A 56,376-nucleotide genomic window follows, 5' to 3' on the forward strand; every position below is an offset into this window, starting at 1 on the left:
ACTTCTCGATCGCGTCGATGAGCCCGAACACGCCCGAGGACACGAAGTCGGCCTGCTCCACGTTGGGCGGCAGACCGACGCTCACGCGTCCCGCAACGTACTTCACCAGCGGCGAGTAGTGAAGGATGAGCTGTTCCCGCAGTCTGTCGTCCCCCGTCGCCTTGTACGACCGCCACAGCTCGTCGAGCGTCGAGGGAGCGGGCGGCCGCACGTTGCCACCGTCGCGGGCGGCTGGGGGGATCGCCGCCCGGTCGGACCCGGAGGTGTGCTGGGGCATTCGTCGCCTTGTGCCGTTCTGCCGTGGGATGCGGCTTTCTGGGTGAGCTGTCGGTCTGGGTTCGGTATCGGGTGTCCTCGTCGAAACCACGTGAGCGTAGCGTGACTGGAGTGTCGCGGTGCGCGAACGGCGGGGCGCGGGGCGTGCGCAGATACGTTCCGCAAGGCGCTCCGCCGGGCCGTCCGCGTCACCCTGGGTGACAGGGGGAACGCTCAACTGCGGGAATTTACGCAGGCGTCGGCGTTCCCCCGGACGGCCGAACACGCTCGGTCAGCACTCGTCCGGATCAGCTCTGCCCGAGATCATCGCCTGGCGTGTCAACTTCCATCCGTCGCCATGTCGTTCGACGTAACCGAGGGCGCGCAGTTCGTACAGTCTCGCGACCGCGTCGTCCGGTGTCGTCCGGGCGTCGCGGGCGATGTCCGCCGCGGACGGCGCGCCGCGGGCGGGGAGCGCGGCCAGGATCTGCCGGGCCTCCGGTTCCAGCAGGTCGCGCGGGAGGACGGGGCCGCGCCGGTCGGGGGCGAGCTCGCCGATGTCACCGACCAGCTCGACGACCTCCGCGGCGTCGGTGACGAGCGTGGCGCCGTCGCGCAGCAGTTCGTGGACGCCTGCCGAGCGGGCACTGGTGGCCGGCCCCGGGACGCCCATGGTGTGCCGGCCCAGGCGCTGCGCGGCCCGCGCGGTGACGAGGGAGCCGCTGCGCAGGGCGGCCTCCACGACCACGGTGCCGCGGGTGAGGGCGGCGATGACCCGGTTGCGGACGATGAACCTGCTCGGCGTGGGGTGGTCGCCGGGCGGCAGCTCGCCGATCACCAGGCCCTGGTGGGCGATCCTGGTGATCAGCCCGGTGTGGCCGCGGGGGTAGGGCCGGTCGACGCCGCAGGCCAGCACGGCGACGGTGGCGCCCCCGCCGGCGAGCGTGCCCCGGTGGGCGGCGCCGTCGACTCCGTAGGCGCCGCCGGAGACCACCACCCAGCCGCGCTCGGCCAGCCCTGCGGCCAGGGTGGCGGCCATGTGGGCGCCGTACTCGGTGCAGGCCCGGGCGCCGACCAGGGACACCGACCGCAGGGCCCACATGCGCAGGCTGGGCCGGCCGCGCACCCACAGGCCGGTGGGCCGGGCGTCCGCCAGGTCGTCGAGCTGGGCGGGCCACTCGGTGCCGCCGGGGCACACGAACCGCACCCCGGCCTCGCGTGCGGCGGCGAGATCCCGCTCGGGGTCGGCCCGTGCCGCACGCGCGCACAGGCCCGCCCAGCGTCTGTCCGACACGCCGGGCAGCGGGGGCGTGCCTTCCCGCAGCCGCCGGGCGGTGTCCACCGCGCCCAGTTCCCGCACCCACCGGCCGCCGGTCACGTCCCCGGGCTCCAGGACCCGGCTGAGGAAGACCCGCGCCAGCACGTCGGGGCCGGGGAGGCCGGGAGCGGCGTCGGGAGGATCCGCGGTGTGGTCGTCACGCCCGCGGTCGGGGCCGGGGAGGCCGCCCGGGTCCGGGGGGCGCGGGGCGGCGCTCATGCCGGCACCCCGAGGGCCATGGGTACGCCGCGTGGCACTCCGGTGCGCAGTTGCAGGGCGAGGGCGACGTCGGTCGCGTCGGGCCGGTCGTGGCCGACGAGGTCCGCGACGGTCCAGGCCACGCGCAGCACCCGGTCGAGTCCTCGGGCCGTGAGGGCACCGCGTTCCAGGCTGCGCTCGGCCTCGTCCATGGCACCGGCGGCGGCGTGCCAGCGGCTGCGCAGCTCGCGTCCGGGGATCTCGCTGTTGGTCCGCCAGGGCGTCCCCGCGAGCCGGGCCGCCGCGCGCTCCCGGGCGGCCCGCACCCGGCAGGCCACCGTGCGCGTGGACTCCCCGGCGGCGTCGCGCCGGGCCAGTTCGGCGCGGGTGACCGGGTCCACCTCGATCCGCAGGTCGACCCGGTCCAGCAGCGGCCCGGAGAGCCGGGCCTGGTAGCGGCGGATCGCCGAGGGCGAGCAGTCGCACTGGGTGTCGCGCTGCGAGAACCGTCCGCAGGGGCAGGGGTTGGCCGCGAGGACCATGAGGAACTTCGCCGGGAACCGCACCACACCCGCGCTGCGGGCGATCACCACGTGCCCCGCCTCCAGGGGCTGGCGCAGGGCGTCGAGGGCGTGACTGCTGAACTCGGGGGTCTCGTCGAGGAAGAGCACGCCCCGGTGGGCGAGGGAGACGGCTCCGGGGCGGGCGACGCCCTGGCCGCCGCCGACGAGTGCCTGCATGGTGGCCGAGTGGTGCGGGGCGCAGTAGGGGGCGAGGTCGATCAGCGGTTTGCCCGGCGGCAGGAGCCCGGCCACCGAGTGGACCGCGGTGACCTCCAGGGACTCCTGGCGGCCGAGCGGGGGCAGGACCGCGGGGAGCCGTTCGGCGAGCATGGTCTTGCCCGCTCCCGGTGGGCCTTCGAGGAACAGGTGGTGTCCGCCGGCCGCGGCGACCTCCAGCGCGGTGCGCGCGGAGCGCTGGCCGACGACGTCGGCGAGGTCGTGTCCCTGGTCGTGCTGGGCGGCTCCCATGCTGTGCATGCCGGTCGCGGCCGCCGTGCCCGGCACGCGCAGGCCGGCCAGGAGCGGGTCGGGGCGGCCCGGCTCGTCCCGGTCCTCCTCCGGTACGGGTTCGTCCGTCAGGACGGCGATCAGCTGCCGCAGGCTGCGGATGCCGAGCACCGAGACCCCGGGCACCAGGGACGCCTCGGCGGCGGCGCACTCCGGTACGACCACTTGTTCGTATCCGGCGTCGGCGGCGGCCAGGACGGCCGGGAGGATGCCCCGTACGGGGCGCACCCGGCCGTCCAGGCCCAGCTCGCCGATCATCACGATGTCGGCGAGCACGCGGGGGTCGATCCGTTCCGCGGCGCCGAGCACCGCGCAGGCCACGGCGAGGTCGAAGCCGCTGCCGCCCTTGGGCACCGAGGCGGGGCTGAGGCCCACGGTGAGCTTCTTCTGCGGCCATTCGGCACCGGAGTTGACCACGGCCGCCCGTACCCGGTCGCGGCTCTCGGTCAGGCTCTTGTCGGGCAGTCCGACCAGGGTGAAGGCGGCGACGCCCGGTTCGAGGTCCGCCTGGACCTCGACGACGACGCCCTCGACCCCGACCAGGGCCACTGAGCAGGTCCTTGCGAATCCCATCACGCCACCCCTCGCACGTGCTCGACGAGGGGCGCGCCGCGCCGGGGCAGCAGGACGCCCACCAGGTCGATGCGGACGCCGCCGGGCGGTGCTCCGCCGTGGGACTGGATCCAGCGTTCGGCGAGGCCGCGCAGCCGCTCGGCCTTCTCGGGCGTGACCGCGGCCATCGGGTGCTGGAAGGCTCCGGTCCTGCGGCTCTTCACCTCGCAGACGACCAGGACGTCACCGTCGCGGGCCACGATGTCGATCTCGCCGGTCCTGCCGCAGCGCCAGTTGCGCTCCAGGACGGTCATGCCCGCCTCGGCCAGCCGGCGCGCGGCCAGGCCCTCTCCGTACCTGCCGAGGGCACTGCGTGCTTGATGCGTGGTCATGTCGGCACCACCTCCGGCGCCCACCGTCACGCATCCGGACCCATCGAGTGGATCTTGGTGGGCTACTCACCGGTTGTGGACAACCACGTCACCCGCACGAGTGGTCTTCCGGTACGCGGGCGGTCTGCCGGGCGCCGCCCGGTCCCTCGGCTCACCCGCCGGGCAGCTCCAGGTCGCTCTTGTTCAGCTCCTCGATGTTCACGTCCTTGAACGTCAACACGCGCACCTGCTTCACGAACCGGGCCGGCCGGTACATGTCCCACACCCATGCGTCGGCCATCGTCACTTCGAAGAAGACCTCGCCCTGAACGGAGTGCACCTGCATCTCGTAGTCGTTCGTGAGGTAGAAGCGCCGCTCGGTCTCGATCACGTATTTGAACAGACCGACGACATCGCGGTACTCCCGGTAGAGCTTCAGCTCCATCTCGGTCTCGTACTTCTCGAGGTCCTCGGCGCTCATGGCATGTTCCCCTTCAGCCGTACGGTCCCCCCATTGTGCGCCAGTCCCGTGAACCCCTAGACGATTTCGGTGTCCAGGGTCACGGGCGCGGCGGGGGGACCTTCGTCGAGCAGTGTGCGCAGTAGCCCGGCGAGTCTGGTGGGATACACGGTCTCATGCGTGCGGGCCAGTTCCCGACACGTCCACCAGCGCGCTCCGGACACGCTGCGCCGCTCCAGCTCGGTCAGCCCGGTGGCCGCCGTCGCCGTCCGGGTCGTCCGCGCCAGGAAGTACCACTCGTCCTGGTCCCAGCGGCGGCCCGCGAACGGGAAGGAGCAGCGGCGGCGCCAGAGCACCGGGCCGAGGTCCACCTCGGTGATGCCGGTCTCCTCCGCGAGTTCCCGCAGGGCGGCCTCCTCACGGGTCTCGTCGCCCTCCAGGCCGCCGCCGGGCGTGAACCACCAGTCGTCGGCCGGATCGTCCGGCTCGTGGCCGTGCAGGAGCAGGATGCGGTCGGCCGGGTCGAGCAGGACGACCCGCGCCACCTTGCGCGGCTCGCCGCCGGACCCGTTCACGTCGTGGCCCGCGTCGGCGGTCTCAGCGGGCACGGGCCGGTTCCGTGCGTCCGCGGGCGCGGGAGCCGCCCAGCAGCTTGGCGAGCGGCCCGTACGCGCCGCCGGCGAACACCAGGACCACGCCCGCGATGATCAGGAAGAAGATCGTGCGCAGCGGACCCGGCGGGGACAGGGCGCCCAGCGCCTGGAATCCGGTCGGCCGCTCCAGCATGCCCTTCGCCGGCCAGATCACGGAGTCGACGCGGGCCGTGACGTCGGCGCGGGAGACGGTGCCCCGGGCCGCGTCGGTGAGGTGGGCGGTGGAGTCCAGCGAGCCGCGGCGCTCGTCGCCGAGCAGGAACAGGCGCCCTTCGGGCACCTTGACGGTGGGGAAGCCGGCGAGCTCGGCGGGGCCGCCCTTCAGGTACGGCTCGTCGATCTGCTTGCCGTTGACGGTGAGCTTGCCGTTCGTGCAGCACGCGACCGTGTCCCCGCCGACGGCCACCACCCGCTTGACGACGGGCGCGTTCGCCACCCAGTTCTTGTCGTGGAAGACGACGACGTCACCGCGGCGCACCTCGTCGCCGTCGACGCGCTGGGCCAGCACGCGGTCGCCGACGCCGATCGTCGGTGTCATGGAGCTGGTGGGCACGGTGTAGGGCCGGTACACGACCGCCGCCCAGGCGAATCCGCCGAGGAACAGCACCAGGCCGAGCGCCACGGCGAGCCCGGACAGCCGCTGCCCCGTCCTGCCACCCGCGGGCTTCCTGTCTGTGCCGCCGCCGCGCGGGGCCGTACGTGTCGTGCTCTCGCCACCCATGGATCCGCACCCTACCCGGCGGTACCGGGCCCGGGGAGCCCCTTCTGCGGCCGGAGCCACAGCTCCACGGGGGGTTCACAGGGAGGTACGCCACCGGCGGGGGTGCGGCGGCGGACGCCGGCCCCGGGCCGAGGCGAGCGGTCGCCGCCGTCGGCGTACCGGTGCGGTTCAGCGGCTCCCGGCCGCCGTGGTCGGGGTGCCGGTGCCGGTCTGCGGCTTCAGGGTCCGCTTGCGCCGCCAGACGACGAGCGGCACCGCGGCGGTGAGCGCCACCCCGCCGGGGGCCACCGTCAGCGCGCCGGCCGCCGAGGGCTGCTGTCCGATGCCCTGCTGGTCGAAGGTGTCCGGGACGGGGAGGGTGCCCCAGCGGTTGACCGGCCAGGCGCGCACGATGGCACGGCCCACGACCTCCTTGACCGGGACCATGCCGTGGTTCTTGTCGGCCTGGTTGTAGCGCGAGTCCCGGGAGTTCTGCCGGTGGTCGCCCATGACCCAGATGAAGCCCTCGGGCACCTTGACCTTGAACTGGCCGCCCTGGTCGTCCTGGCTGCACGGGGTGTTGCCCGGGTAGACGTAAGGCTCGTTCAGCGCCTTGCCGTTGACCTTCAGGGGGCCCGTGCCGTTGCACTCGACGGTGTCGCCGCCGACCCCGATGACCCGCTTGATCAGGTCCTTCTCCTCCGCGGACGGCATCAGGCCGATCCAGCTGAGCACGGTCTGCAGCGCGTTGGGCTTGGCCGTCGGCTCGCCGGCCAGCCAGTCGTCCGGGTCGTGGAAGACGACGACCTCGCCGCGGTCTGGTTCGGAACCGAACCACGGGGTCAGCTTGTCGACCAGGACCCGGTCACCGCGCTGGAGGGTGTTCTGCATCGAGTCGGACGGGATGGAGAACGCCTGGACCAGGAACGTCTTGATCAGGAGCGCCAGCACCAGGGCGATGACGATCAGGATCGGCAGTTCCTTCCAGAAGGACCGCGGCTTCCTCGCCTCCGGGGCGCCTGTGCCGGGGGCCTGCTCATCACTGTGGTTGTGCTCCGTCACCGTGCCGTCCTCGGCTGTCGTGCTCTCGTTCCCGGAGGTCACGGCGTTGTCCGGGGCAGGGGCCGCCGCGTCCACGGGGTGTCCGCGGTGCTCCTCGCCGTCGCTGCCGGACCGTGCGCCAACCGCCACATCCCCCACGCCAACTCCTCACTCCGCGCCACCGCCTGCCCCGTCCACGGCGCAGGCCCACCACTCCCATAACGAGCGGGAGTTCCGCAGGGCTCGGGAGTTGAACCGATCTGTTGGGATCGTAGGGGGCAACCCTATGCGACGGCGGCCCGGCGGCGTCCGACCCGGCCGCCGAGTCGGAGACCGCGGCGAAGGTCTGCGGCTCCCGCAGCGTGGCCCAGTGGCCGAAGGGCCAGCCGATCACCAGGGCCCGTCCCACCACGGACTTCTCCGAGACCGTGCCGCCGTACGCGGTGTCGCGGTGGGCGCGGGAGTCGGCGGAGTTGCCCCGGTGGTCGCCCATCACCCACAGCCGGCCCTCGGGGACCGTGATGTCGAAGGGGGTGTCGGAGGGGGCGTTGTCCGGATAGAGGTAGTCCCCCTCGTTCAGGGGAACGCCGTTGACGGTCACCCGCCCCTGCTTGTCGCAGCACTTGACGTGGTCGCCGCCGACCCCGATGACCCGCTTGATCAGGTCCTTCTCGTCGTCGGAGGGCAGCAGGCCGATGAAGGTGAGGGCCTCCTTTACCTGCTTGACCACGATCGGGTCGTTCTTCTTCGCGGTCTCCTCGCCGGCCAGCCAGCCGCCCGGATCCCGGAAGACGACGACGTCCCCGCGTTTCGGCTCGGCGCCGAACCAGGGGGTGAGCTTGTCGACGAGGACCCGGTCCCCGATGCGGATCGTCTGCTCCATGGAGCCCGACGGGATCACGAACGCCTGCACGAGGAAGGTCTTCAGCACCAGCGCTATGAGGACGGCCACGCCGACCAGGAGCGGGATCTCCCGTACGGCGGAGCGCCGGCGCTTGCGCTTGACCTTGCGCTGCAGCTTGCGCCGCTCCGCCCGGGTGCGCCCGCCGGCCGGGCTCGCCGGCCGCCGGACCCCGGTGGGCAGCGGGTCGTCGGCGGGGCCGGGCTGCGCGCCGCGCGGTCTGCCGCGGTTACCCATGGCCACCGCCCCCCGGGGCGGGAGCGGGCACGCGCGCGTAGGCACCGGGCCGGGTGAGACGGGTCCAGTGACCGAGGGGCCAGGCGATCCAGTCGGCCCGGCCTATCACGTCCCCCACCGGGACCATGCCGCCGCCCGGGGAGCCCAGGTGGTCGCGCGAGTCGCTGGAGTCGCCGCGGTGGTCGCCGAGGACGAACAGCGTGCCCTGCGGCACCACGACGTCGAAGGGCACCGCGGAGGGACTGTCACCCGGATGAAGGAACGCCGTCTCGTCGACCGGCTCTCCGTTCACCTCGATCCTGCCCTTCTCGTCGCAGCAGACCACGTGGTCTCCCCCCACACCCACCACGCGTTTGACGTAGTCGGCGTCCCCGAAGTACCCGGTGCCGTCGAACACGACGACGTCACCGCGCCGCGGTCCGGCACCGAAACGGTAGGCCACCTTGTCGACGAGGATCCGGTCCCCGATCCTCAGTCCCGGCTCCATGGACCCGCTGGGGATCTGGAACGGCTGCACCACGAACGCGTTGAGGAGCAGCAGGAGGACCAGGCCGGTCAGCGCGGACAGGGTGATCCACCCGCCGGGGACGCGGCCGGTGAGCCGCGCCGCCAACGACGAACGCGACCGGTCCTCCGGTCCCTGCGTGTCCGGAGTCCGTTCGGATCCGGCAGCGAAAGGGCGGGAGGAGCGGTCGCGCTCGGTCGGCTGTGCTTCGGTGTCCATCGGGGCGGAATGCTATCCCGCCCCGATGTGAACCCCCGAAAGCGCTCAGTTGTCGCGCTTCTCCTTGATCTTCGCGGCCTTGCCGCGCAGCTCACGGAGGTAGTACAGCTTGGCGCGGCGCACGTCACCACGGGTGACCAGCTCGATCTTCTCGACGATCGGGGTGTGCACCGGGAAGGTGCGCTCGACGCCGACGGAGAACGAGACCTTGCGGACCGTGAAGGTCTCGCGCACGCCGGAACCCTGGCGACGGATCACCACGCCCTTGAACTGCTGCACACGGGAGCGGTTGCCCTCGATGACGCGGACGTGCACGTTGACGGTGTCACCCGGGCGGAAGGCCGGGATGTCGTCGCGGATCGACGCGGCGTCGACGGTGTCGAGCAGGTGAGACATGTCTCTGCTTTCTTCGCTGATGCCACAGGTCATCAACGGCAACTAGGATTTTCCAGAAGGTCTGCCGGGCGGTCGGGGCGGTCGTCGTGTCCCCCTGTGGCAGGGGCGCCCGCCGGACAGCACACAGCAGCGGCTTATTCTTCCACGTCGCCGGTCCTGCGCCAAAATCGGCCGTACGGCTCCCCCGCCGGGTCGGGCGACCAGCCCAGGATGGACAGCATCTCGCGGTCCTTCTTGTCGAAGGCCGCGGGGGCGCAGCGCTCGATGAGGTCGGGCCGGTTGGCCGTGGTGCGCCGCAGCGCCTCGTCGCGGCGCCAGCGGGCGATCTTCCCGTGGTGGCCGCTGAGCAGCACGTCGGGGATGTCCCGGCCGCGCCACAGGGGCGGCTTGGTGTAGACGGGGCCCTCCAGGAGGCTCGCCATGGCCCCGGGCGCGAAGGAGTCGTCCCGGTGCGACTCGGCGTTGCCGAGGACGCCGGGCAGCAGACGGGCCACGGCCTCGGTGACGACCAGGACGGCCGCCTCCCCGCCGGCGAGGACGTAGTCGCCGATGGACACCTCGTAGACGGGTATCCGGGTGGCGTACTCGTCCATGACGCGGCGGTCGATGCCCTCGTAGCGGGCCGGGGTGAAGATCAGCCAGGGGCGCTCGGACAGCTCGACGGCGAGTTCCTGGCTGAAGGGGCGGCCGCTGGGGGTCGGGACGATCAGCGCGGGCGCGCGGGAGCCCGTCTCGTAGCCGTCGGCCAGGACGCTGTCCAGGGCGTCGCCCCACGGTTCGGTCTTCATGACCATGCCGGGGCCGCCGCCGTAGGGCGTGTCGTCGACCGTGTTGTGGCGGTCGTGCGTCCAGCCGCGCAGATCGTGCACGTGCACGTCCAGCTGTCCGCGCGCGCGTGCCTTGCCGACGAGGGAGACGTTCAGCGGTTCGAGGTACTCGGGGAAGATCGTGACGACGTCGAGGCGCATCAGGAGGCTTCTCCCGAGCCGCCGTCGGCGGAGGCGCCGCCGGAACCGCCGGATCCGGCGTCGGAGCCCTCCTCGCCCCGGGCGGAGGCGATCTCGGCGCGGTCGTCGATCAGGCCCGGCGGCGGGGCGATGACGGCCCGCTGCTCCTCCAGGTCGATCTCGGTGACGATCTCCTGCACGAACGGGATCATCACCTCGCTGCCGTCGGCGCGCTCGACGATGAACAGGTCCTGGGAGGGCAGGTGCGAGATCTCGGTGATCCGGCCGACCTCCGTGCCGTCCTCGGTGACCACGTCGAGGTCGATCAGCTGGTGGTCGTAGTACTCGTCCTCCTCCTCGGGCAGCTCGTCCGGGTCGACGTCCGCGATGAGGAGGGTGTTGCGCAGCGCCTCGGCGGCGGTGCGGTCGGCGACGCCCTCGAACCGCAGCAGGAGGCGTCCGCTGTGGACGCGGCCCGTCTCGATGGTGAGCGGTCCCGCCGAGGCGGGATCGGTGGCGAGTACGGCGCCGGGCGCGAGCCTGAGTTCCGGCTCGTCGGTACGTACCTCGACGGTGACCTCGCCCTTGATGCCGTGGGCGCGGCCGATCCGTGCGACTACCAGCTGCACGTGTCCAGATCTCCTGTCGTACGACTACGGGCCGGGGAAGGCCCTTGACGGCCCTCCCCGGCCCGAGCCGGTTGCGATGCGATGAAGCGTCAGCGGACGTCGTCCACATCGACGAGGTCGACGCGGACGCCCCGGCCGCCGATGGCGCCCACGACGGTGCGCAGGGCGCGTGCGGTGCGACCGTTGCGGCCGATCACCTTGCCGAGGTCGTCGGGGTGGACCCGCACCTCGAGCACACGTCCGCGACGCAGGTCGCGCGAGGCGACCTGCACATCGTCAGGGTTGTCGACGATGCCCTTCACGAGGTGCTCAAGCGCCTCTTCGAGCATGCTGCTCAGGCCTCGGTGGACTCGGACTCGGCAGCGGCCTCGTCCTTCTTCTCAGCCTTCTTCTTCTGGGTGATGGCCTCACCCTTGCCCTCGTCCTCGCCGCCGAGCGACTCGAACGACGGACGGGCGGCCTTCTCCTGCGGCTGCAGCAGGGGCGCCGGGGCGGGCTCGCCCTTGAACTTCTGCCAGTCGCCGGTCTTCTTCAGGATGGCGAGCACGGGCTCGGTCGGCTGGGCGCCGACGCCGAGCCAGTACGCCACGCGCTCGGCGTCGACCTCGATGCGCGAGGGGTTCTGCACCGGGTGGTACAGACCGATCTCCTCGATGGCCCGGCCGTCACGGCGGGTACGGGAGTCGGCGACGACGATGCGGTAGTGAGGCGAACGGATCTTGCCCAGACGCTTCAGCTTGATCTTGACTGCCACGGGAGTGGGTTCTCCTGGATTGACGTGGTGGGGCACGGCGGGACGCCGCGTGGGGTTGCGGTACCCGAATGCCCGATGGACGCGTCAGCCGGAGGAGAGAGGGGTCCTGTGCGGCTGTCGAGTACAGCTAGCCATTGTGCCATACCCGGCGGCACCCTCCCGGCGCAGGGTAGGGCGCCGCCGGGGCACGCCACAGGGGCACCCGGCGGCCGGGTGCCGTCGTGCCCGGGCCGGCGGCCTGCGGCCGGAGCGCGGCTGCCACGAGCAGCCGCGCTCTCAGCCCGCCGCGCCCACGACCTCCGGGATCCGGAACGGCTTGCCGCACCCGCCGCACACGATCGGGGCCTGGGCCAGGACCGAGGGGACGACGCGTACGTTGCGCCCGCAGTCGCAGACGGCCTTGACCCGGACCCCGCCGCCGGAGGAGCCGTGGCGGGCGGCCGGGCCGCGGAAGCTGCGGCCGGTGTCGGCGGTGGTGGCCGCCGTGTGCGCCTTCAGGGCGCGCTGGAGGCGCTCGATCGTCGGGCGGTAGCGGCGCTTGGCCTCGGGGCTGAGCGTGACCAGGGAGAAGCCGCTGCTGGGGTGCGGCTCGTCCGGGTGGTCGAGGCCCAGCTCCTCGGCGATGGCCAGGAACCGGCGGTTGTGGTAGCGGCCGGCGCGGGAGGTGTCGCGCACCCCGCGGGCGGCGGCGATGCCATGGACTGCCTCGTGGAGCAGTCGCTCGAAGGAGAGCTCGTGCCCGCACGCGGACGACGACTCCCCGATCAGGGACTCGGGGGCGGCGAGATCGGGCAGCTCGGGGTGGTACCGCTGAATGTCGGCCCACGCCTGCGCCAGCTCCGCTGCGAGAACAGGTGGTGTCTGTGTCGTGCTCACGTAATGACAACGAGCGGGAGTGCCACTGTGTTCCTATTCCGGGGCATCCCAAATAATTTGCACGTACCCGTCAGTTGCCGCTGATGCGTCCTGACGAGGGCGGGTGCGCTGATCTGCGGAGAAGCCTCACAGCTGATACCAAGGTGGTGCGTAGCCCCGCATACGCACCGGCGCGTAGAACGTGACGCACGCCGGTGCACAGGTACGCGCGCGGTGTACAAGAGACGTTTCGGCCGCTTCCCCGGCGGAAGGCTGTACGCGGTGAGCGTGCGCGGCGACGGTGACGTTACCGGGCGCGCCCCAGGTGTCCCGCACCACCCCACCCCCGGCCGTCCGCGACGTGACGGCAAGGCCCGGGTTTCCGGGATGTGAAATCTCCGGGCGAGAGGCCCGGAACGGACGAAGAGGCCCTCACGACCCCTGGACGCCATGCGGAGCGGGGAGTTACCTGACATACGGAAGTGCGCGCGCACTGCACGGGGGCCACGGAATCGGCACAGCGGCAATTCTCGGCGGATTGGGGCGCTTATCCATGACACCTACGCTCGTGCGTCAGCACCTGCCTCACGCGGGCCCCGCGCCCGGGGTGGACCTGCGTGCACGCGCGCGTGACTGGTCGGAGATCCAGGAGCGGGTGCTGGTGCCGCTCTACGAGGCCGTCTACGAGCGGCTGGAGGTGGGCACCGGCACGCGGCTGCTGGCCCTCGGCTGCGGGTCCGGGCTCGCCCTGCTCATGGCGTCCGCCAGAGGGGCGGCGGTCACCGGCGTCGACTCCTGCCCCGAGCGGCTGGCCCTGGCACGGCAGCGGCTGCTGCCCGAGGCCCCCGGAGCGTCGGGCACGCACGCGCGTGCGGACGCCCGGATCGTCCAGGGGCCGGTCCCGGACGTCATCGGCGGTGCACCGTCCGGCGCGGACCGCGACGGGACCCGCGGCACCGCCGGGACCCACGGTGTCCCTGGCAACCCCGGCAACCCCGGCGCCGCCGGTGTCCACGACGGCTACGCCACCCACAGCCCCCTCGGTGCGGACGTGGCGGCTGGCCCGGCACCGGGCGCCGCGCCCTACACCCTCGTCACCGCCTTCGAGCCCCTCGGGTGCCTCGCGGGCGACGCCCAGGACCCTGCCGGGCCGCTCGCGGCGGCGGTCCCGCTCGCCGAGCACGGAGCGCCGGTGGTGCTGGCGGGCTGGGGGCCGCCGGAGCGGTGCGCGGCGTCGGCCGTGCTGCGCGCGGCCACCCGGGCCACCGACCCGCCCCCCGTCGCGCGCGACGGCCTGGAGGACGTGGCCCGCCGCGCCGGACTGCGCCCGGACGGCTCCGGACGCGTCGCATGCCCGTTCGGCTACGCCGACCTGGACAGCGCGGTGCGCGGCATGCTCTCCACGGGCCTGTTCGACGCGGCCGTCGAGGCCGCCGGACCCGACCAGGTCGGCAAGGAGCTGACCGAGGCCCTGCACGCCCACCAGCGGCGCGACGGGACGGTGTGGCTGCCCAACGTCTTCCGCTACCTGATCGCGCGGACGCCGTAGCCCCGCCTCACTCCGCCTCCGCCTCCAGGTCCTTCTTCAGGCGGGTGATGCCGGCGACCCGGTAGGCGTCGGCCTCCTCCAGCGTCTCGTTCTCCAGCAGGGCCTCGGCCAGCGCGTCCAGTTGCGGCCGGTGCTCGCGCAGTTTGCGGCACGCCTCGTCGTAGCACTCGTCGACGATGCGCCGCATCTCGGTGTCGATGGCGTCCAGGGTCTGCGGCGCGGCGGAGAGCCCGTAGGCCTGCTGGGCGTCGTTGGGCAGGGCGGACAGCCGGCCCAGGTGCTCGCTCATCCCCCAGCGGGCCACCATCCCGCGCGCGATGTTGGTGACCTGTTCCAGGTCGCTCTCCGAACCGGTCGTGATGACGTCGTAGACGACGTGCTCGGCCGCCATGCCGCCGAGCGCGCCGATGATCCGGCCGCGCAGGTACTCCTCCGTGTACGCGTACTTGTCCGACTCCGGTGTGGACAGGGTCACGCCGAGCGCCCTGCCGCGCGGGACGATGGTGATCTTGCGGACCGGGTCGGCGCCGGGCTGGAGCATGCCGAGCAGGGCGTGGCCGCTCTCGTGGTAGGCGGTGCGCCGGCGTTCCTCCTCGGGCATCACCAGGGCGCGTTCGGCGCCGAGCTGCACCTTCTCCAGCGCCTCGGAGAAGTCGGCCTGCGTCACCTCGCGCTGGCGCCGCTTGACCGCGAGCAGGGCGGCCTCGTTGGCGAGATTGGCCAGTTCCGCACCGGTCATGCCCGGGGTCGTACGGGCCACCCGGACCAGGTCCACGCCCGGCGCGAGGGGGATCTCACGGGTGTGGATGCGCAAGATGGCCTCGCGGCCGCCGCGGTCGGGGGGCGCGACGCTCACCACCCGGTCGAACCGGCCGGGCCGGGTGAGCGCGGGGTCCAGGACGTCGGCGCGGTTGGTCGCTGCCAGCACGATCACGCCCTCGGAGCCGGAGAAGCCGTCCATCTCGGTCAGGATCTGGTTCAGGGTCTGTTCGCGCTCGTCGTGCCCGCCCATCGACGCGCCGCCGCCGCGCGCCCGGCCGATGGTGTCGATCTCGTCGATGAAGACGATCGAGGGCGCCACCTTGCGTGCCTCCGCGAACAGTTCGCGTACCCGCGAGGCCCCGACGCCGACGATCATCTCGATGAACTCGGACGCGGACGCGGAGAAGAACGGCACGCCCGCCTCACCGGCGACGGCCCGCGCCAGCAGCGTCTTGCCGGTGCCGGGCGGCCCGGTGAGCAGCACACCGCGGGGCATCTTGGCGCCCATGCGGCGGTAGTCGTCGGGGTGCTTGAGGAAGTCGACGACGTCGTCCAGTTCGCCCTTGACCTCGTCGATGCCGGCCACGTCGGCGAACGTGGTGCGCTGGGTGCCGGGCTGCAGTTCGACCGGCCGCGGCGGTGTCTTGCGGCCCAGCAGGCCGCCGGGTCCGCCGAGGCCGGAGCCGATCCGCCGGGCGAAGAAGATCCACAGCGCGGCGATGACGACGATCGGGGCCAGCGACAGCAGCAGGTTGGACAGGAAGCTGCGCTCCTGGACGACGGGCTGCGCGGTCACCGTCACGTGGTGGCCGCTCAGGCTCTGCCAGAGCCGGTCGTCGGCGAAGGCGGGGCGCTGGGTCCTGAACTTGGTGTACGTGCCGTGGCCGCTCGGCCTGTCCCGGGCGCTCTTGAGCTGCCCCTGGATGGCGTCGCCCTTGGAGTAGATCTTGCTGACGTTGCCCGCGTCGACCTGCCTGCTGAACTCGGTGTACGAGATGGTCGGCTCGTTGCCGGTGCTGTAGTAGCTCAGCCCGCCGTAGGCCAGCAGGAAGACGATCACCGCGGTGACGAGCAGGCCCCACCACCGGCCGCGCATCCGTCTGCCGCCGGGCCGCCGGGGCGGCTCGTCCGGGGTGCCCTCGGTGCGCCACGGCTGGTCAGGGGCCTTGCGTGGTGGCGCGGCATTGCTCATATCTGGACGTTACGGCACTTGGCGGGCCCTGGCACGCGCTGAGGGCGCCCCCCGGGAGACAGGGGGGCGCCCTCAGTGTCCTGCGACGGCCGCGGCGGGCCGCGGTGGCCGTCAGCCCATGAACTTCTTGAACTCGTCGGGCAGCTCGAAGTCCTGGGCGCCCTGCTGCGGCAGGCCGAGGGCGCCGCCCTGGGCGGCCGCGGCGCGGCGCGCGGCCTCCTCCTGCTCCTGCTGCTTGCGCTTCATCGGGTTGCCCGAGCGCTGCTTGCCCTTGGCCTTCTTCGGCTGCTTCTTGCTGCGGCCGGGGCCGCCGCCCATGCCCGGGATCCCCGGCATGCCGGGCATGCCACCGCCCTGGGCCATGCGGGACATCATCTTGCGGGCCTCGAAGAACCGCTCCACCAGGTTCTTCACGGCGCTGACCTCGACACCGGAACCCTTGGCGATACGGGCGCGGCGCGAGCCGTTGATGATCGTCGGGTCCTGGCGCTCGCCGGGGGTCATGGACTTGATGATCGCGGCGGTGCGGTCGACGTCCCGCTCGTCGAGGTTGTTGATCTGGTCCTTGATCTGCCCCATGCCGGGCAGCATCCCGAGCAGCTTGCTGATGCTGCCCATCTTCCTGACCTGCTCCATCTGGGACAGGAAGTCGTCCAGGGTGAAGTCCTGGCCCTTCTTGGACGCCAGCTTGGAGGCCATCTTCTCGGCCTCTTCCTGACTGAACGTCTTCTCCGCCTGCTCGATCAGGGTGAGCAGGTCACCCATGTCGAGGATGCGGGAGGCCATCCGGTCCGGGTGGAAGGCGTCGAAGTCGTCGAGCTTCTCCCCGTTGGACGCGAACATGATCGGCTTGCCGGTGATCTGCCGGATCGACAGGGCGGCACCGCCGCGGGCGTCGCCGTCGAGCTTGGAGAGCACCACACCGTCGAAGCCGACGCCGTCGCGGAAGGCCTCCGCGGTGTTCACCGCGTCCTGGCCGATCATCGCGTCGACGACGAAGAGGATCTCGTCGGGCCGGACCGCGTCGCGGATGTCCGCGGCCTGCTGCATCATCTCCTGGTCGATGCCCAGGCGGCCGGCGGTGTCCACGACGACGATGTCGTGGACCTTGGACTTCGCGAAGTCGATGGAGTCCTCGGCGACCTTGACCGGGTCGCCCACGCCGTTGCCCGGCTCCGGCGCGTAGACCGCGACGCCGGCGCGTTCGGCGACGACGCTGAGCTGGTTGACGGCGTTCGGCCGCTGGAGGTCACAGGCGACCAGCAGCGGCGAGTGCCCCTGCTCCTTGAGCCACTTGCCGAGCTTTCCGGCCAGGGTGGTCTTACCAGCACCCTGCAGACCGGCCAGCATGATCACCGTGGGCGGCTGCTTGGCGAAGCGGAGGCGGCGGGTCTCGCCGCCGAGGATCGTGACCAGCTCGTCGTTGACGATCTTCAGGACCTGCTGGGCCGGGTTCAGGGCCCGGGAGACCTCGGCGCCCAGGGCGCGCTCCTTGACGTTCTTGATGAACGTCCGGACGACCGGGAGGGCCACGTCCGCTTCGAGGAGGGCGATGCGGATCTCGCGCGCGGTGGCGTCGATGTCCGCCTCGGAGAGCCGTCCCTTGCCGCGCAGGTTCTTGAAAGTCGCTGACAGGCGATCGGAGAGAGTGTCGAACACGGCGCTCGCGGTCCTCGGGGTCGGGGATGGCTTAAGGAATCGCCCTCCAGGGTATCCCGGCCGGGCAGAACCGGGTCACGGTCGGGCCCGCAGCGTCTCCTCCAGCCGCCGCGCCACGGAGAGCGCCTCCTCCTGCGGCAGCGGCTCGCCCGCCGGGCCCGTGGCGTAGAAGGCGTCCACCGCGTTGGCGCCGAGCGTGCTGACGTGGGCGCTGCGCACCCGTACCTTCGCCTCCTCCAGGGCGCGGCCGATGCGGAACAGCAGGCCCGGCGCGTCCTGGGCGCGGACCTCGATCACGGTGGCGTGCCGGGAGGCGGCCGGGGCGAGGGTCACGCGCGGCGGGGGCGCCACCACGCCCCGGCGGCGCGGGTGGGCGGCGTCGCGTTCGGCGAGCCGGGAGGCGATGTCCAGGGAGCCGTCCAGCGCCCGGACGAGGTCGGCGCGCAGCCGGGCGGCCTGGGGCAGCGAGCCGTACTCGGCGGCGACCCGCCAGTTCAGCAGCAGGACGGTGCGTTCGCCGAAGCCGTCGGGCAGGTCCACGGTCCGCAGTTCGGCGGTGCGGACGGTGAGGCGGTGCACGGCGAGCACCCCGGCGACGGCGGGCAGCACGCCGGGCTGGTCGGGGACGGCGATGAGAAGTTCCACGCCCAGTGGTTCGGCCGGGCCGGAGGGCTCCTCGGCGGGCGGGCTCCCCTGCGTGCGCAGGGCCAGGACCGGGCCGTCCGTGCGGTGCGCCTCGACGGCGAGGCGTTCCTGCTCGGCGGTGGGTTCGGCGGCGGGTCCGGAGCCGTCGGGCAGGTCCCCGGCGAGGACCGCGGCGACCCGGCGGACCAGGTCGGCGACGAGGGAGCCCCGCCAGGAGGACCAGGCGGCCGGGCCGGTGGCCAGCGCGTCCGCCTCGGTCAGCGCGTGCAGCAGCTCCAGGGTGCCGCGGGTGCCCACCGCGTCGGCGACCGCGCGGACGGTGGCCGGGTCGTCGAGGTCGCGCCGGGTGGCGGTCTCGACGAGCAGCAGGTGGTGGCGTACGAGGGTGGCGAGGACGGCGGCGTCGGCGGGGCCGAAGCCGATGCGCGCGGCGACGTCCGCGGCGATGGTCGCGCCGACGGCCGAGTGGTCGCCGGGCCAGCCCTTGCCGATGTCGTGCAGCAGCGCGGCGACCAGGAGCAGGTCGGGGCGGCCGACGCGGCGGGTGAGCGCGGAGGCGCGGACGGCCGTCTCGATGAGGTGGCGGTCGACGGTCCAGACGTGGACGGCGTTGCGCTGCGGGCGGCAGCGCACCCGTTCCCAGTCGGGCAGCAGCCGGGTGACCAGCCCTTCCGCCTCCAGGGCCTCCCAGACCTGCACGGCGGGCCGGCCGGAGCCGAGGAGGGTGACGAGTTGTTCGCGGGCCTCGGCGGGCCAGGGTGCGGGCAGGGGGCGCGTGGTGGCGGCGAGGTGGCGCACGGCGTGCAGGGAGAGCGGGAGACCGGCCTGTGCGGCGGCGGCCGCGGCGCGCAGGGGGAGGACGGGGTCGCGTTCGGGGCGCGCGGCGCGGGCGAGCACCGCTTCGCCCTCCTGTTCCACCACCCCTTCGGCGAGCGGGGTCCGCTCGGCGCCCTGCCTGCCACCGCCCAGCAGGGCGCGCAGCCGGGGCCGCACGGCGCGGGCCTTGAGTACGCGCCCCACTTCGCGCCAGGTGACGTCGCTCGCGTACGAGATGACGCGCGCCGCCTCGTACACCTGGCGCAGCAGGGTGTCGGCGTCGAGCAGGCCCAGCTCGGCGGCGACCTGGTCCTGCTCCTGCAGCGCGAGCCGGTCGCCGGCGCGGCCGGTGGCCAGGTGCAGGGCGTCGCGTACGTCGAGCAGCCGGCGGCGCGCGTCGGCGAGGCCTTCGCGGGGGGCGTCGGCCAGCCAGGAGGCGGCCACGGCGCGCAGGGCGGTGGCGTCGCGCAGGCCGCCGCGGGCCTCCTTGAGGTCGGGTTCCAGCAGGTACTGGAGTTCGCCCTGGCGTTCGGCGCGCTCGACGCACAGTTCCCGCAGTTCGGGGAGGCGGCGGGCGGCCTGGTTGCGCCAGTCGGTGAGGACCGCAGTGCGGAGGCCGGCGGTGAGGGCGGGGTCGCCGGCCAGGTGCCGGGCGTCGAGCAGGCCGAGCTGGACTCTGAGGTCGCCGCCGGCCGTTGCGCGTGCCTGGGCCGGTGTGCGTACCGAGTGGTCGAGATCGAGGCCGAGGTCCCACACGGGGTACCAGAGGCGGTCGGCCAGGGCGGCGACGGCGGACGGGTCGCCGTCGCCGTGCAGCAGGAGCAGGTCGAGGTCGCTGCGCGGGGACAGCTCGCCGCGGCCGTAGCCGCCGACGGCGACGAGGGAGACGCCGGTCAGGCCCTCGGCGTCGGCGGCGGCGGTGAACAGCCGCGCGAGCCAGTCGTCGGTGAGCTGTGCGAGGGCCGCGCGGCGCGGCGGCCCGGACCGCGCGTCCTCGGTGAGGAGGCGCAGCCGGGCCGCCGCGTAGCCGGCGGGTCGCGACGGGCCCGTCCCGTCCGTCCGGCCGGTCCGGCCGGTCAGATCGCTCTCGCTCTTGCCCGTCACCCGGTGACTCCTGTCCTCGATTCCTCGCCGAAGCCGTCAGAGCGCGTCGGGGCCGCGCTCGCCGGTGCGGACCCGGACCGCCGTGTCGACGGGCAGGGACCAGACCTTCCCGTCGCCGATCTTGCCCGTGCGGGCCGCCTTGACGACGACCTCGATCAGCTCTTCGGCGTCGTCGTCCTCGGCCAGCACCTCGATGCGGATCTTGGGCACCAGGTCGACGGTGTACTCGGCACCGCGGTAGACCTCGGTGTGTCCGCGCTGGCGGCCGTAGCCGCTGGCCTCGGTGACGGTGAGCCCGTGGACGCCGAAGGCCTGCAGGGCCTCCTTGATCTCGTCGAGCCGGTGGGGCTTGACGACGGCGGTGATGATCTTCATGCGTCCACCTTCTTGCTCGGCGTGCTCTGCTGGTCCGGCTTGCCCGGTGTGCTCTGCGGGTCCGGCCGGCTCTGCCGGCCCGCCGCGGCGGCGGCCAGGGCGGAGACGGTGCCCGCGACACCGCCGCCCGCGCCGCTGAAGTCGTAGGCCGTCTCGGCGTGCTCGGCCTGGTCGATGCCGGACACCTCCTCGTCCTCGGTGACCCGCATCCCGATCGTCCTGTCGATGAGGAAGGCGAGGACGGCGGAGGCGACCAGGGAGTAGGCGAGGACGGCGAAGACCCCGGCGCACTGCTTCCAGAACTGGTCCAGGCCGCCGCCGTAGAAGAGGCCCTTGACGTCGGACTGGCCGGTGCCGCTGGCGAAGAGGCCGACCAGGAGGGAGCCGATGATGCCGCCGACCATGTGGACGCCGACGACGTCGAGGGAGTCGTCGTAGCCGAACCGGTACTTCAGGCCGACCGCCATGGCGCACAGGACACCGGCGACGGCGCCGACCGCGATGGCGCCGAGCGGCGAGACCGCGCCGCCGGACGGGGTGATGGCGACCAGGCCGGCGACGGCGCCGGAGGCGGCGCCCAGCGTGGTGCACGCGCCGTGCCGGATCTTCTCGTAGCCGAGCCAGGCGAGCATGGCGGCGGCGGTGGCGATCTGGGTGTTGACGAACATCAGCGGGCCGACGCCGTCGTCGTTGCCGAGCCAGGAGCCGGCGTTGAAGCCGAACCAGCCGAACCACAGCAGTCCCGCGCCGAGCATCACCAGGGGGAGGCTGTGCGGGCGCATCGGGTCCTTCTTGAAACCGGACCGCCTGCCGATGACGAGGATCACGCCGAGCGCCGCCGCACCGGCGTTGATGTGCACCGCGGTGCCGCCGGCGAAGTCGATCACGCCGAGGTCGAAGGCCCAGCCGCCGCTGCCCCAGACCCAGTGGGCGACCGGGAAGTACACGATCGTCGCCCACAGCACCACGAACAGCGACCAGGCGGTGAACTTCACCCGGTCCGCCAGCGCACCGCTGATCAGTGCCGGGGTGATGACCGCGAACATCAGCTGGAAGACGGCGAAGACGAAGACCGGGATGGTGTAGCCGGGCCACAGGTCGGCCTTGCCGATCCCGGAAAAGCCGACGAAGCCGGAGGTCCAGCCGACGAGGGAGCCCTTGTCGGTGCCGAAGGCGATCGAGAAGCCGTAGAGCACCCACAGGAGGGTGATGATCCCGAGGCTGATGAAGCTCATCATCAGCATGTTCAGGGTGCTCTTGACGCGGACCATGCCTCCGTAGAAGAAGGCCAGGCCCGGGGTCATGAGCATCACCAGGGCGGAACAGATCAGCATGAAGCCTGTGTTGGCGGACGACAGCTTCGGTGCGTCCGCCGCAAGCATGATGGCTGGTGCCATCGGCGTCTCCTCGTCGGTTGGTACGGCCCCGTGCGGGCGAAGCCTGGCGGCCCCGGCAGCGATGCCGGGGGATGAGGGGTGGGCCGGTTCTGCGCGACGAGATTCGCGCAGCGCGGTTTCCGTGGACGCCCCTCGTTGTTTCGCCGGGGTGACGAAGACGCCTGGTGTGTTACGCGTCGGTGAATTGCGGGCGGACGGCGAACCGGCCGCGACGGCCTTCCGGTGACCTGGCACGGGGGAGCCGGGTCGGGCGGTTCGGGAGGGCCGGCCGCGGCCGGGGTTCTGGGGCCTGCCCGCAGGCCCGGTCAGACCGCCTGGGCGGTCTCGGGGAGTTCGGCGGCGAGCTGCTCGGTCAGGTCGATGACCTCACCGAGGTCGCCGTAGTCGCGTACGGCGTTGTCGACGGTCTTGCGGATACGGGTGTTCACGCGCTCGGAACGGACCTTCTTGGCCACCTCCATCGCGTGCGCGGCATAGCGCGTGCTCTGCTCGGGCTCGCGCTGCAGGAGGTGGACGGTGGCCATGCCGATCAGGTTCAGCGCGTAGGAGCGCTGGTGTTCGGCGTCCTCGGCGAAGAGCTGCACGGCCTTCTCCATCAGCGGCTCGGCCAGCGACGCGTAGGTGGGGCTGCGGCCCGCGACGTAGGCGAGGTCGCGGAAGGAGTGGGAGTTCTCGCCGTACAGCTCGGCCTCGGAGAAGAAGCGGATCCAGTCGGGGTCGGGCTCGTCCCAGTCGTCCACGTCGGTGAAGGCGTCCTCGGCCATCCGCACCGCCCGCTTGCACTTGCCGGGCTGGCCCATGTTGGCGTAGGCGCGGGCCTCCATCGCATACAGCATGGACTGCGTGCGCGGACTGGCGCAGTCGCGGCTGCCGTACTGCGCGAGGTGGATCAGCTCCAGGGCGTCGTCGGGGCGGCCCAGGTGGATCATCTGGCGGCTCATGCTGGACAGCACGTAGGAGCCGAGCGGCTTGTCGCCGGCCTCCTTGGCGGCGTGCAGGGCGAGCACGAAGTACTTCTGGGCGGTGGGCTGGAGCCCGACGTCGTAACTCATCCAGCCGGCCAGTTCGGCCAGTTCCGCGGCGACCTTGAACAGGCGCCGGGTGGTGCCCTCCGACTGGGGCTCCTGGAGGAGGTCGGTCACCTCGTGCAGCTGGCCGACGACGGCCTTGCGGCGCAGTCCGCCGCCGCACTGGGCGTCCCACTTGCGGAACATCACCGTGGTGCTCTCCAGCAGCTCCAGCTCGGGGCGGGAGAGGCGGCCGGGGCGGCGGGCCGCGGCGGCCGGCTCGGGGGGCGCCGGCGGGGCCGGGGGCGAGGGGACCAGCCAGCGCTGGAGCGGTTCGATGAGGGAGGGGCCGGCGGACAGCACCAGGGAGCTGCCGAGGAAGCCGCGCCGGGCCAGCATCAGGTCGCTGCGGGAGAACTCGCTGAGCAGGGCGACGGTCTGGGGGCCCGTCCAGGGCAGGTCGACACCGGTCGCGGAGGGCGTCTGGCGGGCCGTGCGCAGCCCGAGGTCCTCCACGGAGACGACGCAGCCGAAGCGCTCGGAGAACAGCTCGGACAGGATCCGCGGGATCGGCTCGCGCGGGTTCTCCCCGTCCAGCCAGCGGCGCACGCGCGAGGTGTCGGTGGAGATGTGGTTCGCTCCCAGCTGGCGGGCCCGGCGGTTGACCTGGCGGGCCAGTTCCCCCTTGGACCAGCCGCTGCGCACGAACCACGAGGCGAGCAGCTCGTTCTGGCGCTTGTCCGCACTCGCTGCGTTCGTCCCGCCACCGCCGTTGCCGCTCACTGGAACGCCCCCACTCCTGAACCACTTGTCGCCGAGTGCGCCAAGCCCTATCAGAATGCCGGTCGGCACCGCCTTCCGTCCGGCGGTCGCCACCCTTCGAACGGACTGCCGACTTGCCTCCGGCATACCCACGAGCGCATGTGCCCCCAGGACTCGCACACTCACCGTAATCCTACGATCACGGGCCCAGCCATGGCGATTTCAGAAACGCCACCATTCGCCACCCCAACGAATGAACTCTCGGTGGCGTTGGCGCGATTCACTTGACATAGGACAACCGCGACGGGGCGGAGCGGTGCACCACCAGGCGCGTGCCGTCCCGCGCACCACCCGGGTCACTTCCGGGCGCCGCCCGCACCGGACGGCGACGGGACGCCGCGGGGACAGAGCGTCACGTTCCGCATCCGCCTCGTAACCATCGGGGGGACGGATCCGTTGGAGGGGGCATGGGGTTCACGATCGGCGGCATTCGCGAGATCCGCTCCGGCGCGCGGCGGCGCGGCCGGTCGTACCGCTCGTCGGAGTGCACCGCGGTGGCCGAGTACACGGGACTGTGGGGCTGGGACGTGGTGCGCGGCGCGCGGGCCGTGGGCGGCGCGTGTTCCTGCGGGCGCACGGACTGCCCGGCCCCGGGGGCGCACCCGCTGGAGTTCGCACCCCGCATCCCGGCCGGGGCCACGCTGGACGAGGTGAGCCGGGCGTGGGCCAAGCTGCCGGGGGCCTCGGTGATGCTGGCGGTCGGGCGCGCGTTCGACGCGATCGAGGTCGCCGAGCCCGCCGGACGCAGCGCCCTGGCCCGGATGGAGCGCATGGGGCTGCCCCTCGGCCCGGTGACGGCGACCCCGGACGGCCGCGTCCACTTCTTCGTCGCCCCCGGCGCCGCCGCCGAGCTGCCCGCACTCCTCTACCGCATGGGCTGGGACGACCCCGCCTCCCTCGACCTGCGCGGCCTCGGCCCGGGAACGTACCTCACGGCGCCGCCCTCCGACCGGGGCGGCCGGGGCCCCGCCCGCTGGCTCCGCTCCCCCGCGCTCGACACGGCCGACCCCCCGGAGGCCCGCCTGCTGCTGGGCACGCTGGCGTATGTGGCGCACCGGTCCCGGGGGTAGGGCTGCCGGGGGCCGGTGCGGTCCGTCGGTGAGGGCTCCCGGGACCGGTGCGGTCCGTTCCGCCCGGCCCGGAGGGTGCCCGCGCAGGACGGTTCCTCCGGTCGGGTGACGGGGCGGCCCCGTACGATCGCCGGATGACGATCACCTACGAGTGGCGGGGCGAGGTCGAGGACGCCGCGCTGGACGCGCTGCACGCCGGGGGTTTCGGGTATCCGGCCGGCCGGGGCGAGTGGCGGGAGCGGCTGCTGCGGCACAGCCTCGGCTGGGTCTGCGCCCGCCGGGACGGCCGCCTGATCGGCTTCGTCAACGTCGCCTGGGACGGCGGGGTCCACGCCTTCCTGCTGGACACGGTGGTGGCCCCGGACCACCGGTCGCACGGGGTCGGGGCCGAGCTGGTCGCGACGGCGGCCCGGCAGGCGCGCGCCGCCGGGTGCGCGTGGCTGCACGTCGACTACGAGGCCGGCCTGCGCCCCTTCTACATCGACGCGTGCGGCTTCCGGGAGACGGCGGCCGGGCTGCTCGCCCTGTGAGGCGGCGGCGGCCGGACTGCCCGCCCTGCGAGGGCGCGGCGGCCGGTCTCACCACGCCGCGAATGAAGAACCGGGCGGCGGCCGGTCTCACCGCGCCGCGAAAGAAGAAGAACCGGGCGGCATCCGGCGCACACGGCAGCGGCGCCCGTCCCCACCGGATTCCGGGGGCGGGCGCCGCTGTCGGTGCGGGCGCGGGCCGGCGGGCGGCCCGCGGTCGTGCCGGCCGTCAGTCGCCGATCAGGGCGTCGACGAACGCCTCCGGCTCGAAGGGCGCCAGGTCGTCCGCGCCCTCGCCGAGGCCGATCAGCTTGACCGGGACGCCCAGCTCACGCTGGACCGCGACCACGATGCCGCCCTTGGCGGTGCCGTCGAGCTTGGTCAGCACGATGCCGCTGATGTCCACGACCTCGGCGAAGACCCGGGCCTGGACCAGGCCGTTCTGCCCCGTGGTGGCGTCGAGCACCAGCAGGATCTCGTCCAGCGGGGCCTGCTTCTCGACGACGCGCTTGACCTTGCCCAGCTCGTCCATGAGCCCGGTCTTGGTGTGCAGCCGGCCGGCGGTGTCGATGAGCACCACGTCGGAGCCCATCTCCTTGCCCTCCTTCACCGCGTCGAAGGCGACGGAGGCGGGGTCGCCGCCCTCCGGACCGCGCACGGTGTAGGCACCGACCCGCTCGCCCCAGGTCTGGAGCTGGTCCGCGGCGGCGGCACGGAAGGTGTCGGCGGCGCCGAGGACGACGCTGCGGCCGTCCGCGACCAGGACCCGGGCGAGCTTGCCGGTGGTGGTGGTCTTGCCGGTGCCGTTGACGCCGACGACCATCACGATGCCGGGCTTGCCGGTGGCGGGCTCGGTCTTCACCGTACGGTCCAGGTCGGGGCCGACCAGGGTGAGCAGCTCCTCGCGCAGCAGGGCGCGCAGTTCCTCGGGGGTGCGGGTGCCGAGCACGCGGACGCGTTCGCGCAGCCGGTCGACCAGCTCCTGGGTGGGCTGCACGCCGACGTCGGCGGTCAGCAGGGTGTCCTCGATCTCCTCCCAGGTGTCCTCGTCGAGGTGCTCGCGGGACAACAGGGTGAGCAGGCCCTTGCCCAGGGCGTTCTGCGACCGGGAGAGACGGGCGCGCAGCCGGACCAGGCGGCCGGCGGTGGGCTCGGGAACCTCGATCTCGGGGCCCGGGAGTTCCTCGACGACGGGCGGCTCCTCCACGGCGGTGGGGGCCGAGCCGCCCGGAAGGTCCACCTCCTCGATCGTCCGCCGCGGCTCCTCGCGCGGCGTCTCGGCCTCGTCGCCGACGTGCGGTTCGGCCGGAGGGGCGGCGGTGATGTCGGGCGGGCTGGGCGGTGGCGGGGGCAGCGGCTTCCTCCGCCGGCTGCCGACGACGAGCCCGCCGAGCGCGCCGAGCACCACCACGGCGATGACTACAGCAAGGATGATGGTTTCCATAACGCGTCCAGTATCAGCCATGGCCCCCGGCCCGAGGCGGCTTGTGGCTTCATCCGAGAGACAAACGCCACCTAAAGACGCGAATAGTATCAAAGTACGATGGTGGTGGGCGGGTCAACACGCGTAGAGTCCCGACATCGCCGCCCCCGACGGCGCCCGCCGCTCCCCCCGCGAGCCGCACCCCACCCCCACGAACGAGGCACGGACCCTTCTTCATGAGCAAGACCGCCGAGGGCGAAGGCGCCCTGGAGACCCGCGGCATCGAACAGGTGCCCGACCATGAGCGCACCGCACGGACCCGCGAACTGTTCCCGACCTGGGTCGGCGCCAACATCAGCGTGCTGCTGCTCACCATGGGCGCGAGCCTCGTCGTGGCGTACCACCTCAACTTCTGGCAGGCGCTCGTCTGCGCCGCCGCCGCGCCCGTGGTGTCGTACGGCCTGGTGGGGCTCATCGGAATCGCGGGCAAGCGCGGCGGCGCGCCCGGCATGGCGCTGTCCCGCGCGGTCTTCGGCCAGCGCGGCAACCTGCTGCCCGGTTCGCTGATCTGGGTCGCCCGCTGGGGCTGGGAAACGATCAACGCGGTGACCGGCGCCTACGCGATGCTCAGCGTGCTGGACATCGTCTTCGGGCTGAAGGCGAACAGCGTGCTCGACCTGGTGATGCTGCTGATCTTCGTCGTCGCCACGTTCGCGATCTCCGGCCTCGGCATCAACGCCGTCCAGAAGTGCAACAAGTACGCGACCTACCTCTTCGGCCTCTTCTCCGTCCTGGTGCTGGTCTACCTGATCGTCGACACCGACTGGTCGAAGGTGTTCGCGCACTCCGCGGGCTCCACGGCCGCGGTGATCACCGGCATCGGCATGATCGCGGCGGGCGGCGTCAGCTGGATCCCGACCGCTCCGGACTTCACCCGCTACCTGCCGCGCACCGCCTCGTCCAGGGCGATCGTGGGCACCTCGGTGGGCGGCGCCGGCATCGTCGTCCTGCCGATGGTGCTGATGGGCGCCGTGATGGCGGTCTCCACGCCCGACCTGGCCTCGGCCTCCGACCCGGTCTCCTTCCTCGGCGAGATCCTGCCGACCTGGATCGCGGTGCCGTACCTGCTGATCGCGCTGATCGGCATGCTGCTGATCAACTCGATGTCGATGTACTCGGCGGGCTTCACCGCGCAGACCCTCGGCTTCAAGGTGCCGCGGCACTGGGCGGTCTCGGTCAACGCGGTGATCTCGCTGGCCTTCGGCGGGGTGCTGATGCTGGTGGCGACCAGCTTCATGGGGTCGTTCATCGCCTTCCTGTCGCTGCTCGCGGTGGCCTTCTCCGCCTGGGTCGGCGTCTTCGGCGCGGACATGCTGCGGCGCACCGAGTACGACGGCGCCGCCATGGCCGACACGACGCGGACCAGCGCCTACTGGTACAAGGGCGGCTTCTCGCCCGCCGCGGTGGCCGCCTGGGCGATCGGCCTGGCCGCCGGTCTGATGTTCACCACGTCCGACTGGTTCACCGGCCCGCTCGCCCACAACAACGTCATCGGCGAGTACGGCCTCGGCTGGGTCGCCACGATCGTGATCTCCGGTCTGCTGTACCTGGTGCTGCCCAAGCCGGCGGTGGTGAATCCGGGCGCCGCGGACGCACGGTCCGCCGAGCGGCAGGAGTCGCTCGCCCTCTGACCCGAGCCGCGCCGCTCGCCGGCCGGCCCGCTCCCCCACCCCCTCCGCTGCCCGGCAGCGGAGGGGGTTTCGTCCTGCCCTCCCGCGCCGGCGTGGCCGCAGGACCACACCGCGGAGGACCACGACGACCCGGCCGGTCCGCCGTCCTGGCCTCCGGCGGCGGTGCGGGGCCGCGCACCGTACGGCCCCTGCGGCGCGTGTCCTGTCCCAGGCGCGCGGCGGCAAACGGACGCGGGTGGGAGGCCGGGGCGCCGGCCGAGTTCCTGGACGAAGGTCGCGTCGCCGCGGACGGGGGCGCCGCGCAGGGCCGTAAGGCTGCGGGCGAGGCGGCTGCGCGCTCCCGCTCGGACGTGACGGCCGCCGCCGGCCGAGTTCCTGTACGGAGGTCGCGTCGCCCCGGACCGGGGCGCCGCGCAGGGCCGTAGGACTGCGGCCGGGGCGGCTACGCGCTCCCACCCGGACGGGATGGCCCCCGGCTGCGGAGTTCCTGGACGGAGGTCGCGTCGCCGCGCTCCCGCACGGACGTGACCGTCGCCGCCGTCGCAGGCCCTCGGACGGCCGGGAAGCGCGCGGCCCGAATCCCGGCCCGCGACGGGACGGGCGGGACGGGACGGCATCGAGGCGGCGGCCCGGGAACCGGCCGGGGGTGATGGGTGCCCTCGTCCGGTGACGTGCGGAAAAACCGCCGCCCCCGCTCGGCGGTGACCGAGTGGGGGCGGCGGACGGTTCGAGGAGAGGGGCAGCGGGGACTTTGGCCCTTCTCCTCGGGCTCGGGGACCTCTTCCGAGGCTCAGCCCATCTCCTCCAGTGCCTTGCCCTTCGTCTCCTTGACGAACTTCAGGACGAACGGGATGGAGAGGGCGGCGAAGACCGTGTAGATCACGTAGGTACCGGACAGGTTCCAGTCGGCCAGCGACGGGAAGCTCGCCGTGATGGCCCAGTTGGCGATCCACTGCGCGGAGGCGGCCACACCCAGGGCGGCGGCACGGATCCGGTTCGGGAACATCTCGCCGAGGAAGACCCACACGACCACGCCCCAGGACAGGGCGAAGAAGAGGACGAACACGTGGGCGGCGACCAGGGCGACCCAGCCCTGGGTGGCGGGCAGCTTGCCGTCGACCAGGTGGTACGAGAACGCCCACGCCTCCAGGGCGAGACCGACGACCATGCCGACCGAGCCGATGAGGGCGAGCGGCTTGCGGCCGATGCGGTCGACGAAGATCATCGCGATCACGGTGCCGATGATGTTGATGATCGACGTCGTGAAGGAGTAGAAGAACGACTGCGTCGGGTCGACACCGACCGACTGCCACAGCGTCGAGGAGTAGTAGAACGCGACGTTGATGCCGACGAACTGCTGGAAGACCGACAGGCCGATACCGATCCAGACGATCGGCTTGAAGAAGAAGCCGCCACCGAGCAGGTCCTTGAAGGTGGACTTGTGCTCGCGCCGCATGGCGTTCTCGATCTCGGTCACCCGGGCGTCGAGGTCGGTCTTCTCGCCCTCGACCTCGGCGAGGATCGCACGGGCCTTGTCGCGGCGGCCGACGGAGAGCAGGAAGCGCGGGGACTCGGGGATGGCGAAGGAGAGCAGGCCGTACAGGACGGCCGGGACGACCATCACGCCGAGCATGACCTGCCAGGCCTCCAGGCCCATCAGCTTGCCGCGCTGGTCGCCGCCGGCGGCGTTGAGCAGGCCCCAGTTGACCAGCTGCGAGATGGCGATACCGACGACGATCGCGGCCTGCTGGAAGGAGCCGAGCCGGCCCCGGTAGGCGGGCGGGGCGACCTCGGCGATGTAGGCGGGGCCGATCACGGAGGCCATGCCGATGGCGAAGCCGCCGATGATGCGCCACAGCGCCAGGTCCCACAGGGCGAACGGCAGGGCCGAGCCGACGGCGCTGATGGTGAACAGGACGGCGGCGATCTGCATGCAGCGGATGCGGCCGATCCGGTCGGCGATGCGGCCCGCGGTGGCGGCGCCGACGGCGCAGCCGATCAGCGCGATGGCGATGACCTGGGCCAGCGCGGCGGGGCCGATGTCGTAGCGGTCCCGGATGGCCTCGACGGCGCCGTTGATCACGGAGCTGTCGTAGCCGAAGAGGAACCCGCCCATGGCGGCCGCCGCCGCGATGAAGATGACATGCCCGAGATGATCGGGATGAGCCGTACCGGCTCCTGGCTTCGGCGCCTGCGCTGTGCTGGTCACGTGTACTCCTCGGGCACTCCGGCAGCGCTGCCGGGGTGGGGTCAGCCCTCCCGGGTCTTGAGACCCTGAAGGTGAAAGCAACGTTGCAGAGACTATGCCTTCAAGTTTCGAAGTCAATACTTCTTCTGCTGTGAGTTTGACCCGCCCGCGTGGCGGGCTTGCATTCAAGTGTTGAAATCAAGTAGCGGGACATGCTCCGACTACCCCGAAGCCGCGCGGACACGCGAAGGAGCGCGAGGCGCACGCGCGCGCGGGAACGCGGGGCCGGGGCCCGGTCGGCGTGCACGTTCACGCCGGCGCCGGCGTGAACGCGGTCGCCCCGGACTCGATCGCTGCGGACGTGCCTGTTCAGCGGAGCCGCTGGCTGATGACCTTCGACACACCGTCGCCCTGCATGGAGACGCCGTACAGGGCGTCGGCCACTTCCATGGTGCGCTTCTGGTGCGTGATCACGATGAGCTGCGAGGCCTCCTGCAGCTCCTGCATGATGCGGATGAGCCGCTGGAGGTTGGTGTCGTCGAGGGCCGCCTCGACCTCGTCCATGACGTAGAACGGGCTCGGGCGGGCCTTGAAGATCGACACGAGCAGCGCGACGGCGGTCAGCGAGCGCTCGCCGCCGGAGAGCAGGGAGAGCCGCTTGACCTTCTTGCCCGGCGGGCGCGCCTCGACGTCGACGCCCGTGGTCAGCATGTTGTCCGGGTCGGTCAGCACGAGACGGCCCTCGCCGCCCGGGAAGAGCCGGCCGAAGACGCCTTCGAACTCCCGTGCGGTGTCCCGGTAGGCCTCGGTGAAGACCTGCTCGACGCGCTCGTCGACCTCCTTGACCACCTGCAGCAGGTCGGCGCGGGTCTTCTTCAGGTCCTCCAGCTGCTCGCTGAGGAACTTGTGGCGCTCCTCCAGGGCGGCGAACTCCTCCAGGGCCAGCGGGTTGACCTTGCCGAGCTGCTGGTAGGCCCGCTCGGCGGCCTTCAGCCGCTTCTCCTGCTCGGCGCGGACGAAGGGGCGGGGCCGGTTGCGGGGGTGCTCCGGGTCCTCCGGCAGCTCCTCCCCCTCGGCCGGCAGCGAGGGCGGTACGGGCTGGTGCGGCCCGTACTCCGCCACCAGGCCCGCCGGTTCGACGCCCAGCTCCTCCAGCGCCCGGGCCTCCAGTTGCTCGATGCGCAGCCGCTTCTCCGCGCCGAGCACCTCGCCCCGATGGACGGAGTCGGTCAGCTTGTCGAGTTCGGCCTTCAGGTCGCGCCCTTCGGCGCGGGCAGCGGTCAGCTCCTGTTCCCGGTGCGCCTTGGCGGTCTCGGCGGCGGCCCGCTCCTGCTCCGCGCGGGCCAGGGAGACCTCGACGTGCGCCAGCAGTTGCCGCGCCCCGGCGCCGACGGCCTCGGCGACGGCCGCCTCGTGGCGCAGCCGGGCGTGCCGCTGTTCGGCACGCGCGCGTGCCTCGCGTTCGGCGCGGGCGGCCCGGTCCAGGGAGTCGGCCCGGCCGGCCAGGCCCCTGACCCGTTCCTCGTGCGTACGGACCTGGAGACGGGCCTCCATCTCGGTCTGCCGGGCGTTGGCGCCGTCGGCGGCCAGCCGGTCCCGTACGTAGGTGTCGGGCTCCTCCTCGACCGGTGTCTCCTCGGCGACGGCGAGCCGTTCGGCGAGTTCCTCCACCTCCTGCCGGGCCCGGTCCAGGGCCTCCTGGGCGCGGGCAGCGGCGGCCGTCGACCGCTCGGCCTCCCCGGCGGCGCCGCGCGCCTGACCGGCGAGCCGCCCGAGCTGCTGTGCCACCGCCGACTTCTCCCGGTCGGCCGCGCGCCGGCGCTCGCCCAGTTCCTCGACGAGCGCGGCGCACTCCCCGCGCCGCCCGGCGGCCCGCTGCTGGGCTTCGGCCGACTCGGTGCAGCGCAGGGCGAGGTCCGCCAGCTCGGCCGCCGCCTCGTCGACGGACGCCTGCACTTCGAGGAGGCTGGGCGCCCCGGCCGAACCGCCCTGCGCGAAGTGCGCCCCGAGCAGGTCGCCCTCGGCGGTGACCGCGGTGAGCGCGGGGTGCGCGTAGACCAGGTCCTCGGCGTCCTCCAGGGTGCCGACCACGACGATGCCGTGCAGCAGCCGGCGTACGGCGGGCATGAGGTCGGCGGGCCCGCGCACGAGATCGGCGGCGAACCGGTGCCCGGCGGGCGGCCCGTCCCCGCCGGTCCGGGGGCCGGCCGCGAGGGGGCCGCGGCGAGCGTCGTCACCCGGACCGGTCCCGGCGGGAGCGCCGGAGGCCTCGGTCGAGCCGGTCACGGTGGGAGCGCCGGAGGCCGCCGCCGGGCCGGCCGCGCCAGTGGTGGCCCCTGCGCCGGGCGCGCCGGGCGGGTTCAGGTCGTCGCCGGGGCCGGGAGCGGGCTGGCGCGAGGGCTCCGGGGCTCCGGTGAGCAGCAGGGCCGCGCGGCCCGCGTCCTGTTTGCGCAGCAGGCGGATGGCGTCGGCCGCCGCGGCGGGGGTGGAGACCGCCAGGGCGTCGGCGGCGGCGCCGAGTGCTGCCGCCAGCGGGGTCTCGTAGCCCGGCGTGATCGTCAGGACCTCCGCCGCCGGGCCCAGCAGGCCCGTGAGCCGGTCGGTGGCGTCGAGCAGGGCGCCCGTGCCGTCCTTGCGGCGCAGCCCGAGGGCCAGGGCGTCGTGGCGGGCCTGGGTCGCCGCGCGCCGGCGTTCGGTGGCGGTGGCGGCCTCGCGGGCGGCGGTGAGGGCGGCGTCCGCCTCGGCCAGGGCGGCCTTCGCCGCGTCGTGCCGTTCGGCGAGGTCGTGGTCCTCGGCGTCGAGGCCGTCGACCTCGGCCTTGAGCGCCTCGTACTCCTCCTGGGCGCGTACGGCGCGTTCCTGGGCCTCGTCCCGGGCGGCGGCCAGGCGGTCGATCTCGGCCTGGGCGGAGGCGGCGCGGGAACGGGCCGCGTTCACCTGGCCGCTGAGCCGCGCCAGGCCCTCTCGGCGGTCGGCGATGGCGCGGGCGGCGTCCTTCAGGCGGCGTTCCTCGGCGGCGAGTTCGCGTTCCAGTTCGGCGCGGTGGGTGACGGTGTCCTCGAGCGCCCGCTGCGCCGCCTCCAGGGCAGCCTCCAGCTCGGCCTCCTGTTCGCGGACGCGGGCGGCCTCGCGCTCCAGGTCCTCCGGGTCGCGTCCGCGCCGTTCCTCGACGGGGGCCGAGGTCGCGCTCTTCACCCGGGCGTCGGCGAGCGAGACGGTGCCGCGGACGCGTTCGGCGAGCTGGGACAGCTCGTACCAGGTCTGCTGGGCGCGGGTCAGGCGCGGGGCGAGCCGGCGCACCTCGTCCTCCAGGAGCGCCTCCCGCTGGAGTGCCTTGCGCAGTTCGCGCTCGGCGCTCTCCTTGCGTTCCTTCAGCGCGGCCTCGTCGGCGACTTCGGCGCGCAGGGCCTCCTGGAGGCGTACGAGGTCGTCGGCGAGCAGGCGCAGGCGGGCGTCGCGCAGGTCGGCCTGGATGACGGCGGCCCGGCGGGCGACGGCCGCCTGGCGGCCCAGCGGCTTGAGCTGGCGGCGCAGTTCGTCGGTGAGGTCCTGGACGCGGGCGAGGTTCGCCTGCATCGCGTCCAGTTTCCTGAGCGCCTTCTCCTTGCGCTTGCGGTGCTTGAGGACGCCGGCGGCCTCCTCGATGAAGGCGCGGCGGCCCATCGGGTCGGCGTGCAGGACGGAGTCGAGCTGCCCCTGGCCGACGATGACGTGCATCTCGCGGCCGATGCCGGAGTCGGAGAGCAGTTCCTGGATGTCCAGCAGGCGGCAGGTGTCGCCGTTGATCTGGTACTCGCTGCCGCCGTTGCGGAACATGATCCGCGTGATGGTGACCTCGGCGTACTCGATGGGCAGGGCCCCGTCGGAGTTGTCGATGGTCAGCGACACCTCGGCGCGGCCCAGCGGCGGGCGGCCGGTGGTGCCGGCGAAGATGACGTCCTCCATCTTGCCGCCGCGCAGCGACTTGGCGCCCTGCTCGCCCATGACCCAGCTGAGCGCGTCCACGACGTTGGACTTGCCCGAGCCGTTCGGGCCGACGACGCACGTGATCCCCGGTTCGAACCGGAGCGTGGTCGCCGAGGCGAACGACTTGAACCCTCTCAGGGTCAGGGCTTTGAGGTGCACGCCGTCGGACTTTACCCGCCGCCGCTACCGCACTTCATGAACCCTCGCAACCGCGCGGTTTCACCCATGTACACGCAGGGCACACCAGACGTTGAAGAGACTGAAAGGATGCAGGGGGCAAGCAAGACCGGGCGCGGGCCGGGACCGGGCGAGCCGGACAGGGCCGAGGGGACCCAGGGGGAAGAGCGGGGGCAAGAAAGAAGGGACGCCGAAGCGTCCCTTGCAACTCTGACAACTGAGCGGTTGATACGGGCAGCCCAACCACTGTGTCGCTGTGCCGATGCAGTGATCAGGTGAGCGCAGGCTCCGCCTGGTGTGCGTCGACGCGCTCCATGATCCTGTCGTGAGAAGCGGCAGCCGCCAGCGCGTCGTTCTCCGCCTGGATTCGTACCAGCTCGGATTCCAGGTCCTGGACACGCTGCTGCAGCCTTCGCATCTCGGCGAGGAGTCGAGGGTCGGAGCCGCCGACGTAACCGAGAAGCGCCTTTGCCATGATGGATGGTCCTCCACAATGAGTGACCGACCGAAGCGGTTTGGGTCGTGAGGGATTCGCACCCGTGGTGCTTGGCACTGTTCAGTTTTTCGTGCCGTTCTTCCATGCCAAACAGCTGAGGTGCGCGGGCTTTCAGCGTCTCACCAAAAAGTTTGACGGTCAACACGATCACGCCCCGTACCGATGGGCGTCCCGGGGGCGCGCGACCGGAAATCGGTGGCGCTGCGGCTCCTGCGGGCCCCGGGGGGCGTGGCGATCATCCTGCCGTGCGGAGCGTGCCGCGGCAAGTGCCTCTCCGCAATCACCTGCCGTTTTCCCTTCGGGCCCATGCCGGTGGCAGGTGCGGTCCGCCGCTTCCCCGGCAGGCGGCGAGGCGGGCTCAGCGGATGGCGAAGCCGTCGTAGCCGCCGCGTGGTGTGTCCCAGATCTCGGTGACGCCGTCGACCCTGCCGGGCGTGTCGCTGCCCTCCAGCCAGGCCAGAAGGCGCTGGCAGGCCGTGCGGGACCCCTCGGCGACGACCTGGACGCGACCGTCGGCCAGATTGAGAGCAAAGCCGCTCAGGCCGCCGATCTCCAGGGCCGTGGCCCGCGTGAACCAGCGGAAACCCACGCCCTGGACTTGGCCGCGCACCCAGGCGACCAGTCGAACATCCTCGCTCATGACTGCAACCTAACCGGGCGGTGCCGTGCGGGGCACATCCGCCCCTGGCCCCGTGAGGTAGCACCCCGAGCGGAGACATCTCATATGAAACTCACTCGATCGAGTGACGCCGGTTGACCGGGCCGGCCCAGCGCCCGTGTCAGCCGCACCGCCGCACCAGCGGAGCGGGCCCCCGAGGAGGTCCCCGCGCGGGCCTCGGACGGGGCCGAGGTGGCCAGCCCGGTCAGCCTCTCCACCGCCCTGCCGGCACTGGCGAAGAGTTAGCGCGATCTGCCGGTTCGCGCTGTGTTCGCGTACGCTCAAGGGATGAGCATCATGCCGGAGCCCGTCGCGGAGCAGGACCTCCCGTACAACGTGTTCGCCAAGGCCTGCCCCTCGCGCGGCACGCTGGAGCACGTCACGGGACGCTGGGGGGCACTCACCCTCGGCGCCCTGTACCAGGGGTCCCTGCGCTTCAACGAACTGCGCCGCCGCGTCGACGGGGTGAGCGAGAAGATGCTCTCGCAGACGCTGCACGCGCTGGAACGGGACGGTCTGGTGCACCGCGAGGCCCAGCCGACGAACCCGCCCCGCGTGGACTACGAACTGACCTCCCTCGGCCGCGAGGTCGCCGAGCGGCTGCTGGCCCTCATCCACTGCGTGGAGGGCCGGATGGACGAGGTCCTCACCGCCCGCGAGACCTACGACGCCCGCCGGGCCTGACGCTCAGCCCCGGCCGGGCGTCCCGGGCCCGGCGGCACGCGTGCGCGGTGCGGGCTGGCACTTCGGGCAGTAGTAGCTGGAACGGTTCATCCAGGGACGGCGGCGCATCGGCGTGGCGCAGCGGCGGCAGGGCAGGCCCTCGCGGCCGTAGGCGTCCAGGGAGCGTTCGAAGTAGCCGGATTCGCCGTTGACGTTGACGTACAGGCTGTCGAAGCTGGTGCCGCCGACGGCGAGGGCCGCGTTCATCACGTCCCTGATGTGACCGAGGAGTCCGGCCGAGCGCGGGCGGGTGAAACCTGTGGTGGGGCGCTCGTAGTGCAGGCGCGCCCGCCACAGCGCCTCGTCGGCGTAGATGTTGCCGACGCCGCTGATCAGCGACTGGTCGAGCAGGGCCCGTTTGATCGTGGTGCGCTTGCGGCGCAGTGCCTGGTGGAACGCCTCGTCGTCGAACAGCGGATCGAGGGGGTCACGGGCGATGTGCGCGATGACGTCGGGCAGGCCGTCCGGGGTGTTGTCGTGCAGGGAGAGACCGCCGAAGGTGCGCTGGTCCACGAAACGCAGCTCGGTGCCGAGGGAGTCGGCGAACCGGACGCGGATGCGCAGGTGCTTCTCGTCGGGCGCCTCGTGCGGCTGGACCAGCAGCTGGCCGCTCATGCCGAGGTGGGCGAGGACGGACTGGTTGGTCTCCTCCAGCGGCAGCCACAGGTACTTGCCGCGCCGGGCGGCGGCGGCGATGTGGTGGCCCTTGAGGCGGTGCGCGAAGTCGTCGGCGCCCGCGACGTGCCGGCGTACGGCGCGCGGGTGCAGCACCTCGACGTCGGCGACGGTGCGGTGGGAGACCCACCGCTCCAGGCCGCGCCGGACGACCTCGACCTCGGGCAACTCGGGCATCGGGACCCCCGTCAGGACCGTGACCCCACGGTCCGCTGGACGAATCCGAGCGCCCGCCCCGAGCAATGGGCTCGGGGCGGGCGCTCGGTCAAGCTGTACTGCTCGTACCGGTCAGGCGGAGGCGGACGACGGGTCGCCGTCCTGGGCGGCGGCCTGCCCGGCCGCCTCGGCGCGCTCGTCCGCGGCGGCCTTGATGGCCCGCCAGGCGGACTCGGCGGCCTGCTGCTCCGCCTCCTTCTTGCTGCGGCCGGTGCCGGTGCCGTACGAGACGCCTCCGACGCGGGCGGCAGCAGTGAAGGTCTTCTCGTGGTCGGGGCCGGTCTCCGTGACCAGGTACTCGGGTACTCCGAGCCCTTCGGTCGCGGTGAGTTCCTGGAGGCTGGTCTTCCAGTCCAGGCCGGCTCCGAGGTTCGAGGACTTCTCGATCAGCGGGTCGAACAGGCGGTGCACCAGTTCGGAGGCCGCGTCGAGGCCCTGGTCGAGATAGACCGCACCGATCACCGCTTCGAGGGTGTCGGCGAGGATGGAGGCCTTGTCCCGGCCGCCCGTGCCCTCTTCACCCCGGCCGAGCCGGATGAAGGAACCCAGGTCGAGTCCGCGGCCCACTTCCGCCAGCGCACGCGAGTTGACCACCGCGGCCCGCAGCTTGGCCAGCTGGCCCTCGGGCAGGTCGGGGTGGGTGCGGTACAGCGTGTCCGTGACGACGAGGCCGAGGACGGAGTCACCGAGGAACTCCAGCCGCTCGTTCGTCGGCAGGCCGCCGTTCTCGTACGCGTAGGAACGGTGGGTCAGCGCGCGCACCAGAAGGGCGGACTCGAGCTGGTAGCCGAGCCGCCCTTCCAGAAGCGTGTGGGACGAGGCCGTGTTGTCCGACGGAACACTCCCGCGTCGGCGGGAACTGCTGGCGTCGGCGTCAGCCGCCTTCTTGGCAGTGGACACGGTGCCTCTCACCAGCCGCTCAGACCTCGAGGACCTGGCGCTTGTTGTAGGTGCCGCAAGACGGGCACGCGATGTGCTGCAGCTTGGGCTCGTGGCAGCGCTCGCACGCAACCAGGGTGGGGACCGCAGCCTTCCACTGCGACCGGCGGTGGCGCGTGTTGCTGCGCGACATCTTCCGCTTCGGAACAGCCACGGCTACTTCTCCTGCTTCTCGTCGACGCCCGCTTCGGCGCCGCTCATCTCGTCCTTCTCGCCGTCCGACGTGGTGCCGGCGAGTCCCTGCAAAGCCGCCCAACGGATGTCGACGGCGTCGTGGTGGTGGTCCGGGTCGTCCGCGAGCCGCACTCCGCACTGGGAGCACAGGCCCGGGCAGTCTTCCTGGCACACCGGCTGCATCGGCAGTGCGAGCACCACCGCATCGCGCAGCAGAGGTTCGAGGTCGAAGAGTCCGTCCTCGAGAAGGAGCCTGTCCTCGTCGTCCTCGGCGTCGTCGCCCGGTTCCGCGATCACGCGGCCCCGGTCGTCGGCGTCAGGGTACGAGAACATCTCCTGGAAGTCCGCTTCGAGCGCAAGCCCGACCGGCTCCAGACACCTTACGCACTCCCCCTCGGCCTGTGCACGGGCGGTGCCTGTGACGAGCACACCTTCCATGACCGACTCGAGCCGGAGTTCGAGTTCCACCGGGGCGCCTTCCGGCACTCCGATCACTCCGTGGATACCGAGGTCCCGGGGGGCCGGGACCTCGCGGGTCAGGCGCTGCAGCGCGCCGGGCCGCCGCCCCAGCTCATGTGTGTCGAACACGAGAGGGTTGCGGTGGTCGAGGCGGGAGCTGTGAGCCATTCCTGCTTTCGGTTTCCGAACTCGGAGGGACGCCGCCTCGGAGGTGCACCCGGGCAGCGCTGACCGCGCACTTACGCGCGACCGAAGAGCCAGGATACTTGACCTTTCGCTCTCGGCCCAATCCGGTCTCCGGGGCCGGAGCGCGGCGGCCCGGAGCTACAGGCCGCGCCCCTGTTCGTAGGCCCGCAGCTGCTCGGCGCTGATCATGCCGGTGTCGAAGAGGCTGGTCTCGTCGAGGGCATACCCCTGGTGGGCCGGGCTCTGCTGCGGCTGCTGCGCCTGGTGGCCCTGGTGCGCCTGCTGGACGTCGTGGGCCTGCTGCGTCTCGTGCGCCTGCTGGGGCTGGTGCGGGTCGTAGGCGCCGGTCTGGCCGGGGTCGTATCCCCCCTGGTAGCCGTAGGGGTCGGCCTGCTGGTAGCCGTACGGGTCCTGCTGGCCGCCGTAACCCTGCTGGTAGCCGCCGTAGGGATCGCCCTGGGCGGGCTGGGGCTGCTGGTAACCGTAGGCCGGCTGCGGCTCGTACACCGGCTGCTGCGGCTGCTGCGGGCGGCCGGGCCGGTCGGCGGCGGCGGGGGCTGCGGGGCTCTCGGTGAGGTCCGCGAGGCCGGCGAGGTAGTCGGCGTCGCTGGAGTGCTGCACGGTGCTGGTGTCGTCGGCGAGGGCGCCGAGGTCGTCGGTGGCGATGCGGCCGTGCAGCTTCTGCCGGCCGCGGCCGACGGCCTCCAGGGTCTTGGCGAGCACGGCCTCGAAGGCGCCCAGCTTGGCGTCGACGTAGGCGTCGGCGTCGCGGCGCAGGGTCTCCGGGTCGTGGCTGCGCTCGGGGGCGTCCTCGTCCTCGTAGCCGTTCTCGTTCAGGCCGGGGCCGGTGCCCAGCAGCTTCTCCCGGCCGCGGCCGACCGAGCCGAGGGTCTTGGTGAGGACCACCTCGAAGTTGGCGAGCTTGGAGTCGACGTAGTCGTCGGCCTCGGCGCGGACCTCCTCGGCCTCCCGGCGGGCCTCGGACAGGATCCGGTCGGCCTCCGCCTGGGAGCGGCGGGCCACCTCGGTGTCGGAGATCAGCGAGCCGCGCTCGGCGTGCGCGGTCTCGATGATCCGCTCGGCCTCGCGCCGCGCCTCCTCGACCATCTGCTCGCGGTCGCCGATCAGCTCCTGGGCCTGTGCCAGCGAACCGGGCAGGGCCTGGCGCACCTCGTCGAGCAGCGCGAGCAGTTCGGCGCGGTTGACCACGCACGAGGCCGACATGGGCATGGACCGGGCGCCGGAGACCGTGGTCACGATCTCGTCGAGCTTCTTCTGCACGTCCACGGTGTGCTCGCCACTCCCTACCGATGTGCGGGTAACGGACGGGACGACTGTACGACCATGCGGCAGCCGCCGGACACCGGGTGACGGGCCGTCAGGACGTCACTTCTTCCGCAGCCGGGCGGTCAGCGCCCGCAGGACGACGTCGGGCACCAGGTGGGCGATGTCGCCGCCCCAGGCCGCGACCTCCTTCACCAGGGAGGACGACAGGAAACTGTAGGTGGGGTTGGTCGGCACGAAGAGCGTCTCGACACCGGAGAGGCCGTTGTTCATCTGGGCCATCTGCAGCTCGTAGTCGAAGTCGCTGACCGCTCGCAGGCCCTTGACGATGGCGGGGATCTCGCGCTGCTTGCAGAAGTCGACGAGGAGGCCGTGGAAGGACTCGACGCGGACGTTGCCGTAGTCGGCGGTGACCTGGCGGATGAGGTCGATGCGCTCCTCGATCTCGAACAGGCCCTTCTTGGACTGGTTGATCATCACCGCCACGTAGACCTCGTCGTACAGACGGGAGGCGCGGGCAATGATGTCGAGGTGTCCATTGGTGATCGGGTCGAACGACCCGGGACAGACGGCGCGGCGCACTTGAGATCCCTCGCTCTCCGGTCCGGTCATCGTGCGTCTTCGCACATAGAGGCGGCGCGACCGTACCAAAACGTTCCCTCGCCGTAGCGGCGGGCCCGGATCGCGTCGAAGCCGGGCGGCCACCCGAACTCGCCGCCTCTGGTGCTGCGCTCCACGGTGACGAGGGCCCCCGCGGCGAGCCACCCCTGAGAGCGGAGTGTGAGCAGAATCTCCCGAAGATCGTCGTCGGAGACGGCGTACGGCGGGTCGAGGAAGACGATGTCGTACGGGCCGGCCGGGGGCGGTGACTGGACGGCCTGCTCCGCGCGGCCGGCGCGCACCTCCGCCCCGGGCAGACCGAGGGCCTTGACGTTCTCCCGGACGGTGCGGGCGGCGCGGGCGTCGGCCTCGACGAGGAGGACGTGCCCGGCGCCGCGGGACAGGGCCTCCAGGCCGACGGCGCCCGAGCCGGCGTACAGGTCGAGGACCCGTTCGCCCTCCAGCGGGCCGCCGAGCAGGGACTGCCAGGTGGAGAACAGGCCTTCACGCGCGCGGTCGGAGGTGGGGCGGGTGCGGCCACCCTGCGGGACGGCAAGGCGACGTCCGCCGGCTTTGCCGGCGATCACGCGGGTCATCTGAGGTCCTTGATGGTGAGCGGCTTTGCGTCCAGTGTGGCCGGTCGCGCGGTCCGCCGCGCTCCTGGGCCGGTGGGGTCCGGTCTGTTCAGCCCTTTTCCAGGTACTGCTCCCTGTCCTCGTCCAGCAGGGCGTCCAGGGCCGTGCGCAGGCCGGGCAGGTGCTCCAGGGCGGGGTCGGCGGCCACCACGGCGGCGGCCTCCTCGCGGGCCTGGGCGATGATCTCCTCGTCCTCGATGACGGCGAGCACCCGCAGGCTGGTGCGGGCCCCGGACTGGGCCTGGCCGAGGACGTCGCCCTCGCGGCGCTGTTCGAGGTCGATGCGGGAGAGTTCGAAGCCGTCGAGGGTGGCCGCCACCGCGTTCAGCCGCTGGCGGGCGGCGCTCGCCTCGGGCATCTCGGTGACCAGCAGGCACAGACCGGGCGCCGAGCCGCGGCCGACCCGGCCCCGCAGCTGGTGCAGCTGGGAGACGCCGAAGCGGTCGGCGTCGGTGATCACCATCACGGTGGCGTTGGGGACGTTGACGCCGACCTCGATGACGGTGGTGGCGACCAGCACGTCGGTGTCGCCCGCGGCGAAGCGGCGCATGACCGCGTCCTTGTCGTCGGGCTGCATCCTGCCGTGCAGCACCTCGACCTTCAGGCCTTGCAGGGGACCCTTCGCGAGCTGCTCGGCCACGTCCAGGACCGCGAGCGGGGGGCGCTTGTCGGCGCCTTCCTCCGGGGGCTTCTTCCCGGCGGCCTTCCCGGGCTCGTCCTCCTCGTCCCCGATGCGCGGGCAGACGACGTACGCCTGGTGCCCCTGGGACACCTCTTCGCGCACCCGCTCCCAGGCGCGCGCGAGGAAGTGCGGTTTGTCGGCGGCGGGGACGACATGGCTGGCGATGGGCGAGCGGCCGGCCGGGAGCTGGTCCAGGACGGAGGTCTCCAGGTCGCCGAAGACGGTCATCGCGACCGTGCGCGGAATGGGGGTGGCGGTCATGACCAGCAGGTGCGGCGGCTGTTTGCCCTTGCCGCGCAGGGCGTCGCGCTGCTCGACGCCGAAGCGGTGCTGCTCGTCCACGACGACGAGTCCGAGGTCGTGGAACTGCACCTTGTCCTCGATCAGCGCGTGGGTGCCGATCACCAGGCCGGCCTCGCCGGTGGCCAGGTCGAGCAGGGCCCGCCGGCGGGCGGCGGCGCCCATGGAGCCGGTGAGCAGCACCACCTTGGTGGCGTGCTCGGTACCGCCCAGCATCCCTCCCTCGGCCAGCTCCCCCATCATTTCGGTGACCGACCGGTGGTGCTGCTGGGCGAGCACCTCGGTGGGCGCGAGCATCGCGGCCTGTCCGCCCGCGTCCACGACGGCGAGCATGGCGCGCAGGGCCACCAGGGTCTTGCCCGACCCCACCTCGCCCTGGAGCAGCCGGTGCATGGGGTGGTCGGTGGCGAGGTCGTCGAAGATCTCCCGGGAGACCTTGCGCTGGCCCTCGGTGAGGGTGAACGGGAGGCGGTCGTCGAAGGCGGCGAGCAGGCCGTGCGGGCCGGGCTTCCTGGGAACGGCGGGAAGCTGCGTCTCGGCGTGCCTGCGGCGGGCCAGGGCGACCTGGAGGACGAACGCCTCGTCCCACTTGAGGCGGGCGCGGGCGTCGGCGATGTCCGCCTTGGTGTGCGGGCGGTGGATCTTGAGCAGGGCCTCGGGGAGGGTGACCAGGCCGCGGCCGTCGCGCAGGGCGGCGGGCAGCGGGTCGACGGCCTCCTGGGCGCTGGGCAGGACGGTCTGGACGGCCTTGCCGATCTTCCAGGACTCCAGTTTGGCGGTCGCGGGGTAGATCGGGATGAGGGCGCCGGCCCAGGACTCGACGGTCTCCTCGGCGTCGCCCCTGAGCAGTTCGTAGGCGGGGTGGGCCAGCTGGAGGCGCCGGTTGAAGACGGAGACCTTGCCCGCGAACAGCGCGCGGGTGCCCGGCAGCAGTTCCTTGTGGGGTTTGTGCACGCCGTTGCCGAAGAAGACCAGCTGGAGCCGGCCGCTGCCGTCGGTGATCGTCACCTCCAGGCGCTGGCCCTTGCCGCGCGGCGCCCGGGAGGAGGCGAAGGTGTGCAGGCGGGCGTCGGCGACCTGGGCGACCACGGTGACGTGCTCGTCCATCGGGAGGTCGGCGAGGTGGGTGAGCTGGCCGCGCTCCTCGTATCTGCGGGGGTAGTGGTGGAGGAGGTCACCGACGGTGTGCAGGCCGAGGTGCTCGGCCATCACCTTCGCGGTGGCGGGGCCGAGCACCGACTTGAGCGGTTGGCGCAGTGGTTCTGGCAGTGCGGGCACGAGATCCATTGCACACCACGGCACCGACAATGCCGTAGCCGTCCGGGGAAACCGCTGGTCGCGCGGGGTGCCCGGGCTGTGGACGAGGCGCGCCCCGGCCTTCCCGTCCCGGCAGGCGCGGGCGGGAGGATGAGGGCGGCGCGGGACCGCTATTCCACGCCGATGAGCAGCAGGGCGCCCTGTCTGCCGCCCCGGTAGACGACCGTGTCGACGGCCAGGTAGGAGTCGCGGACGCGGGCTTGGAGGTGGCCTGCGACGGTGTCGGGGACCTCGTCGCCGAGGACGAGGGTGACCAGTTCGCCGCCGGCCGCGAGCATCCGGTCCAGGACGGTCCGGGCGGTGGCGGTGACGTCCGGGCCGATGACGGCGACGTCGCCGTCGATGAGGCCGAGGACGTCCCCGGCCTGGCAGATGCCGGCGGTGGTCCAGGAGCGGTGCTCGGCGACGACGACCTCGGCGTGGCGGGTGGCCCCGGCGGCCGAGGTCATGGCCACGACGTCCTCGTCGAAGCGGCGGCCGGGCTCGTGCACGGCGAGTGCGGCGATGCCCTGGACCGCCGAGCGGGTCGGGATGAGGGCGACCCGGATGCCCTCGCGGCGGGCCTGCTCGGCCGCCGCGGCGGCGGTGTCGCGCAGCTCGGCGTCGTTGGGCAGCAGGACCACCTCGCGCGCGTGCGCCCGCCGCAGGGCCTCCACCAGCTCGCCGCTGGCCGGCGGCTCGCCGGGGCGGGCGAGCACCGGGGTCGCCCCGGCCTCGGCACACAGTGCGGCCAGCCCCTCGCCCGGGACGACGGCCACCACCGCGCGCGGGGCGGGCTCGCGCGTGCGCTCGGCGGTGGCGGCGGTGTGCGCGTCGCCCGCGCCGAAGTGCGTGATCCGGATCCGGTGCGGACGGCCGGCCTCCACACCGGCCTCCACCGCGGCCCCGGCGTCGTCCACGTGCACGTGGACGTTCCACAGTCCGTCGCCGCCCACCACGACCAGGGAGTCCCCGAGCGCGTCGAGCCGCTGCCGCAGCCGGGCGACGGCGAGGTCCTCGGCCTCCAGGAGGTAGGTGACCTCGAAAGCGGGGCCGCCGCTCGCGGAGGCGGCCGAAGGGGCGGCGGATGCGGTGGGCGGGCAGGGCGCCGGGGGCTCGGCCGGCGTCGGGGGCCCGGCCGCCGCGCAGGGCCCGGGGGTCTCGGTGGGTTCGGCGTCGTCCCGCACGCGCGCGTGCGGGACGACGGACCGGTTTCCGGCCGCCCGCGCCGGCGGGGCGCCGCCCTCCCCCGGACCGGGCCGCGCGCCCGGCCCCCGGGAGGCGGGCGTCCTTCCCGCGGGGGCCTCGCGGGCGGCGGACGGCGCCTGCCCCGTGAACGTCTCGACCAGGGCAGCCAGGACGGCCACCAGGCCGCGTCCGCCCGCGTCGACCACCCCGGCGCGCTCCAGGACGGCCAGTTGGCCGGGGGTGGCGGCCAGGGCCGTGCGCGCGCCCTCGTAGGCCGCCCGTGCCACCGCCCCGCAGTCGCCCTCGGCGCCGGTGGCCGCGTCGGCGGCGGCCGAGGCGACCGAGAGGACCGTGCCCTCGACGGGGTGGGCCACGGCCTGCCGGGCCGAGTCGGCGGCCCGCCGCAGGGCGAGCCGCAGCCCGCGGCCGTCGGTGTGGGCGTTGTCACCGTCGGCGGCGAGCACCTCCGCCATGCCGCGCAGCAGCTGGGCGAGGATCGTGCCGGAGTTGCCGCGGGCGCCGATGAGCGCCCCGTGCGCCATCGCGCGCGCGGCCTCGGAGAGCGAGGGGCCGCCGGAGGCCGCGCCGCCCGCCTCGTGGCCCGCGAAGACGGCCTCGACGGCCGCGGCGGCGGACTCGGCGGTCAGGTAGAGGTTGGTGCCGGTGTCGCCGTCGGCCACGGGATAGACGTTGATCGCGTCGATCTCCTCGCGCGCGCGACCGAGGGCGCGCAGGGCCAGGCCGCACCAGGTGCGCACCGCCGGCGCGTCGAACGTCTGCGCCACCTGCGCCACCTGCGCCTCCTCGAGCTGCTGGACCGGACGGCAGCGTAGACCCAGGGGCGGCGCCCGCCGGAGGAGGGCCCGGGCGGGCCCCTGAGCCGCCATGGTAGTTTCGTTGTACGGGAGCAGGCGTTGTATGCTGCTCCGGTTGCCCGATCCTGTCGGGCTCTTCCCCCTGGCACCGCCACTCAGATTCAGCGTGCTCTTCGAGCCTCCGGATCCTGATCCCGGCATGCCGGGATCAACCGTAAGTGCATCTGAAGTCTTTGGAGTGACCCGTGGCTGCCAACTGCGACGTCTGCGGCAAGGGGCCGGGCTTCGGCAACAACATCTCGCACTCGCACCGCCGTACGTCCCGTCGCTGGAACCCGAACATCCAGCGTGTGCGTACCGTGGTCGGCGGGACGCCGAAGCGCGTGAACGCTTGCACCTCGTGCATCAAGGCCGGCAAGGTCTCGCGCTGACGCTCAGCTGAGCGCGCGGCCACTGCCGGTTCGCTGCACTGAGCCGGTCCACCTGTCAGGTGGGCCGGCTTTTTGCCGTACCCGGACGCCGGGCACCGCGCCCGCCCGCCGGAATCCGGGCAGCCCGCCGGAATCCGGGAAATGCCTTCACGCCGCCGCCGGTGGCGCATCCGCCGCCGACGGGTGGCGCGGCCGGGGCCGGCCGGACCGGCTGCCCGGCTCGCGCGGGGGCGGCCCGCTCCGTCGAGCGGTTCACCGGGAAGGCGGCCACCGCGACCGGGCCGGCGCGGACTACCCGGCGGTGTGAGGTGTGCGGAACCTCCAGCCGTGGTCCACGGGACCGATCCCGCCGCCGAGCGCGAAGCCGGCCGCGATGGCCCCGGTGACGTACTCCTTGGCGGCCGTCACGGCCTCGGGCACGGACTGGCCCTTGGCGAGCTGCGCGGCGACGGCGGAGGCCAGGGTGCAGCCCGTGCCGTGGGTGTGCCGGTTGTCGTGGCGCGGGGCGCGCAGCCAGTGTTCCTCACGGCCGTCGGTGAGCAGGTCGACGGCGTCTCCCGCGAGGTGGCCGCCCTTGACCAGCACCCAGGCCGGGCCGTACGCCAGGACGGCGTCGGCGGCCTCGCGCAGCTGTTCCTCCGAGGTGACCTCGACGCCGGTGAGTTGGGCGACCTCGTCGAGGTTGGGGGTGGCGACGGTGGCCGTGGGCAGCAGGGCGGTGCGCACCGACTCCAGGGCGGAGGCGGCCAGCAGCGGATCGCCGTGCTTGGAGACGCCGACGGGGTCGACGACCACGGGCGCGTCCGTGCCGGCCAGCAACGCGGCCACCGCCTCGACCAGTTCCGCCGAGGACAGCATGCCGGTCTTGACCGCCTGGACGCCGATGTCGTCGACGACGCTGCGGTACTGGGCCCGGACCGCCTCCACGGGCAGTTCCCAGGCGCCCTGCACGCCGAGGGAGTTCTGCGCGGTGACCGCGGTGAGCACGCTCATGCCGTGCACGCCGAGGGCGAGCATCGTCTTCAGGTCGGCCTGGATGCCGGCGCCGCCGCCGGAGTCGGAACCGGCGACGGTCAGGACGCGCGGGGGTGCGGCGCTCACGACTCGATGTCCCCGAAGTGGTCCCAGCCGCCCTTTTTGGTCCAGGGGGCGCCGTCGACCGTGACCTGGGGCAGGGCCGAGGGGTTGAGCACTTCGCCGATCACCTTCCAGCGGGCCGGCAGTTTCACGTCCGGGGGGAAGGTCGCCACGATCGCGTGGTCCTCCCCTCCGGTCAGCACCCATTGCAGCGGGTCGACGCCGACGGCCTGCCCGATGTCGTTCATCTGCGAGGGGATGTCGATGGCGCCGGAGCGGACGTCGATGCGGACCTTGCTGGCCTCCGCGATGTGCCCGAGGTCGGCGATGAGTCCGTCGCTGACGTCACACATCGCGGTCGCGCCGAGTCCGGCGGCGGCGGGGCCCGCGTGGTAGGGCGGTTCGGGCCTGCGGTGCGCCTCGACGAAGGCGCGCGGGGAGCGGAAGCCGCGGCAGAGCACGGCGTACCCGGCGGCGGACCAGCCCAGCCAGCCGGTGACGGCGACGAGGTCACCGGGCTGGGCGCCCGCACGGGTCACCGGTTCGTGGTTGCGCAGGTCGCCGAGGGCGGTGATCGACACCATGATCGTGTCGCCGCGGACCACGTCGCCGCCGACCACGGAAGCCCCGGCGACCTGGCACTCGTCGCGCAGGCCGTCCATCATCTCGGTGGGCCAGGTGACCGGCAGTTCGGCGGGGACGACCAGGCCGAGCAGCAGCGCGGTCGGCACGGCACCCATGGCGGCGATGTCCGCGAGGTTCTGCGCGGCGGCCTTGCGGCCCACGTCGTACGCCGTGGACCAGTCGCGGCGGAAGTGCCGCCCCTCCAGGAGTATGTCGGTGCTCGCCACGACCCTGCGGTCGGGGGCGGCGACCACCGCGGCGTCGTCGCCGGGGCCGACCCGGACCGCCGGGGTGGTGGTGAGACGGGAGGTGAGCTCCCTGATGAGCCCGAACTCCCCGAGCTCACCAACAGTGCCCTTCATTGCCCTTACGCCCCTTCTGTCCCTGTGCGTTCCCGGTCGGGTTCCCACTCGCGCGTCCGCGCGGGCCTCGTTACGGTCGTGGTGTCCGTCGACTTCAGTCCTACCTGCACCCCGGCGCGCGGGCCACGTCGCTCCCGGGTCTCCCCGTGGCGTGCGGCGACGCGATACCGTGGCGTTCCTTTTCCCCACATGATCCTCGTGGCCGCCCTGGAGGTTCCGTGGTACAGGCGTACATCCTGATCCAGACGGAGGTCGGCAAGGCGTCGACCGTCGCCGAGACGATCAGCAGACTGCCCGGAGTGATCCAGGCCGAGGACGTGACGGGTCCCTACGACGTCATCGTGCGCGCGCAGGCCGACACCGTCGACGACCTGGGTCGCATGGTGGTCGCCAAGGTCCAGCAAGTGGAGGGCATCACCCGCACCCTGACCTGCCCGGTCGTGCATCTGTAGCCCCCGTCTACCCTTGGGCCGGTGAGTTCCTTCCGTCACCGGCTGCTCGGCCTGCCCGTCGCCCTCGCCGCGCTGATCACCGCAGCGGGCTGCTCCTCAAGCGACGACCGTGCCACCGCTGCGGTTCCCAGCCCGGACACGGCGGTCGCGAAGCTGTGCGGGAACCTGGACAGAGCACTGCCGCAGAAAGTGGACGGGCTGAGCCGCAAGGACCCCCGGCCCGGCTCCGCGCTCACCGCGGGCTGGGGAAGCCCGGCGATCATACTGCGCTGCGGTGTCCCCCGGCCCGCCGAGATGGACGACCCGGAGGCCGACGGCGCGGAGGTGGACGGGGTCGGCTGGCTGCTCCAGAAGCAGCCGGACGGATCGTTCCGCTTCACCACCACCCTGCGCAAGGCCTACGTCGAGGTCAGCCTGCCCGCGAGCCGCACCGGCAACGGCGTGGCCCCGCTGGTCTCCCTGGCCCCGGCCGTCAAGAAGGCGATCCCCGAGGGGATCGCCGACTGAGATCTTCGCCGGGAGCGAGGAGCGGGGCGGCGCCGTGGGGCCCGGACCGGCTGCCGGCCGCGGACCGTGGCCGGCCGGACCGCGCCCACGCGGCGGAGCCGCGCTGCCGCCCCGCGTCTCTCGTGGGGCGCTTTCAGCGCAGGCCGGTCGACCGGTTCAGCGCCGCCTGGATGAGGCGGTCCACCAGTTCCTCGTAGGAGACGCCGGTGGCCTGCCACATCTTCGGGTACATCGAGATGGGCGTGAAGCCGGGCATGGTGTTGATCTCGTTGATCACGAACTCGCCGTCCTCGTCGAGGAAGAAGTCCGCGCGGACCAGACCCTCGCAGGACGCCGCCTCGAACGCCTCCACCGCCAGCCGCCGCACCTCGGCGGTCTGCTCCCCGGTGAGCGGGGCGGGCACGATGCCGGGTGTGGAGTCGATGTACTTGGCCTCGAAGTCGTAGTACGCGTGCTGCTGGGGCGGCGGGATCTCGGCGGGCAGGGAGGCGCGCGGGCCGTCTTCGAACTCCAGCACCCCGCACTCGATCTCCCGGCCGCGCACCGCGGCCTCCACGAGCACCTTCGGGTCGTGCCGCCGGGCCTCCTCGATCGCCTCATCCAGGCCGGAGAGGCCGTCGACCTTGGTGATGCCGATCGAGGAACCCGCGCGCGCGGGCTTCACGAACAGCGGCCAGCCGTGCTCGCCGGCGAAGTCGACGATCTTCTTGCGGGCCGCCGCCCGGTCCCCCGCCCACTCGCGCGGGCGGATCACCACGTACGGGCCGACCTTGAGCCCGAAGGAGGTGAACACCCGCTTCATGTACTCCTTGTCCTGGCCCACGGCCGAGGCCAGCACGCCCGAGCCGACGTAGGGCACGCCGGACAGCTCCAGCAGGCCCTGGAGGGTGCCGTCCTCGCCGTAGGGGCCGTGCAGCACCGGAAAGACGACGTCGACCTCGCCGAGCGCCTTGGGCACCGAGCCCGGCTCGCTGTAGACGACTTCGCGGCTGCCCGGGTCGACGGGGAGCACCACGCCGCCCTCGCCGGTCTCGGCGAGGTCGTCGACGCTGGGCGTACGCCGGTCGGTGATCGCCATGCGGTCCGGGTCGTCCGCGGTCAGGGCCCAACGGCCGTCCCGGGTGATGCCGATCGGCAGGACCTCGTACTTGGTCCGGTCGATGGCGCGCAGCACCGCACCCGCGGTGACCACGGAGATCCCGTGTTCGGAGCTGCGGCCGCCGCAGACGACGGCCACGCGCGGCTTGCGAGGCGGCTGCTCGGGGCTCTGGGGGAGGTTCTCGGTGCTCATATCGCGATGAGAGTACCCGGTGGTAGGGCCCCGGGGCAGGCTGGGAAACGCGGGTCGCTCAGCGTCGTTCGGGCTTCGCGCTGCGCGACATCAGCTCCTTGAGGGCGTCCTTGGGGGATTTGCCTTCGTGCACGATGCCGACGACCGTCTCGGTCAGAGGCATGTCGACGCCGTGCCGGCGGGCCAGATCCAGCACCGACTCACAGGACTTGACGCCCTCGGCGGTCTGCCTGGTGACCGCGATGGTCTCCTGGAGCGTCATGCCCTTGCCGAGGTTGGTGCCGAAGGTGTGGTTGCGCGAGAGCGGCGAGGAGCAGGTGGCCACCAGGTCGCCGAGGCCGGCCAGGCCGGAGAAGGTCAGCGGGTCGGCGCCCAGGGCCATCCCCAGGCGGGTGGTCTCGGCGAGCCCGCGCGTGATGAGGGAGCCCTTGGCGTTGTCGCCGAGCCCCATGCCGTCGGCGATGCCGACGGCGAGGCCGATGACGTTCTTGACGGCGCCGCCCAGTTCGCAGCCGACGACGTCGGTGTTGGTGTACGGCCGGAAGTACGGGGTGTGGCAGGCGGCCTGGAGCCGGCGGGCGACGGCCTCGTCGGTGCAGGCCACCACGGCGGCGGCCGGCATGCGGGCGGCGATCTCGCGGGCGAGGTTGGGGCCGGTGACCACGGCGATGCGGTCGGGCCCGACCTTCACGACGTCCTCGATGACCTCGCTCATGCGCATGGCCGAGCCGAGTTCGACGCCCTTCATCAGGGAGACGACGACGGTGTCCGGGGCCAGCAGCGGCTGCCAGGCGGCCAGGTTGGCGCGCAGGGTCTGGGAGGGGACGGCGAGGACCGTGAAGTCGGCGCCGCGGGCGGCCTCTGCGGGATCCGTGGTGGCCCGCACGGTGCGCGGGAGGTCGATGCCGGGCAGGTAGTCCGGATTGGTCCGGGCGGAGTTGACCGCCTCGGCCACCTCCGGGCGGCGGGCCCACAGGGTGACCTCGCAGCCGGCGTCGGCGAGGACCACGGCGAAGGCGGTGCCCCACGATCCGGTGCCGAAGACGGCCGCCCTGACCGGCTGGTCCGGCTTGCTCACGTGCCCTGCCCCTCTTCCTGCACCGCTTTCTCCCGCGCTGCCTCGTCCTGTTCCTGCGCGGCCCCGGTCCGGCCCTGTGCCGCCTGGGCCTGCGCCTGGGTCCTGCGGCGCTGTTCGATCCGCTCGCGGCGCGGGTCGTACGGCACGGCGGGCGCCTTCTCGCCGCGGATGTGCTCCAGCTGGCGCGTGACGGCGGCCATGATGACCTCGGTGGCCTCCTTCAGCACCTCCGGGGTCATGTCGCGGTCGTAGAAGCGCGAGAGGTCCACCGGCGGCCCGGCCAGCACGTGGTGGGTCTTGCGGGGCAGCAGCCTGGGCTTCTTGGCGTAGGGCGGCAGGAGTTCGTTGGCGCCCCACTGGGCGACCGGGATCACCGGGCACCGGGTCTGCAGCGCGACCCGGGCGGCACCGGTCTTGCCGGTCATCGGCCAGCCGTCGGGGTCGCGGGTGAGGGTGCCCTCGGGGTAGAAGGCGACGCACTCGCCGCGCTCCACGGCGTCGATCGCGGCGCGGAAGGCGCTCAGCGCGTCCGTGCTCTCCCGGTAGACGGGGATCTGCCCGGTGCCGCGCATCGCGGCGCCGACGAATCCCTTCTTGAAAAGCCCGCTCTTGGCGAGGAATCGCGGGACGCGGCCGGTGTTGTACTGAAAGTGGGCGTACGCGAAGGGGTCGATGTGCGAATTGTGGTTCACCGCCGTGATAAATCCACCCTCCGCCGGCATGTTCTCCATTCCACGCCAGTCCCGCTTGATCAGAACCACCAGCGGCGGTTTGCAGATCACCGCTGCGAAGCGGTACCAGAAGCCGATTCTGCGGCGGGGCACACGAACACCTTCCTCTAGGGCTGACCTGTGGGCCGGGGGGCCGCACAAGTGTCGCCCCAGGCCGCCGGTCTGTCGAGGGACACCGTACGCCCCGGCCTGCCCGCGACCCGATGGGCCAGGGAGAATGTCCGCGACGAGAGAGGGACGAACGCCCGTGCAGTGGACCTTGGTGATCCCCCTGAAGCCCCTGTCGCGGGCCAAGAGCAGACTCTCGGACACCGCCCACGACGGTGTACGCCCGCACCTGGCCCTCGCCTTCGCCCAGGACACGGTGGCGGCGGCGCTGGACTGCCCCGCGGTCGCGGATGTGGCGGTCGTCACGGACGACCGGCTGGCCGCGCGGGAGCTGGCGGTGCTGGGCGCGCGGATCGTCCCCGACGCTCCGCGGGCCGGCCTGAACGCCGCGCTGGCGCACGGAGCGGCGACCGTACGGGCGGCGGGCGGGGCCCGTCCGGTGGCCGCCCTGAACGCGGACCTGCCCGCGCTGCGGCCGGCGGAACTGGCCCGGGTCCTGGACGCCGCGACGGAATTCCCGCGCGCATTTCTGGCGGACGCGGCACAGATCGGCACCACCCTGCTCGCGGTCGCCCCGGACCAGGAATTGCGGCCGGCTTTCGGCACCGGTTCCCGCAGCCGCCACCGGGAATCCGGGGCGGTGGAACTGCGGCTCGACGCGGTGCCTTCGGTACGCCAGGACGTGGACACCGGCGACGACCTGCGGGCGGCCCTGGCCCTGGGTGTCGGCCCGCGCACGGCGGCCGCGGCGGCACGGCTGCTGATCGCCGGGCAGTGAGAGCGGGCGGGGCACGGACGAACGACCCGGGACAAACGGGGTCCCGGGAACGGGAGACCGGGACGGGGAGGCCGGAGCTGGGGAGACCGGAAAGCGGAAGGCCGGGTAAGCGGGGAACGGGAGGCCGTGGACTCGGAAGGTCGTGGACTCGGGAGGCCGCGGGTTCGGCAGGCCGGGCAGGGACGGGCTCCGGAGGGGGGCAGTAGGCTGCCGTCATGCAGGCCACCGCATACACGTACGACGCCGAAAGCCGCAGCGGGCAGGTGCTCCTGGACGACGGCACACCCCTGCCCTTCGACGCCGGGGCGTTCGACGCGGGGGGTCTGCGGCTGCTGCGCCCGGGCCAGCGGGTGCGGATCGAGACCGAGGGTGAGGGCAGCGGCCTGCGGATCACGCTGGTGACGCTCCAGACCTTCTGACCTCGCCGGACGCGGCCGGGTTGCCGGGATCGGGCGAACGGCCGCCGCACATGCCGCGGGCCGGGCTCCCTCGGGAGTCCGGCCCGGCGCGTGAGTACCCGGTCGCCTACTTGCTGCGGGCGGTCTTCTTGGCGGCGGTCTTGCGGGCGGTCGACTTCTTGGCCGGGGCCTTCTTCGCCGTCGCCTTCTTGGCCGGGGCCTTCTTGGCCGCGGTCTTCTTCGCGGCACCCGCCGCGGTGGTCTTCTTGGCGGCGGGCGTGGCCTTCTTCGCCGCGGCCGTCGTCTTCTTGGCAGTGGTCTTCTTCGCGGCACCCGCCGCCGTGGTCTTCTTGGCGGCGGCCTTCTTCGCGGCGCCCGTGGTCTTCTTGGCGGCGGCCTTCTTGCCGACCGCCTTGGCGATGGTGGCGGGCGGGCCGGACAGGCTGCCCTTGGGGGCCTTCTTCACCGCGATGTCGTTCTTCGGCAGCTTCTTCGAGCCGCTCACCAGGTCCTTGAAGCCCTGACCGGCCCGGAAGCGGGGAACGGAGGTCTTCTTGACCCGCACCCGCTCACCCGTCTGCGGGTTGCGGGCGTAGCGGGCGGGGCGGTCCACCTTCTCGAAGGACCCGAAGCCGGTGACCGAGACCCGGTCTCCCGCGACGACCGCGCGGACGATGGCGTCCAGTACCGCGTCGACGGCGTCGGCGGCCTGCTGCCGGCCACCCATCTTGTCGGCAATCGCTTCTACGAGCTGCGCCTTGTTCACGTCTTCCCCTTCGGAGACCTGGCCGGAACGAAAGTGTTCAAGCTTTTTCGCACGTTAGGCAGATATATACCGCAAATCAAACACGAAACGGGCTAATCACCCTTGTGCCGCAACGGACTCGGCGGTCTCGGGCTGTTCAGCCTTCCCCGCCGGGGATTCGGCCCTCGTCGAGGTCCGCTGTGAACCGCTCCAGACGCCTGGTCGCACCGGCGAGATCGTGCTTGGCCGCGGCCGTAATGACCAGCAGCTTCCGGGTCAGCGCCATCCGTACGCCCTCCGGGACTTGCAGTGCGCGCACCCTTCGGTGCGCTTCCTTGAGCTGGGCCGCGACCGCCGTATAGAGCTCGAGTTGGCCGTCGTTGTCCATGCACAGATTGTGCCATCTGGGGCGAGTTGTCGCCTGCGCAGGGGGCAACTGCCGCCGTCGGCGGGGTTTCCGGCCCGCTCGCCGACCGAGGACACGGCCCTCACGTACCCCGGCAACCACCGTCCTAACGTGGGAAGTTGGCGCTCGGCACGGCGGCGCGCCGGAAGGGGAGGGCCCGGAAACGGCTGTACCCCCGATCGTGGCGATCGGGGGTACAGCGGCGTCCGGCGTGGCCGAAACTCGACGTCTCGGTCAGACCGGGAGGGTCCGCGGCTTGAAGGAGGGACGCTTCGCCTCGTAGGCGGCGATCTCGTCCTCGTTCTGCAGGGTGATCGAGATGTCGTCCAGGCCGTTCAGCAGCCGCCAGCGGGAGTTCTCGTCCAGCTCGAAGGATGCGGTGATCCCCTCCGCGCGCACCTCACGCGCCTGGAGGTCCACCGTGATCTCGGCCGTCGGGTCCTTCTCGGTCAGCTCCCACAGCGCGTCCACGGTCTGCTGCTCCAGCACCACCGTGAGCAGGCCGTTCTTCAGCGAGTTGCCCCGGAAGATGTCGGCGAAGCGGGAGGAGATCACGGTTTTGAAGCCGTAGTTCTGCAGCGCCCAGACGGCGTGCTCGCGGGAGGACCCGGTGCCGAAGTCGGGGCCGGCGACCAGGACGGTGGCGCCCTGCCGCTCGGGGCGGTTGAGCACGAACTCGGGGTCCTTGCGCCAGGCCTCGAACAGCCCGTCCTCGAACCCGTCGCGGGTGACCTTCTTGAGCCAGTGGGCGGGGATGATCTGGTCGGTGTCGACGTTGCTGCGGCGCAGCGGGACGGCCCGGCCGGTGTGCGTGGTGAATGCTTCCATGACTGATCAGACTCCAGCGGGCGTGGGGACGTCGGCGTCGGACAGGTCGGCCGGGGAGGCCAGGTGACCGAGGACCGCGGTCGCGGCGGCGACCTGCGGCGACACCAGGTGGGTGCGGCCGCCCTTGCCCTGCCTGCCCTCGAAGTTGCGGTTGGAGGTGGAGGCGGAGCGCTCGCCCGGGGCCAGCTGGTCCGGGTTCATGCCCAGGCACATGGAGCAGCCCGCGTGCCGCCACTCGGCTCCGGCCTCCTTGAAGACCACGTCCAGGCCCTCGGAGACGGCCTGGAGGCCCACCCGGGCGGAACCCGGGACGACCAGCATCCGTACGCCCTCGGCGACTTTGCGGCCCCGCACGATGTCGGCGGCGGCGCGCAGGTCCTCGATGCGGCCGTTGGTGCAGGAGCCTACGAAGACGGTGTCCACGTTGATGGAGCGCAGCGGCTGACCGGCGTCCAACCCCATGTACTCCAGGGCCTTTTCGGCGGCCAGCCGCTCCGAGGCGTCTTCGTACGAAGCCGGGTCGGGGACCCGCGCCGAAAGCGGTGCGCCCTGGCCGGGGTTGGTGCCCCAGGTGACGAACGGGGACAGCTCGGCGGCGTCGATGACCACCTCGGCGTCGAACTCGGCGTCGTCGTCCGTGCGCAGCGTCTTCCAGTACGCGACCGCCGCGTCCCAGTCCGCGCCCTCGGGGGCGTGCGGGCGGCCCTTCAGGTAGGCGAAGGTGGTCTCGTCGGGGGCGATCATGCCCGCGCGGGCGCCGGCCTCGATCGACATGTTGCAGATGGTCATCCGGGCCTCCATCG

At 72.7% G+C, this 56,376-nt stretch carries 54 protein-coding genes and 1 pseudogene (2 of these 55 only partly in view); 10 read left to right on the plus strand and 45 right to left on the minus strand.

Annotated features, from left to right (window positions below):
- From whiG to AC6I72_RS09005, 16 genes are all read right to left on the minus strand, one after another.
- On the minus strand, window positions 1–277 hold the 5' end (the start) of the coding sequence (gene whiG / locus AC6I72_RS08930; RefSeq protein ID WP_498000319.1) for an RNA polymerase sigma factor WhiG. It extends 566 nt beyond the left edge of the window; 277 of the gene's 843 nt are visible here — the first part of the coding sequence; its start codon is at window positions 275–277; the stop codon falls past the left edge of the window.
- 270 nt (window positions 278–547) lie between these two features.
- Window positions 548–1,792, minus strand: coding sequence for a DNA-processing protein DprA (gene dprA, locus AC6I72_RS08935; RefSeq protein ID WP_498000320.1), 1,245 nt, complete (start codon window positions 1,790–1,792; stop codon window positions 548–550).
- Complete coding sequence (locus AC6I72_RS08940) at window positions 1,789–3,414, minus strand: YifB family Mg chelatase-like AAA ATPase (RefSeq protein ID WP_498000321.1); 1,626 nt, start codon at window positions 3,412–3,414, stop codon at window positions 1,789–1,791. Before AC6I72_RS08940 ends, dprA begins: the two co-directional genes overlap by 4 nt.
- Complete coding sequence (locus tag AC6I72_RS08945; protein ID WP_498000322.1) at window positions 3,414–3,785, minus strand: YraN family protein; 372 nt, start codon at window positions 3,783–3,785, stop codon at window positions 3,414–3,416. The genes AC6I72_RS08940 and AC6I72_RS08945 overlap by 1 nt, the downstream gene beginning before the upstream one ends.
- A gap of 151 nt (window positions 3,786–3,936) precedes the next feature.
- Entirely contained in the window at window positions 3,937–4,245 is a 309-nt protein-coding gene (locus AC6I72_RS08950; protein WP_014675276.1) for a DUF2469 domain-containing protein, read from the minus strand.
- A 56-nt stretch (window positions 4,246–4,301) separates the two neighbouring features.
- Window positions 4,302–4,832, minus strand: coding sequence for an NUDIX hydrolase (locus AC6I72_RS08955; RefSeq protein ID WP_498000323.1), 531 nt, complete (start codon window positions 4,830–4,832; stop codon window positions 4,302–4,304).
- Window positions 4,822–5,598: a signal peptidase I gene (gene lepB, locus AC6I72_RS08960; RefSeq protein WP_498000324.1), complete on the minus strand. Its 777-nt coding sequence runs from the start codon at window positions 5,596–5,598 to the stop codon at window positions 4,822–4,824. The genes AC6I72_RS08955 and lepB (AC6I72_RS08960) overlap by 11 nt, the downstream gene beginning before the upstream one ends.
- Window positions 5,599–5,766: 168 nt before the next feature.
- Window positions 5,767–6,639, minus strand: a complete 873-nt coding sequence (lepB, locus tag AC6I72_RS08965) for a signal peptidase I (protein WP_498000325.1) — start codon at window positions 6,637–6,639, stop codon at window positions 5,767–5,769.
- Window positions 6,617–7,756 carry a signal peptidase I gene (gene lepB / locus AC6I72_RS08970; protein WP_498000326.1) on the minus strand — a complete coding sequence of 380 codons (1,140 nt, stop codon included), beginning with the start codon at window positions 7,754–7,756 and terminating at the stop codon, window positions 6,617–6,619. Before lepB (AC6I72_RS08970) ends, lepB (AC6I72_RS08965) begins: the two co-directional genes overlap by 23 nt.
- The gene (gene lepB, locus AC6I72_RS08975; protein ID WP_498000327.1) at window positions 7,749–8,480 is read right to left on the minus strand and encodes a signal peptidase I; all 732 of its coding nucleotides are present in this window, start codon (window positions 8,478–8,480) and stop codon (window positions 7,749–7,751) included. Before lepB (AC6I72_RS08975) ends, lepB (AC6I72_RS08970) begins: the two co-directional genes overlap by 8 nt.
- A gap of 45 nt (window positions 8,481–8,525) precedes the next feature.
- A complete protein-coding gene (gene rplS, locus AC6I72_RS08980; RefSeq protein ID WP_037862172.1) occupies window positions 8,526–8,876 on the minus strand; it encodes a 50S ribosomal protein L19 in 351 nt (116 codons plus the stop codon).
- Window positions 8,877–9,010: 134 nt separating this feature from the next.
- Window positions 9,011–9,844 carry a tRNA (guanosine(37)-N1)-methyltransferase TrmD gene (gene trmD / locus AC6I72_RS08985; RefSeq protein WP_498000328.1) on the minus strand — a complete coding sequence of 278 codons (834 nt, stop codon included), beginning with the start codon at window positions 9,842–9,844 and terminating at the stop codon, window positions 9,011–9,013.
- On the minus strand, window positions 9,844–10,452 hold the full coding sequence (gene rimM, locus AC6I72_RS08990; protein ID WP_498000329.1) for a ribosome maturation factor RimM: 609 nt from the start codon (window positions 10,450–10,452) through the stop codon (window positions 9,844–9,846). Before rimM ends, trmD begins: the two co-directional genes overlap by 1 nt.
- Window positions 10,453–10,541: 89 nt before the next feature.
- Window positions 10,542–10,781: an RNA-binding protein gene (locus AC6I72_RS08995; protein WP_108954184.1), complete on the minus strand. Its 240-nt coding sequence runs from the start codon at window positions 10,779–10,781 to the stop codon at window positions 10,542–10,544.
- Window positions 10,782–10,786: 5 nt separating this feature from the next.
- Entirely contained in the window at window positions 10,787–11,206 is a 420-nt protein-coding gene (gene rpsP, locus AC6I72_RS09000) for a 30S ribosomal protein S16 (protein WP_037862168.1), read from the minus strand.
- 276 nt (window positions 11,207–11,482) lie between these two features.
- Complete coding sequence (locus AC6I72_RS09005) at window positions 11,483–12,082, minus strand: hypothetical protein (protein ID WP_037862167.1); 600 nt, start codon at window positions 12,080–12,082, stop codon at window positions 11,483–11,485.
- 532 nt (window positions 12,083–12,614) lie between these two features.
- On the opposite strand from AC6I72_RS09005, the gene AC6I72_RS09010 reads away from it, so the two are divergent.
- Entirely contained in the window at window positions 12,615–13,610 is a 996-nt protein-coding gene (locus tag AC6I72_RS09010) for a class I SAM-dependent methyltransferase (RefSeq protein ID WP_498000330.1), read from the plus strand.
- A 7-nt stretch (window positions 13,611–13,617) separates the two neighbouring features.
- Here AC6I72_RS09010 and ftsH read toward each other — a convergent pair whose 3' ends face one another.
- The 6 genes from ftsH to nsdA all read right to left on the minus strand — a co-directional run bounded on the left by ftsH (window position 13,618) and on the right by nsdA (window position 23,350).
- Window positions 13,618–15,564, minus strand: a complete 1,947-nt coding sequence (ftsH, locus tag AC6I72_RS09015) for an ATP-dependent zinc metalloprotease FtsH (RefSeq protein WP_498000331.1) — start codon at window positions 15,562–15,564, stop codon at window positions 13,618–13,620.
- 111 nt (window positions 15,565–15,675) lie between these two features.
- Window positions 15,676–17,223: a signal recognition particle protein gene (gene ffh, locus AC6I72_RS09020; RefSeq protein ID WP_498000332.1), complete on the minus strand. Its 1,548-nt coding sequence runs from the start codon at window positions 17,221–17,223 to the stop codon at window positions 15,676–15,678.
- 75 nt (window positions 17,224–17,298) lie between these two features.
- Complete coding sequence (locus AC6I72_RS09025) at window positions 17,299–19,764, minus strand: [protein-PII] uridylyltransferase (RefSeq protein WP_498004630.1); 2,466 nt, start codon at window positions 19,762–19,764, stop codon at window positions 17,299–17,301.
- Between the two features lie 60 nt (window positions 19,765–19,824).
- Window positions 19,825–20,163: a P-II family nitrogen regulator gene (locus AC6I72_RS09030; RefSeq protein WP_037862164.1), complete on the minus strand. Its 339-nt coding sequence runs from the start codon at window positions 20,161–20,163 to the stop codon at window positions 19,825–19,827.
- The gene (locus tag AC6I72_RS09035; RefSeq protein ID WP_498000333.1) at window positions 20,160–21,560 is read right to left on the minus strand and encodes an ammonium transporter; all 1,401 of its coding nucleotides are present in this window, start codon (window positions 21,558–21,560) and stop codon (window positions 20,160–20,162) included. The genes AC6I72_RS09030 and AC6I72_RS09035 overlap by 4 nt, the downstream gene beginning before the upstream one ends.
- Window positions 21,561–21,865: 305 nt before the next feature.
- The gene (nsdA, locus tag AC6I72_RS09040) at window positions 21,866–23,350 is read right to left on the minus strand and encodes a transcriptional repressor NsdA (RefSeq protein WP_498000334.1); all 1,485 of its coding nucleotides are present in this window, start codon (window positions 23,348–23,350) and stop codon (window positions 21,866–21,868) included.
- 446 nt (window positions 23,351–23,796) lie between these two features.
- Between nsdA and AC6I72_RS09045 the strand changes: the two genes are divergently transcribed.
- Window positions 23,797–24,459, plus strand: a complete 663-nt coding sequence (locus AC6I72_RS09045; RefSeq protein WP_498000335.1) for a bifunctional DNA primase/polymerase — start codon at window positions 23,797–23,799, stop codon at window positions 24,457–24,459.
- Window positions 24,460–24,593: 134 nt separating this feature from the next.
- Window positions 24,594–24,989 (plus strand): GNAT family N-acetyltransferase, encoded by a 396-nt coding sequence (locus tag AC6I72_RS09050; protein ID WP_498000336.1) that lies wholly within the window; start codon window positions 24,594–24,596, stop codon window positions 24,987–24,989.
- A 226-nt stretch (window positions 24,990–25,215) separates the two neighbouring features.
- Here the strand turns inward: AC6I72_RS09050 and ftsY are convergent, their stop codons facing one another.
- A complete protein-coding gene (gene ftsY / locus AC6I72_RS09055) occupies window positions 25,216–26,430 on the minus strand; it encodes a signal recognition particle-docking protein FtsY (protein ID WP_498000337.1) in 1,215 nt (404 codons plus the stop codon).
- A gap of 215 nt (window positions 26,431–26,645) precedes the next feature.
- Between ftsY and AC6I72_RS09060 the strand changes: the two genes are divergently transcribed.
- Complete coding sequence (locus AC6I72_RS09060; RefSeq protein ID WP_498000338.1) at window positions 26,646–28,100, plus strand: cytosine permease; 1,455 nt, start codon at window positions 26,646–26,648, stop codon at window positions 28,098–28,100.
- A gap of 790 nt (window positions 28,101–28,890) precedes the next feature.
- Here the strand turns inward: AC6I72_RS09060 and AC6I72_RS09065 are convergent.
- The 4 genes from AC6I72_RS09065 to AC6I72_RS09080 all read right to left on the minus strand — a co-directional run bounded on the left by AC6I72_RS09065 (window position 28,891) and on the right by AC6I72_RS09080 (window position 35,567).
- Entirely contained in the window at window positions 28,891–30,309 is a 1,419-nt protein-coding gene (locus tag AC6I72_RS09065; RefSeq protein ID WP_498000339.1) for a sugar porter family MFS transporter, read from the minus strand.
- A gap of 348 nt (window positions 30,310–30,657) precedes the next feature.
- On the minus strand, window positions 30,658–34,413 hold the full coding sequence (locus AC6I72_RS09070) for an SMC hinge domain-related protein (protein WP_498000340.1): 3,756 nt from the start codon (window positions 34,411–34,413) through the stop codon (window positions 30,658–30,660).
- 289 nt (window positions 34,414–34,702) lie between these two features.
- Window positions 34,703–34,906 carry a hypothetical protein gene (locus tag AC6I72_RS09075; RefSeq protein ID WP_018567931.1) on the minus strand — a complete coding sequence of 68 codons (204 nt, stop codon included), beginning with the start codon at window positions 34,904–34,906 and terminating at the stop codon, window positions 34,703–34,705.
- A gap of 379 nt (window positions 34,907–35,285) precedes the next feature.
- Entirely contained in the window at window positions 35,286–35,567 is a 282-nt protein-coding gene (locus AC6I72_RS09080; protein WP_498000341.1) for an acylphosphatase, read from the minus strand.
- Between the two features lie 306 nt (window positions 35,568–35,873).
- On the opposite strand from AC6I72_RS09080, the gene AC6I72_RS09085 reads away from it, so the two are divergent.
- Window positions 35,874–36,269, plus strand: a complete 396-nt coding sequence (locus tag AC6I72_RS09085; protein ID WP_498000342.1) for a winged helix-turn-helix transcriptional regulator — start codon at window positions 35,874–35,876, stop codon at window positions 36,267–36,269.
- A 3-nt stretch (window positions 36,270–36,272) separates the two neighbouring features.
- Here AC6I72_RS09085 and mutM read toward each other — a convergent pair whose 3' ends face one another.
- From mutM to AC6I72_RS09130, 9 genes and pseudogenes are all read right to left on the minus strand, one after another.
- Window positions 36,273–37,160 (minus strand): bifunctional DNA-formamidopyrimidine glycosylase/DNA-(apurinic or apyrimidinic site) lyase, encoded by an 888-nt coding sequence (gene mutM / locus AC6I72_RS09090; RefSeq protein ID WP_498000343.1) that lies wholly within the window; start codon window positions 37,158–37,160, stop codon window positions 36,273–36,275.
- Between the two features lie 111 nt (window positions 37,161–37,271).
- Window positions 37,272–38,111 (minus strand): ribonuclease III, encoded by an 840-nt coding sequence (rnc, locus tag AC6I72_RS09095; RefSeq protein ID WP_498000344.1) that lies wholly within the window; start codon window positions 38,109–38,111, stop codon window positions 37,272–37,274.
- A 7-nt stretch (window positions 38,112–38,118) separates the two neighbouring features.
- Complete coding sequence (gene rpmF, locus AC6I72_RS09100; RefSeq protein ID WP_007493396.1) at window positions 38,119–38,292, minus strand: 50S ribosomal protein L32; 174 nt, start codon at window positions 38,290–38,292, stop codon at window positions 38,119–38,121.
- Between the two features lie 2 nt (window positions 38,293–38,294).
- Entirely contained in the window at window positions 38,295–38,939 is a 645-nt protein-coding gene (locus AC6I72_RS09105; protein ID WP_037862147.1) for a YceD family protein, read from the minus strand.
- Between the two features lie 156 nt (window positions 38,940–39,095).
- Entirely contained in the window at window positions 39,096–40,244 is a 1,149-nt protein-coding gene (locus AC6I72_RS09110) for a F0F1 ATP synthase subunit B (RefSeq protein ID WP_498000345.1), read from the minus strand.
- 99 nt (window positions 40,245–40,343) lie between these two features.
- Entirely contained in the window at window positions 40,344–40,823 is a 480-nt protein-coding gene (gene coaD / locus AC6I72_RS09115) for a pantetheine-phosphate adenylyltransferase (RefSeq protein ID WP_498000346.1), read from the minus strand.
- Between the two features lie 26 nt (window positions 40,824–40,849).
- Window positions 40,850–41,440: pseudogene (rsmD, locus tag AC6I72_RS09120) on the minus strand (16S rRNA (guanine(966)-N(2))-methyltransferase RsmD); the annotation flags it as partial.
- Window positions 41,441–41,525: 85 nt separating this feature from the next.
- Complete coding sequence (recG, locus tag AC6I72_RS09125) at window positions 41,526–43,745, minus strand: ATP-dependent DNA helicase RecG (RefSeq protein ID WP_498000347.1); 2,220 nt, start codon at window positions 43,743–43,745, stop codon at window positions 41,526–41,528.
- Window positions 43,746–43,885: 140 nt separating this feature from the next.
- On the minus strand, window positions 43,886–45,736 hold the full coding sequence (locus AC6I72_RS09130; RefSeq protein WP_498000348.1) for a DAK2 domain-containing protein: 1,851 nt from the start codon (window positions 45,734–45,736) through the stop codon (window positions 43,886–43,888).
- Window positions 45,737–46,002: 266 nt separating this feature from the next.
- Between AC6I72_RS09130 and rpmB the strand changes: the two genes are divergently transcribed.
- A complete protein-coding gene (gene rpmB, locus AC6I72_RS09135) occupies window positions 46,003–46,188 on the plus strand; it encodes a 50S ribosomal protein L28 (protein WP_003993230.1) in 186 nt (61 codons plus the stop codon).
- Window positions 46,189–46,479: 291 nt separating this feature from the next.
- Here rpmB and thiD read toward each other — a convergent pair whose 3' ends face one another.
- Both thiD and AC6I72_RS09145 read right to left on the minus strand, forming a co-directional pair.
- Window positions 46,480–47,289, minus strand: coding sequence for a bifunctional hydroxymethylpyrimidine kinase/phosphomethylpyrimidine kinase (gene thiD / locus AC6I72_RS09140; RefSeq protein ID WP_498000349.1), 810 nt, complete (start codon window positions 47,287–47,289; stop codon window positions 46,480–46,482).
- Window positions 47,286–48,251 carry a thiamine-phosphate kinase gene (locus AC6I72_RS09145; protein ID WP_037862137.1) on the minus strand — a complete coding sequence of 322 codons (966 nt, stop codon included), beginning with the start codon at window positions 48,249–48,251 and terminating at the stop codon, window positions 47,286–47,288. The genes thiD and AC6I72_RS09145 overlap by 4 nt, the downstream gene beginning before the upstream one ends.
- Before the next feature lie 218 nt (window positions 48,252–48,469).
- Between AC6I72_RS09145 and AC6I72_RS09150 the strand changes: the two genes are divergently transcribed.
- Window positions 48,470–48,703: an Lrp/AsnC family transcriptional regulator gene (locus AC6I72_RS09150; RefSeq protein ID WP_366725642.1), complete on the plus strand. Its 234-nt coding sequence runs from the start codon at window positions 48,470–48,472 to the stop codon at window positions 48,701–48,703.
- A gap of 21 nt (window positions 48,704–48,724) precedes the next feature.
- Complete coding sequence (locus AC6I72_RS09155; protein ID WP_037862136.1) at window positions 48,725–49,210, plus strand: DUF3515 domain-containing protein; 486 nt, start codon at window positions 48,725–48,727, stop codon at window positions 49,208–49,210.
- Between the two features lie 133 nt (window positions 49,211–49,343).
- Here AC6I72_RS09155 and AC6I72_RS09160 read toward each other — a convergent pair whose 3' ends face one another.
- From AC6I72_RS09160 to AC6I72_RS09170, 3 genes are read right to left on the minus strand one after another with little or no spacing between them, the layout of a single operon-like run.
- Window positions 49,344–50,501, minus strand: a complete 1,158-nt coding sequence (locus AC6I72_RS09160) for a D-alanine--D-alanine ligase family protein (protein ID WP_498000350.1) — start codon at window positions 50,499–50,501, stop codon at window positions 49,344–49,346.
- Window positions 50,502–50,559: 58 nt separating this feature from the next.
- Entirely contained in the window at window positions 50,560–51,579 is a 1,020-nt protein-coding gene (locus AC6I72_RS09165; protein ID WP_498000351.1) for an NAD(P)H-dependent glycerol-3-phosphate dehydrogenase, read from the minus strand.
- Window positions 51,576–52,403, minus strand: a complete 828-nt coding sequence (locus AC6I72_RS09170; protein ID WP_498000352.1) for a lysophospholipid acyltransferase family protein — start codon at window positions 52,401–52,403, stop codon at window positions 51,576–51,578. The genes AC6I72_RS09165 and AC6I72_RS09170 overlap by 4 nt, the downstream gene beginning before the upstream one ends.
- Before the next feature lie 154 nt (window positions 52,404–52,557).
- Between AC6I72_RS09170 and cofC the strand changes: the two genes are divergently transcribed.
- Both cofC and AC6I72_RS09180 read left to right on the plus strand, forming a co-directional pair.
- On the plus strand, window positions 52,558–53,196 hold the full coding sequence (gene cofC, locus AC6I72_RS09175) for a 2-phospho-L-lactate guanylyltransferase (RefSeq protein WP_498000353.1): 639 nt from the start codon (window positions 52,558–52,560) through the stop codon (window positions 53,194–53,196).
- Window positions 53,197–53,411: 215 nt separating this feature from the next.
- Window positions 53,412–53,615 (plus strand): hypothetical protein, encoded by a 204-nt coding sequence (locus tag AC6I72_RS09180; protein WP_498000354.1) that lies wholly within the window; start codon window positions 53,412–53,414, stop codon window positions 53,613–53,615.
- Window positions 53,616–53,721: 106 nt separating this feature from the next.
- Here the strand turns inward: AC6I72_RS09180 and AC6I72_RS09185 are convergent, their stop codons facing one another.
- The 4 genes from AC6I72_RS09185 to leuC all read right to left on the minus strand — a co-directional run.
- Entirely contained in the window at window positions 53,722–54,360 is a 639-nt protein-coding gene (locus tag AC6I72_RS09185; protein WP_037857983.1) for an HU family DNA-binding protein, read from the minus strand.
- A gap of 136 nt (window positions 54,361–54,496) precedes the next feature.
- Window positions 54,497–54,727 carry an SCO5555 family protein gene (locus tag AC6I72_RS09190; protein ID WP_037857985.1) on the minus strand — a complete coding sequence of 77 codons (231 nt, stop codon included), beginning with the start codon at window positions 54,725–54,727 and terminating at the stop codon, window positions 54,497–54,499.
- 252 nt (window positions 54,728–54,979) lie between these two features.
- Window positions 54,980–55,573, minus strand: a complete 594-nt coding sequence (gene leuD, locus AC6I72_RS09195; RefSeq protein ID WP_037857987.1) for a 3-isopropylmalate dehydratase small subunit — start codon at window positions 55,571–55,573, stop codon at window positions 54,980–54,982.
- A 6-nt stretch (window positions 55,574–55,579) separates the two neighbouring features.
- Window positions 55,580–56,376, minus strand: partial view of a 3-isopropylmalate dehydratase large subunit gene (gene leuC / locus AC6I72_RS09200; protein ID WP_498000355.1) — the 3' portion only. It continues 634 nt past the right edge of the window; 797 of the gene's 1,431 nt are visible here — the last part of the coding sequence; its start codon lies off the right edge, out of view — the gene reads right to left on this strand; the stop codon is at window positions 55,580–55,582.

It is taken from the genome of Streptomyces sp. Xyl84 (assembly GCF_059731885.1).

Excerpts from the sequence above, each read along its gene's own strand:
- AC6I72_RS08950 (WP_014675276.1), bottom strand. The coding sequence starts at position 4,245 with ATGAGCGCCGAGGACCTCGAGAAGTACGAGACCGAGATGGAGCTGAAG.
- AC6I72_RS09075 (WP_018567931.1), bottom strand. The coding sequence starts at position 34,906 with ATGGCAAAGGCGCTTCTCGGTTACGTCGGCGGCTCCGACCCTCGACTC.
- AC6I72_RS09035 (WP_498000333.1), bottom strand. The coding sequence starts at position 21,560 with ATGGCACCAGCCATCATGCTTGCGGCGGACGCACCGAAGCTGTCGTCC.
- ftsY (WP_498000337.1), bottom strand. The coding sequence starts at position 26,430 with ATGGAAACCATCATCCTTGCTGTAGTCATCGCCGTGGTGGTGCTCGGC.
- AC6I72_RS08940 (WP_498000321.1), bottom strand. The coding sequence starts at position 3,414 with ATGGGATTCGCAAGGACCTGCTCAGTGGCCCTGGTCGGGGTCGAGGGC.
- AC6I72_RS09160 (WP_498000350.1), bottom strand. The coding sequence starts at position 50,501 with ATGAGCACCGAGAACCTCCCCCAGAGCCCCGAGCAGCCGCCTCGCAAG.
- AC6I72_RS09145 (WP_037862137.1), bottom strand. The coding sequence starts at position 48,251 with ATGAAGGGCACTGTTGGTGAGCTCGGGGAGTTCGGGCTCATCAGGGAG.
- AC6I72_RS09105 (WP_037862147.1), bottom strand. The coding sequence starts at position 38,939 with ATGGCTCACAGCTCCCGCCTCGACCACCGCAACCCTCTCGTGTTCGAC.
- AC6I72_RS08945 (WP_498000322.1), bottom strand. The coding sequence starts at position 3,785 with ATGACCACGCATCAAGCACGCAGTGCCCTCGGCAGGTACGGAGAGGGC.
- AC6I72_RS09030 (WP_037862164.1), bottom strand. The coding sequence starts at position 20,163 with ATGAAGATCATCACCGCCGTCGTCAAGCCCCACCGGCTCGACGAGATC.
- lepB (WP_498000324.1), bottom strand. The coding sequence starts at position 5,598 with ATGGGTGGCGAGAGCACGACACGTACGGCCCCGCGCGGCGGCGGCACA.
- AC6I72_RS09085 (WP_498000342.1), top strand. The coding sequence starts at position 35,874 with ATGAGCATCATGCCGGAGCCCGTCGCGGAGCAGGACCTCCCGTACAAC.
- lepB (WP_498000326.1), bottom strand. The coding sequence starts at position 7,756 with ATGGGTAACCGCGGCAGACCGCGCGGCGCGCAGCCCGGCCCCGCCGAC.
- AC6I72_RS09050 (WP_498000336.1), top strand. The coding sequence starts at position 24,594 with ATGACGATCACCTACGAGTGGCGGGGCGAGGTCGAGGACGCCGCGCTG.
- AC6I72_RS09180 (WP_498000354.1), top strand. The coding sequence starts at position 53,412 with ATGCAGGCCACCGCATACACGTACGACGCCGAAAGCCGCAGCGGGCAG.
- ftsH (WP_498000331.1), bottom strand. The coding sequence starts at position 15,564 with ATGAGCAATGCCGCGCCACCACGCAAGGCCCCTGACCAGCCGTGGCGC.
- AC6I72_RS09010 (WP_498000330.1), top strand. The coding sequence starts at position 12,615 with ATGACACCTACGCTCGTGCGTCAGCACCTGCCTCACGCGGGCCCCGCG.
- trmD (WP_498000328.1), bottom strand. The coding sequence starts at position 9,844 with ATGCGCCTCGACGTCGTCACGATCTTCCCCGAGTACCTCGAACCGCTG.
- AC6I72_RS09060 (WP_498000338.1), top strand. The coding sequence starts at position 26,646 with ATGAGCAAGACCGCCGAGGGCGAAGGCGCCCTGGAGACCCGCGGCATC.
- AC6I72_RS09190 (WP_037857985.1), bottom strand. The coding sequence starts at position 54,727 with ATGGACAACGACGGCCAACTCGAGCTCTATACGGCGGTCGCGGCCCAG.
- mutM (WP_498000343.1), bottom strand. The coding sequence starts at position 37,160 with ATGCCCGAGTTGCCCGAGGTCGAGGTCGTCCGGCGCGGCCTGGAGCGG.
- AC6I72_RS09045 (WP_498000335.1), top strand. The coding sequence starts at position 23,797 with ATGGGGTTCACGATCGGCGGCATTCGCGAGATCCGCTCCGGCGCGCGG.
- rplS (WP_037862172.1), bottom strand. The coding sequence starts at position 8,876 with ATGTCTCACCTGCTCGACACCGTCGACGCCGCGTCGATCCGCGACGAC.
- AC6I72_RS08995 (WP_108954184.1), bottom strand. The coding sequence starts at position 10,781 with ATGCTCGAAGAGGCGCTTGAGCACCTCGTGAAGGGCATCGTCGACAAC.
- dprA (WP_498000320.1), bottom strand. The coding sequence starts at position 1,792 with ATGAGCGCCGCCCCGCGCCCCCCGGACCCGGGCGGCCTCCCCGGCCCC.
- AC6I72_RS09080 (WP_498000341.1), bottom strand. The coding sequence starts at position 35,567 with ATGAGCGAGGATGTTCGACTGGTCGCCTGGGTGCGCGGCCAAGTCCAG.
- recG (WP_498000347.1), bottom strand. The coding sequence starts at position 43,745 with ATGGATCTCGTGCCCGCACTGCCAGAACCACTGCGCCAACCGCTCAAG.
- leuD (WP_037857987.1), bottom strand. The coding sequence starts at position 55,573 with ATGGAAGCATTCACCACGCACACCGGCCGGGCCGTCCCGCTGCGCCGC.
- lepB (WP_498000327.1), bottom strand. The coding sequence starts at position 8,480 with ATGGACACCGAAGCACAGCCGACCGAGCGCGACCGCTCCTCCCGCCCT.